39 protein-coding genes, 4 tRNA genes and 1 riboswitch (1 of these 44 running past the window's edge) are annotated in these 49,191 nt (G+C 71.0%); of the genes, 16 read left to right on the forward strand and 27 right to left on the reverse strand.

The window, feature by feature from the left end; translation table 11 throughout:
* On the reverse strand, window positions 1-2,278 hold the 5' portion of the coding sequence (gene hrpA / locus P2L57_RS30630; protein ID WP_275820021.1) for an ATP-dependent RNA helicase HrpA. 1,670 nt of this gene lie to the left of the window's left edge; 2,278 of the gene's 3,948 nt are visible here — the first part of the coding sequence; its start codon is at window positions 2,276-2,278; the stop codon falls past the left edge of the window.
* 89 nt (window positions 2,279-2,367) lie between these two features.
* Between hrpA and P2L57_RS30635 the strand changes: the two genes are divergently transcribed.
* Window positions 2,368-3,414 (forward strand): ABC transporter permease, encoded by a 1,047-nt coding sequence (locus P2L57_RS30635; protein WP_275820023.1) that lies wholly within the window; start codon window positions 2,368-2,370, stop codon window positions 3,412-3,414.
* On the opposite strand, the gene P2L57_RS30640 is transcribed toward P2L57_RS30635, so the two are convergent.
* From P2L57_RS30640 to P2L57_RS30680, 9 genes are all read right to left on the reverse strand, one after another.
* Window positions 3,411-3,704, reverse strand: coding sequence for a hypothetical protein (locus P2L57_RS30640; protein ID WP_275820025.1), 294 nt, complete (start codon window positions 3,702-3,704; stop codon window positions 3,411-3,413). The two genes, P2L57_RS30635 and P2L57_RS30640, sit on opposite strands and share 4 nt — an antisense overlap.
* A 135-nt stretch (window positions 3,705-3,839) precedes the next feature.
* A tRNA-Phe gene (locus P2L57_RS30645) sits at window positions 3,840-3,913 on the reverse strand.
* A 4-nt stretch (window positions 3,914-3,917) separates the two neighbouring features.
* Window positions 3,918-3,992, reverse strand: a tRNA-Asp gene (locus P2L57_RS30650).
* A gap of 38 nt (window positions 3,993-4,030) precedes the next feature.
* Window positions 4,031-4,103 (reverse strand) — tRNA-Glu (locus tag P2L57_RS30655).
* Window positions 4,104-4,223: 120 nt separating this feature from the next.
* Window positions 4,224-4,574 (reverse strand): metallopeptidase family protein, encoded by a 351-nt coding sequence (locus P2L57_RS30660; protein ID WP_275820027.1) that lies wholly within the window; start codon window positions 4,572-4,574, stop codon window positions 4,224-4,226.
* Complete coding sequence (locus P2L57_RS30665; RefSeq protein ID WP_275820029.1) at window positions 4,568-5,812, reverse strand: MFS transporter; 1,245 nt, start codon at window positions 5,810-5,812, stop codon at window positions 4,568-4,570. Before P2L57_RS30665 ends, P2L57_RS30660 begins: the two co-directional genes overlap by 7 nt.
* On the reverse strand, window positions 5,809-6,183 hold the full coding sequence (crcB, locus tag P2L57_RS30670) for a fluoride efflux transporter CrcB (RefSeq protein ID WP_275820031.1): 375 nt from the start codon (window positions 6,181-6,183) through the stop codon (window positions 5,809-5,811). Before crcB ends, P2L57_RS30665 begins: the two co-directional genes overlap by 4 nt.
* Window positions 6,180-6,536, reverse strand: coding sequence for a DUF190 domain-containing protein (locus tag P2L57_RS30675; RefSeq protein ID WP_275820033.1), 357 nt, complete (start codon window positions 6,534-6,536; stop codon window positions 6,180-6,182). Before P2L57_RS30675 ends, crcB begins: the two co-directional genes overlap by 4 nt.
* Window positions 6,533-7,030 carry a fluoride efflux transporter FluC gene (locus P2L57_RS30680; protein WP_372515999.1) on the reverse strand — a complete coding sequence of 166 codons (498 nt, stop codon included), beginning with the start codon at window positions 7,028-7,030 and terminating at the stop codon, window positions 6,533-6,535. Before P2L57_RS30680 ends, P2L57_RS30675 begins: the two co-directional genes overlap by 4 nt.
* Window positions 7,031-7,309: 279 nt before the next feature.
* Between P2L57_RS30680 and P2L57_RS30685 the strand changes: the two genes are divergently transcribed.
* The 4 genes from P2L57_RS30685 to P2L57_RS30700 all read left to right on the forward strand — a co-directional run bounded on the left by P2L57_RS30685 (window position 7,310) and on the right by P2L57_RS30700 (window position 12,071).
* Window positions 7,310-7,786, forward strand: coding sequence for a hypothetical protein (locus P2L57_RS30685; RefSeq protein ID WP_275820035.1), 477 nt, complete (start codon window positions 7,310-7,312; stop codon window positions 7,784-7,786).
* Window positions 7,787-7,986: 200 nt separating this feature from the next.
* Entirely contained in the window at window positions 7,987-10,179 is a 2,193-nt protein-coding gene (locus tag P2L57_RS30690) for a DEAD/DEAH box helicase (RefSeq protein ID WP_275820037.1), read from the forward strand.
* 164 nt (window positions 10,180-10,343) lie between these two features.
* Complete coding sequence (locus tag P2L57_RS30695) at window positions 10,344-11,957, forward strand: amino acid permease (protein WP_275820040.1); 1,614 nt, start codon at window positions 10,344-10,346, stop codon at window positions 11,955-11,957.
* Between the two features lie 41 nt (window positions 11,958-11,998).
* Window positions 11,999-12,071 (forward strand) — tRNA-Lys (locus P2L57_RS30700).
* A 260-nt stretch (window positions 12,072-12,331) separates the two neighbouring features.
* On the opposite strand, the gene P2L57_RS30705 is transcribed toward P2L57_RS30700, so the two are convergent.
* The 4 genes from P2L57_RS30705 to P2L57_RS30720 form a co-directional block, all read right to left on the reverse strand.
* A complete protein-coding gene (locus P2L57_RS30705) occupies window positions 12,332-12,538 on the reverse strand; it encodes a hypothetical protein (protein ID WP_275820042.1) in 207 nt (68 codons plus the stop codon).
* Window positions 12,539-12,602: 64 nt separating this feature from the next.
* Window positions 12,603-13,073, reverse strand: coding sequence for a glycine-rich domain-containing protein (locus P2L57_RS30710; protein WP_275820044.1), 471 nt, complete (start codon window positions 13,071-13,073; stop codon window positions 12,603-12,605).
* Window positions 13,074-13,171: 98 nt separating this feature from the next.
* The gene (locus P2L57_RS30715; protein WP_275820045.1) at window positions 13,172-13,573 is read right to left on the reverse strand and encodes a recombinase family protein; all 402 of its coding nucleotides are present in this window, start codon (window positions 13,571-13,573) and stop codon (window positions 13,172-13,174) included.
* Complete coding sequence (locus P2L57_RS30720; RefSeq protein ID WP_275820048.1) at window positions 13,570-13,842, reverse strand: hypothetical protein; 273 nt, start codon at window positions 13,840-13,842, stop codon at window positions 13,570-13,572. Before P2L57_RS30720 ends, P2L57_RS30715 begins: the two co-directional genes overlap by 4 nt.
* Window positions 13,843-13,940: 98 nt before the next feature.
* On the opposite strand from P2L57_RS30720, the gene P2L57_RS30725 reads away from it, so the two are divergent.
* Window positions 13,941-14,705: a GntR family transcriptional regulator gene (locus P2L57_RS30725; RefSeq protein ID WP_275820050.1), complete on the forward strand. Its 765-nt coding sequence runs from the start codon at window positions 13,941-13,943 to the stop codon at window positions 14,703-14,705.
* Between the two features lie 193 nt (window positions 14,706-14,898).
* Here the strand turns inward: P2L57_RS30725 and P2L57_RS30730 are convergent, their stop codons facing one another.
* On the reverse strand, window positions 14,899-15,666 hold the full coding sequence (locus P2L57_RS30730) for an SDR family NAD(P)-dependent oxidoreductase (RefSeq protein WP_275820052.1): 768 nt from the start codon (window positions 15,664-15,666) through the stop codon (window positions 14,899-14,901).
* 745 nt (window positions 15,667-16,411) lie between these two features.
* On the opposite strand from P2L57_RS30730, the gene P2L57_RS30735 reads away from it, so the two are divergent.
* The gene (locus P2L57_RS30735) at window positions 16,412-17,566 is read left to right on the forward strand and encodes a hypothetical protein (RefSeq protein ID WP_275820054.1); all 1,155 of its coding nucleotides are present in this window, start codon (window positions 16,412-16,414) and stop codon (window positions 17,564-17,566) included.
* 187 nt (window positions 17,567-17,753) lie between these two features.
* Here P2L57_RS30735 and P2L57_RS30740 read toward each other — a convergent pair whose 3' ends face one another.
* Both P2L57_RS30740 and P2L57_RS30745 read right to left on the reverse strand, forming a co-directional pair.
* Entirely contained in the window at window positions 17,754-18,509 is a 756-nt protein-coding gene (locus P2L57_RS30740) for a DUF4389 domain-containing protein (protein ID WP_275820056.1), read from the reverse strand.
* A 263-nt stretch (window positions 18,510-18,772) separates the two neighbouring features.
* Window positions 18,773-20,074 (reverse strand): alpha/beta hydrolase, encoded by a 1,302-nt coding sequence (locus P2L57_RS30745; protein WP_275820058.1) that lies wholly within the window; start codon window positions 20,072-20,074, stop codon window positions 18,773-18,775.
* Between the two features lie 249 nt (window positions 20,075-20,323).
* On the opposite strand from P2L57_RS30745, the gene P2L57_RS30750 reads away from it, so the two are divergent.
* Both P2L57_RS30750 and P2L57_RS30755 read left to right on the forward strand, forming a co-directional pair.
* Window positions 20,324-21,961 (forward strand): alkaline phosphatase family protein, encoded by a 1,638-nt coding sequence (locus P2L57_RS30750; RefSeq protein ID WP_275820060.1) that lies wholly within the window; start codon window positions 20,324-20,326, stop codon window positions 21,959-21,961.
* Between the two features lie 217 nt (window positions 21,962-22,178).
* Window positions 22,179-23,585: an FtsW/RodA/SpoVE family cell cycle protein gene (locus tag P2L57_RS30755; RefSeq protein WP_275820098.1), complete on the forward strand. Its 1,407-nt coding sequence runs from the start codon at window positions 22,179-22,181 to the stop codon at window positions 23,583-23,585.
* On the opposite strand, the gene P2L57_RS30760 is transcribed toward P2L57_RS30755, so the two are convergent.
* Complete coding sequence (locus P2L57_RS30760) at window positions 23,536-24,615, reverse strand: alpha/beta hydrolase (protein ID WP_275820062.1); 1,080 nt, start codon at window positions 24,613-24,615, stop codon at window positions 23,536-23,538. The genes P2L57_RS30755 and P2L57_RS30760 overlap by 50 nt on opposite strands.
* 222 nt (window positions 24,616-24,837) lie before the next feature.
* Window positions 24,838-24,981, forward strand: a riboswitch (cyclic di-AMP (ydaO/yuaA leader).
* 12 nt (window positions 24,982-24,993) lie between these two features.
* Between P2L57_RS30760 and P2L57_RS30765 the strand changes: the two genes are divergently transcribed.
* Window positions 24,994-25,938, forward strand: coding sequence for a M23 family metallopeptidase (locus P2L57_RS30765; protein ID WP_275820064.1), 945 nt, complete (start codon window positions 24,994-24,996; stop codon window positions 25,936-25,938).
* A gap of 137 nt (window positions 25,939-26,075) precedes the next feature.
* Here P2L57_RS30765 and P2L57_RS30770 read toward each other — a convergent pair whose 3' ends face one another.
* Window positions 26,076-26,378 (reverse strand): hypothetical protein, encoded by a 303-nt coding sequence (locus P2L57_RS30770; protein ID WP_275820066.1) that lies wholly within the window; start codon window positions 26,376-26,378, stop codon window positions 26,076-26,078.
* A gap of 332 nt (window positions 26,379-26,710) precedes the next feature.
* The gene (locus P2L57_RS30775; RefSeq protein WP_275820068.1) at window positions 26,711-27,079 is read right to left on the reverse strand and encodes a hypothetical protein; all 369 of its coding nucleotides are present in this window, start codon (window positions 27,077-27,079) and stop codon (window positions 26,711-26,713) included.
* A 106-nt stretch (window positions 27,080-27,185) separates the two neighbouring features.
* Between P2L57_RS30775 and P2L57_RS30780 the strand changes: the two genes are divergently transcribed.
* Window positions 27,186-27,812, forward strand: a complete 627-nt coding sequence (locus tag P2L57_RS30780) for an HAD family hydrolase (RefSeq protein WP_275820070.1) — start codon at window positions 27,186-27,188, stop codon at window positions 27,810-27,812.
* A 2-nt stretch (window positions 27,813-27,814) separates the two neighbouring features.
* On the opposite strand, the gene P2L57_RS30785 is transcribed toward P2L57_RS30780, so the two are convergent.
* The 4 genes from P2L57_RS30785 to P2L57_RS30800 form a co-directional block, all read right to left on the reverse strand.
* Window positions 27,815-29,173 carry a PrsW family intramembrane metalloprotease gene (locus P2L57_RS30785; RefSeq protein ID WP_275820100.1) on the reverse strand — a complete coding sequence of 453 codons (1,359 nt, stop codon included), beginning with the start codon at window positions 29,171-29,173 and terminating at the stop codon, window positions 27,815-27,817.
* Window positions 29,174-29,335: 162 nt separating this feature from the next.
* A complete protein-coding gene (gene trmB / locus P2L57_RS30790; RefSeq protein ID WP_372516000.1) occupies window positions 29,336-30,142 on the reverse strand; it encodes a tRNA (guanosine(46)-N7)-methyltransferase TrmB in 807 nt (268 codons plus the stop codon).
* A gap of 83 nt (window positions 30,143-30,225) precedes the next feature.
* A complete protein-coding gene (gene lhgD, locus P2L57_RS30795) occupies window positions 30,226-31,434 on the reverse strand; it encodes an L-2-hydroxyglutarate dehydrogenase (protein WP_275820072.1) in 1,209 nt (402 codons plus the stop codon).
* Between the two features lie 610 nt (window positions 31,435-32,044).
* A complete protein-coding gene (locus P2L57_RS30800; protein WP_275820074.1) occupies window positions 32,045-33,436 on the reverse strand; it encodes an NsdA family TPR-like regulatory protein in 1,392 nt (463 codons plus the stop codon).
* 1,033 nt (window positions 33,437-34,469) lie between these two features.
* Between P2L57_RS30800 and P2L57_RS30805 the strand changes: the two genes are divergently transcribed.
* Window positions 34,470-36,563, forward strand: coding sequence for an asparagine synthase-related protein (locus P2L57_RS30805; protein ID WP_275820076.1), 2,094 nt, complete (start codon window positions 34,470-34,472; stop codon window positions 36,561-36,563).
* Between the two features lie 507 nt (window positions 36,564-37,070).
* The gene (locus P2L57_RS30810) at window positions 37,071-40,355 is read left to right on the forward strand and encodes an AfsR/SARP family transcriptional regulator (RefSeq protein WP_275820078.1); all 3,285 of its coding nucleotides are present in this window, start codon (window positions 37,071-37,073) and stop codon (window positions 40,353-40,355) included.
* Here the strand turns inward: P2L57_RS30810 and P2L57_RS30815 are convergent.
* Window positions 40,342-42,345: a sigma-70 family RNA polymerase sigma factor gene (locus P2L57_RS30815; RefSeq protein WP_275820080.1), complete on the reverse strand. Its 2,004-nt coding sequence runs from the start codon at window positions 42,343-42,345 to the stop codon at window positions 40,342-40,344. The genes P2L57_RS30810 and P2L57_RS30815 overlap by 14 nt on opposite strands.
* 210 nt (window positions 42,346-42,555) lie before the next feature.
* Window positions 42,556-43,323, reverse strand: coding sequence for a TetR/AcrR family transcriptional regulator (locus P2L57_RS30820; RefSeq protein WP_372516001.1), 768 nt, complete (start codon window positions 43,321-43,323; stop codon window positions 42,556-42,558).
* A gap of 275 nt (window positions 43,324-43,598) precedes the next feature.
* Between P2L57_RS30820 and P2L57_RS30825 the strand changes: the two genes are divergently transcribed.
* The gene (locus tag P2L57_RS30825) at window positions 43,599-44,939 is read left to right on the forward strand and encodes an NAD(P)/FAD-dependent oxidoreductase (RefSeq protein ID WP_275820084.1); all 1,341 of its coding nucleotides are present in this window, start codon (window positions 43,599-43,601) and stop codon (window positions 44,937-44,939) included.
* A 192-nt stretch (window positions 44,940-45,131) separates the two neighbouring features.
* Entirely contained in the window at window positions 45,132-46,862 is a 1,731-nt protein-coding gene (locus P2L57_RS30830; RefSeq protein WP_275820086.1) for an ATP-binding SpoIIE family protein phosphatase, read from the forward strand.
* Between the two features lie 3 nt (window positions 46,863-46,865).
* Here the strand turns inward: P2L57_RS30830 and P2L57_RS30835 are convergent, their stop codons facing one another.
* Complete coding sequence (locus P2L57_RS30835) at window positions 46,866-48,158, reverse strand: MFS transporter (RefSeq protein ID WP_275820088.1); 1,293 nt, start codon at window positions 48,156-48,158, stop codon at window positions 46,866-46,868.
* 126 nt (window positions 48,159-48,284) lie between these two features.
* Between P2L57_RS30835 and P2L57_RS30840 the strand changes: the two genes are divergently transcribed.
* The gene (locus P2L57_RS30840; protein ID WP_275820090.1) at window positions 48,285-48,833 is read left to right on the forward strand and encodes a MarR family winged helix-turn-helix transcriptional regulator; all 549 of its coding nucleotides are present in this window, start codon (window positions 48,285-48,287) and stop codon (window positions 48,831-48,833) included.
* The last annotated feature ends 358 nt before the right edge of the window (window positions 48,834-49,191 follow it).

Consider the following 49,191-nt stretch of genomic DNA (forward strand, 5'->3'; position numbering starts at 1 on the left):
GCTCGCGGGAGACCTCGGGATCGATCCGGCCGTAGTTGACCTTGCGCTGGGCGACCAGCGGGACGCCGTACAGCGTGACCTTCTCGTAGGCCATCACCGCGGCCTGCTTCTGCTCCCAGTGCGGTTCGCTGTAGGCGCGCTTGACCAGGTGCTGGGCGAGCGGTTCGACCCACTCCGGTTCGATCCGGGCGTTGACCCGGGCCCACAGCCGGGAGGTCTCGACCAGCTCCGCGGACATGACCCAGCGCGGTGGCTTCTTGAACAGCGCCGAGCCGGGGAAGACCGCGAACTTGGCGCTGCGCGCGCCCAGGTACTCGTTCTTCTCGGTGTCCTTCAACCCGATGTGCGAGAGCAGACCGGCGAGCAGCGAGGTGTGGACGCGCTGCGGGTCGGCGTCCGCCTCGTTGACGTGGATGTCCATCGACTTGGCGACGGTACGCAACTGGCTGTAGATGTCCTGCCATTCGCGTATCCGCAGGTAGTTGAGGAACTCCGTACGGCACATCCGGCGGAACGCCGACGAGGACAGGGTCTTCTGCTGCTCGCGGACATACCGCCACAGATTGAGGTACGCCAGGAAGTCGCTGGTCTCCTCGGCGAACCTGCGGTGCTTCTCGTCCGCCTGCTGCTGCTTGTCGGAGGGGCGCTCACGCGGGTCCTGGATGGACAGCGCGGCGGCGATGACCATGACCTCGCGTACACAGCCGTTGCGGTCGGCCTCCAGGACCATCCGGGCCAGCCGCGGGTCGACCGGCAGCTGGGAGAGCTTGCGTCCGACCGGGGTGAGGCGCTTGCGGACGTCCTTCTGCCGCGGGTCCAGCGCCCCCAGTTCTTCGAGGAGTTGGATGCCGTCCTTGATGTGGCGGCTGTCCGGCGGGTCGATGAACGGGAACTTGGCGATGTCGCCGAGACCGGCCGCGGTCATCTGGAGAATGACGGAGGCCAGGTTGGTACGGAGGATCTCGGCGTCGGTGAACTCCGGCCGGGAGTCGAAGTCGTCCTCCGAGTACAGCCGGATGCAGACGCCGTCCGAGGTGCGGCCACAGCGGCCCTTGCGCTGGTTGGCGCTGGCCTGGCTGATCGGCTCGATCGGCAGCCGCTGCACCTTGGTGCGATGGCTGTAGCGGGAGATGCGGGCGGTGCCCGGATCGATCACGTACCGGATACCGGGGACGGTGAGCGAGGTCTCGGCCACATTGGTGGCGAGCACGATGCGGCGGACCACTCCCTGGGCGGGCCGCTGGAACACCCGGTGCTGCTCGGCGTGGGACAGCCGGGCGTACAGCGGCAGCACCTCGGTGCCCTGCCCGACAGCGCCTCCGGCGCGGGCGAGGTTCTTCTTGTTGAGCGCGTCCGCGGTGTCCCGGATCTCCCGCTCGCCGGAGAGGAAGACCAGGATGTCGCCCTGGCCCTCGCGCTGCAGCTCGTCGACGGCGTCGCAGATCGCGGTGATCTGGTCGCGGTCGCTGTCCTCCGAGCCCTCTTCCAGCAGCGGGCGGTAGCGCACCTCGACCGGGTAGGTACGGCCGGAGACCTCGACGATCGGCGCGTCGCCGAAGTGCCGGGAGAACCGTTCCGGGTCGATGGTCGCCGAGGTGATGACGACCTTGAGATCGGGGCGGCGGGGCAGCAGCTGCGCCAGATAGCCGAGGATGAAGTCGATGTTGAGGCTGCGCTCGTGCGCCTCGTCGATGATGATCGTGTCGTACTGGCGCAGCTCGCGGTCGGTCTGGATCTCGGCGAGCATGATGCCGTCGGTCATCAGCTTCACCAGGGTGGAATCGCCCACCTGGTCGGTGAAGCGGACCTTCCAGCCGACCGCCGAGCCGATCGGAGTGTTCAGTTCCTCCGCGACTCGCTCGGCCACCGTGCGCGCCGCGAGCCTTCGCGGCTGGGTGTGACCGATCAGGCCTTTGACACCACGTCCCAGCTCCAGGCAGATCTTGGGGATCTGGGTGGTCTTGCCGGAGCCCGTCTCGCCCGCGACGATCACCACCTGGTGGTCGCGGATCGCGGCCAGGATGTCGGCCTTCTTCTGGCTGACGGGCAGCTGCTCGGGGTACGTGACGGCCGGTACGGACGCTAGGCGCCGGGCGACCCGCGCCTCGGCCTCGTCGAGCTGCGCGGCGATCTCCGCGCAGACCGCCGCGCGGGCCTCGGGCTTGCGGATCTTACGGGCACCGTCGAGTCGGCGGCCGAGGCGCTGCTGATCGCGCAGCGTCAGTTCGGGCAGCCGCTCCAGGAGGGCTGTCAGGGCGGGGGCAGGCGCAGTGGACATACGGCTCCCAGGATCTCACCCGGCGCGCGCATGCCGCGAACGGGTTTCACGGGGTGCGCGATGCCCGGTTGGCAGCGAGGGTGGGCCGCATGGACGAGCAACCGGAACGGGACCGGCCGCGCCGGGTGCCGAGGCCGGTGCGCTGGGCCCGGGAAGTGTGGCGGGCGTTCCGCGTGTCGCCGTTCCTGCCCGCGACCGTGATCACGCTCATCGTGGCGGTGGGCGCGGGCCTTTTCGCGGGCTCGTACACCTACGCCATGGCCAATCCGACCCCGCGTCACATTCCGACCGCCGTCACCGGTGTCCCGGCGTCCGCCGTCAAACGCGCGCAGTTCGTCCGGGGCATGGAGAAGGCGCTGGGCGCGTCACTCGAACTGCACCCCTACCGGACCTACGCGCAGGCGCTGCAGGCCGTCAACGAGCAGAAGGTCTTCGCGATCCTGGAGGAGCGCAGGGACAGCGGCCGGCTCGACCTGTCCAGCGCGTCCGGCGCCTCGGTCGCCCAGTTGCTGGCCGAGGCGGCGCCGCGGGTCGGCAGGTCGATCGGCGTGCCGGTCGTGGTGACCGACATCAAGCCATTGCAGCGCGGTGATCCACGTGGTCTCGCCATCTTCTACATCTCGCTGGCCTCGGTGGTGGTCGGCTTCATCGGCGCGGTGCAGTTGAGCGTCCACGCGAAGGAGCTCAGGCCCGCAGAACGCATCGCGTTCACGGTCGTCTACGCACTGCTCGGCGGTTTCGCGATCTGCGCCGTCGTGGACTGGGGGCTCGGCGCGCTGCGGCTGCCGTTCATCGAGTCATGGCTGATTCTGGCGCTGACGATGTTCACCTCGGGCATGGTCTTCAGCATGTTCAACGCCCTGATCCGGCGTTGGGCGCTGTTGCCGACCTGGGGCCTGATGGTGATGCTCGGCAATCCGTCCTCGGGCGGCGCGGTCTCCTGGCCGCTGCTGCCGTCCCTGCTCGGCACGGTCGGCCGCTGGCTGCCACCGGGCGCGTCGGTGAACGCCCAGCACACGGCGGTCTACTTCCGCGGCTACCAGCACGCCTTCCCGTTCCTGGTACTCGCGGCGTGGGCGATCGGGGCCAGCACGATCTTCTGGATCTGGCGCCGCCGCCATCCGGGGGGCCGCTAGTCGGCGTTGCGGCCGACGAGATTGGTCAGCAGGTCGACCAGGGTGGCGTTGACGGAACGCTGCTCGGTGATGAAGGTGTCGAACTTGGCGTCCAACGCGTCGAACTTGGCGTCCTGCGCGTCGAAGCGTTGGCGCACATCAGTCCTGAAGTTGTGCAGCTCCGTGCGGACAGTCAGCACATCGTGCTTGAGAGACAGCACATCGTGCTTGATCGTCTCAAGATCGGTGCGCGTGTCCTCGTAACGACGGGTCAGCGCGGCGAGCTCGTTCTCCGAGATGGGGTCGGCCATGTGGGCGAGTCTATGGGCGCAGGGCCTGCCGGAGCCATGACGATCTACTCGTACTACTCATACGAGTGAACAGGAGAGCGATGCGATGCCCGAAAACGATGAAGACCCCGCCGAGGCGGGGTCTTCATCGTGCGGTGGCTGGGGCCGGGGTCGAACCGGCGACCTACCGCTTTTCAGGCGGTCGCTCGTACCAACTGAGCTACCCAGCCGCAGCGGTCCTGACGGGATTTGAACCCGCGGCCTCCACCTTGACAGGGTGGCGAGCACTCCAAACTGCTCCACAGGACCAAGCTTGTGCGAGAACCAGTCTCGCACATGGTGATGCGTGCCCCCAACGGGATTCGAACCCGTGCTACCGCCTTGAAAGGGCGGCGTCCTGGGCCACTAGACGATGAGGGCTGATGGCCCGCCTTGGCGTGTTTCTTGCCGCCGTCGGGGACGTGAGAAGCATATGGGATGCCGAGCGGTATCGCCAAAACGGTTCCGGGGCAGGGTCCGCACGCGGTGACGGGTGGGTTGTCAGCCCCAGCCCAGCTCGTGCAGCCGCTCGTCGTCGATGCCGAAGTGGTGGGCGACCTCGTGCACCACCGTGACGGCCACCTCGTGCACCACTTCCTCCGGCTCCTCGCAGCGGCGCAGGATCGGGCCCATGTAGATGGTGATCCGATCGGGGAGCACGCCCGCGTACCACTCGCCGCGCTCGGTCAGCGGCGTCCCCTCGTACAGGCCCATGAGCTCCGGGCCCGACGGGGCGGGCTCGTCGTCGACGAAGACCGCGATGTTGTCCATGGCCTGGGCCAGATCCGAGGGGATCCGGTCGAGAGCCGAACCGACCAGTTCCTCGAACTCCTCGCGCGACATCTTCAGCACGCCGCCATTCTCCCGGACCGGCGCGCCACGGCCAGCAGGACGAGCGCCGCGGCCTGTGTCGCGGCGACGGTGATGATCAGCGCCCGGATCGAGTACCCGTACAGCGCGCCGGTGAGCGCGCCGCCGACCAGCGTCGCGGCGCCGGTCACACCGGCGAAGACGCCGTACGCGGTGGCCCGGCGCGCGGCCGGGACCAGGTCGGCGACGGTGGCCAGCAGCGTGGACTCCTGGACGCCGAGCGCCGCGCCCCATGCCACGGCGCCGCCGACCGCCACCGCGACGTTGTCGGTGAACGCCAGCGCGGGCACCGCCGCGGTCAGCAACGGCAGCGTCACCAGCGCGCGCGACCCGAACCTGTCGTACGCCCAGCCGGTGGCCAACGCGCTCAGCGCGTCGGCCAGCATCACCCCCGCGTACAGCACCGGTACCGCCGCGACCGGCAGCAGAGCGTTGTGTACGAGGTGGAAGGAGAGCACCCCGAAGGTGGCCAGCCCGCAGGTGGTGACTCCGGTGAAGGCCGCGTAGAGCCAGAAGGCGCGGGGCAGCGGCACGCCGGGGGCGGTGCCGCGGGTGCGGTGTGGTCCCGCGCCGGCGGTGCCGTCGGCGGTGAGCTCGGGCTCGGGCTCAGGCCGGACCGGCTCGTACGCCGCCGGGTTCGGGACCCTGGCCCGCAGCCACAGCAGTACGGCCAGCATGGCGGCGCCCGGTGCGGCCAGGGCCAGCAGGGCAGGCGCGTAGTCGCCGCCGGTGGCCGCGAGCACCCCGGCCACCGTGAGCGGCCCGATCAGCGCCCCGGTCTGGTCCAGTGCCTGGGCCACCGCGAAGCCGCGGCCGCGTCCGGTCGCGGCGGTGGCGTGCGAGAGCAGCGTGTCCTTCGCCGGGCTGCGTACCGCCTTGCCCACTCGCTCGGCGACCACCAGGACGCAGGCCGCCCACAGCGTGCCCACCACGCCCAGCGGCGGCACGCTCACCACGGTCAGCAGATACCCGGCGATGGTGAGCGTCCAGAACCGCCGGGTACGGTCGGCCAGCGGTCCCGACACCAGCCGCAGCCCGAGCGCGGCCGCGTCCCCGGCGCCGGTCACCGCTCCGATCACGGCGGCCGAGGCGCCGAGCGAGCCCAGCAGCGGCCCGGTGACCGAGCGGGCGCCCTCGTAGACGAAGTCCGCCAGCAGGCTGACGGTGCCGAAGGCCACCACGAAGCCCCACGGGCGCAGCGGTGCCCGGGCCGCGCTCATCCCCACCGGACCTGTGCCACACCGGCGCCCGCGAAGGCCGCGCCGAGACCGGCCGCGATGCTCGCGATGACGTTCGCCGCTGCGAGCAGCCGCGCCCCCTGCTCGGCCAGCCGGAGCGTCTCGTAGCTGAACGTCGAGTACGTCGTCAGTGCCCCGCACAGCCCGGTACCGAGCAGCAGTTGCAGATGCGAGGAGGCGGCCCCGGCCGCCGCTGCCCCGGTGAGCACCCCCAGGATCAGGCAGCCGACCACGTTGACGGTGAACGTCCCCCAGGGGAAGACCGTGTCGTGCCTGGTCTGGACCGTGCGGTCGGTCAGATAGCGCAGCGGAGCGCCGACCATCGCTCCGACGACCACCAGTAGCCAGTTCACCGCCGCTCCCCGCGCCGGCCGGGCCGTCCGACGTACCGGATGACCTCGCACTCGTCGAGCATCACCAGGCCCTCCGAGACCAGTTCGTCGAGTTGCGGGAGGAAGGCCCGTACCCGCTCCTCGGTGTCGACGATCACCACGGCCACCGGCAGGTCCTCGCTGAGCGACAGCAGCCGGGAGGTGTGGATCAGCGAGGACGCGCCGAAGCCCTCAACTCCCTTGAAGACGGAGGCGCCGGCGAGTCCGGCGGCGTGTGCCCGGTGCACGATCTCGCTGTGCAGCGGCTTGTGGTGCCAGGTGTCGTTCTCCCCGATGAAGATCGTCACCCGCAGCGCGGGACCGGTCAGCCTCATCGTCCCCGCCTCCAGCTGATCACCCGGCGGGTGAGCGCCGCCGCTGCCCACACCGACACCAGGGCGGCCACCGCCGTCCCGGCCAAGTAGACCAGCGCCGTACCGATCTGACTACCCGTCAGAAGGTGCTGGGCGTCCACCGCGTAGGTGGAGAACGTGGTGAACCCGCCAAGCACACCGGTGCCGAAGAACGGCCGCACCAGGTGGTGTGCGGAGAGGCCCTCGGTGACCACGACCATGAAGACCCCGATCACCGCGCAGCCCACCGCGTTCACCAGCAGCGTGGTCCAGGGGAACGCGCCGTGCGCGGTCGGCCACAGCAGCGCCGCGCCGTAGCGGGCCGACGCGCCGAGCGCGCCGCCGGCCGAGATCACGGCGAGCGTGGGCAGCTGGCCGCGCAGCGGCGATCGGCGGACGGGCGGGCCGAGGGTGAACCCAGGACCGGCGGGTTCGTTCGCGGTCGGGATCCCTGGTCCGGTTCCGGCTCCTGCCACGGATGCCTCCACGTACGCCTCCTACTCGCGCGGCGCCCGCGGCGTGCGGGCGCGTTCCGCCGGCAAGTAGGGACCGTTGGCGGCAGGTGCCGCGGTTCGGGTACGGCGGGCCCCACCGCCGCGCGGCTGCGTCACGGTCTCGCCGGTCCCCTTCCGTCGCTCCCGGCGGAAGGCGGATCGCACCCGCTGTCACATCTCACCCCAACCGTAATGGACCGACGCCGGGCGCACGCGCCGTGCTCCCGTGTCCTCCGGCTGGGGGAATGCGTTGGGTAGGCCGTGACTCGACTCTCCGCGCGTGCCCGTAGGGCTGCCGCCGCGCTGCCGCTGGTGTTCCTGCTCGCCGGGACCGCGGGTTGTCTGCGGTTCTCCGAGCCCGGTCGTCCGCAATCGCACGGCTCGGCCGGTCCGTCGGCCGGGGCGGGCAGCGCGAGTGCGGATCCGGACGGTGATGCGGCGCGGGCCCATCGGGCGGTGCCGGGTACTCCCGAGGACGCCTCCGTCTCACCGGGGGCCGCGTCGGTGCAGGCGGCGCCGTCCGCGGGACGGTCGTCGGACCACCCCGAGTCGTCTTCGGCCGGGCGTCCGCCGTCCGCGCCGCACGGTCCGGCGCCCCGGCCGTCGTCGGTGCGGCCGAGCACGCCCGTGGTACCGCCGCCGGTGACCAGCCCCACACCGACCCCCACGCCGACGCCGCCGCCGTCCACGGGTGGGGCTTCGCCGTCGCCGGGTGCCCAGCCCAAGGCGGGGGGCTGAGGCGGCCTTCCGGGAGGGGATTTGGCGATGGGGGCGGTGTGTCGGTATGGTAGTAGATCGTTTGCCCCATTCCCCCCGGCGCCATACCGAAGCGCGCCGCGTGGCGCGTTCCTTTTCTCCCGTGGCTGACCGCATCGAGGCGGTTGTAAGCAACCTGCGGAGCTGGCGCGTGCCGAGTCTCCGAGAGGTTCAGCTTCAGCATGCCTATTGACACTGCCGACCGTTCTGCCCTGTCCGTGAACGACGAGGCGCTTCTGAACGACGAGGCGCTCCTGAACGACGAGGCCACCACGGTGGACACCGTCACCGAGGACGCCCCGACCATCACCTTCGCGGACCTCGGTCTGCCCGAGCAGATCGTCCGCAAGCTCGCGCAGAACGGCGTCACCACGCCGTTCCCGATCCAGGCCGCCACCATTCCGGACGCCCTGGCGGGCAAGGACATCCTGGGCCGCGGCCGTACCGGCTCCGGTAAGACCCTGTCGTTCGGTCTCCCGCTGCTGACCACGCTGGCGGGTGGCCACACCGACAAGAAGCGCCCGCGCGGAGTGATCCTCACCCCGACCCGCGAGCTCGCCATGCAGGTCTCCGACGCGCTCCAGCCGTACGGTGACGTGCTCGGCCTGAAGCTCAAGGTGGTCTGCGGCGGCACCTCGATGGCCAACCAGATCTACGCGCTGGAGCGCGGTGTCGACATCCTGGTCGCCACCCCCGGCCGGCTGCGCGACCTGATCGACCGCGGCGCCTGCGCCCTCGACCAGGTGCAGATCGCGGTGCTGGACGAGGCCGACCAGATGGCCGACATGGGCTTCCTGCCCGAGGTCACCGAGATCCTCGACCTGGTCCCGTCCGGCGGACAGCGGCTGCTGTTCTCCGCGACGCTGGAGAACGAGATCGACACGCTGGTCAAGCGGTACCTGGTGGACCCGGTCACGCACGAGGTGGACCCCTCGGCGGGCGCGGTGACCACCATGACCCACCACGTGCTCGTGGTGAAGCCGAAGGACAAGGCGCCGGTCACCGCCGCCATCGCCGCCCGCAAGGGCCGCACCATCATCTTCGTCCGCACCCAGATGGGCGCCGACCGGGTCGCCGAGCAGCTGCGCGACGCGGGCGTACGGGCGGACGCGCTGCACGGCGGTATGACGCAGGGCGCGCGCACCCGCACCCTGGCGGACTTCAAGGACGGCTACGTGAACGTGCTCGTGGCGACGGACGTCGCCGCGCGCGGCATTCACGTGGACGGCATCGACCTGGTGCTGAACGTCGACCCGGCCGGCGACCACAAGGACTACCTGCACCGCTCGGGCCGTACCGCCCGCGCGGGCCAGAGCGGCACCGTGGTCTCGCTCGCCCTTCCGCACCAGCGCAAGACCATCTTCCGGCTGATGGAGGACGCGGGCGTCGAGGCCTCGCGGCACATCGTCGGTGGCGGCGGCGCGTTCGACGAGGACGTGGCGCAGATCACCGGCGCCCGTTCGCTGACCGAGGTCCAGGCGGACGCGGCGTCGAACGCCGCGCAGCAGGCCGAGCGTGAGGTGACCGAGCTCACCCGCGAGTTGGAGCGCGCGCAGCGCCGTGCGACGGAACTGCGCGAAGAGGCCGACCGGTTGACCGCGCGTGCGGCGCGCGAGCGCGGCGAGCCGGTGCCGGCCGCTGCCGAGACCGAGGCGGAGCAGCCGGAAGCCGTTATTCCGGCACCGGCGCCCGCGCCGGTGGAGGAGCAGCGCGAACGCCGCGACGAGCGGGGCAACTTCGAGCGCCGCGGCAGCTACGAGCGCGCCGAGCGTCCGGCCCGGTCCTCGTATGACCGTCGTGACGAGCGCGGTGGCGACCGCCGTGACGAGCGCCGTGACGAGCGCCGTCCGTTCAACCGGGACCGCCGTGACGACCGGGGTGGCGACCGCCGTGACGACCGTCGTCCGTTCAACCGCGATGACCGCGGTGGCGAGCGCCGTCCGTTCAACCGGGACCGCCGCGACGACCGCCCGTCGTTCGGCCGTGACCGGGACCGGTCCTTCGACCGCCGTGACGAGCGCGGTGGCGACCGCCGTGACGAGCGCGGTGGCGACCGCCGCGACGAGCGCGGTGGCGACCGCCGTGACGACCGTCGTCCGTTCAACCGTGACGACCGCGGTGGCGAGCGCCGTTCGTTCGACCGCCGGGACGACCGGGGCGGCTTCAACCGCGACCACCGCGAGCGCCGTGACCACCGTGGCAGCGACCGTCCGTTCAACCGGGACCGCCGTGACGACCGCCCGTCGTTCAGCCGGGACCGCGACGCCGACCGCCGCCCGTACGGCCGCCGTGACGACCACCGCGGGGCGTCCAACACCGGCGCCCGCGGCTTCGACCGCCGTGCGGACAAGCCGCGTTGGAAGCGCAACGGCTGACGGCGGTAGCTGAACACCAGCGATCGGGCCCGGACGATGTACGCCATCGTCCGGGCCCCTTCGTTTTCCTCGCCGCTTCCCCGCCGCGGTAACGGTCTGGTTTCATACCTTTAAAATCCGGCCACAGTGCATTGGAACGACTGTCGCGGGGAATCGCAGTGGGCATGACAGATCCCAATGGTTCCACCGACGAAAGAATCGCCTCCGCCGAAGCATCCGAGTCCGCGTCCGGGTCCGGGTCCGGGTCCGGGTCCGCGTCCGCATCCGAGTCCGCGCCCGGGTCGGCGCCCGCGCTCGACTCCGACGAGGAGCGACTGCGCCAGCTCGGTTACACCCAGGTCCTGGCCCGCCGGATGTCGGCGTTCTCCAACTTCGCCGTCTCCTTCACGATCATCTCGGTCCTCTCCGGCTGTCTGACGCTCTACGGCTTCGGTATGAACACCGGCGGCCCGGCCATGCTGATCTGGGGCTGGGTCGGGGTGGGCCTGATGACACTGGTCGTCGGCATGGCGATGGCGGAGGTGTGCTCGGCCTACCCGACGTCCGCCGGGCTGTACTTCTGGGCGCACCGGCTGGCGCCGCCCCGGTCGGCGGCCGCCTGGGCGTGGTTCACCGGCTGGTTCAACGTGCTCGGCCAGATCGCGGTGACCGCGGGCGTCGACTTCGGCGCGGCGAGCTTCCTGGGCGCGTACCTGAACCTGCAGTTCGGCTTCACGGTGACGGCGCCCCGCACCATCGGGCTGTTCGCGGTCATCCTGCTGGTGCACGGCCTGCTGAACACGTTCGGCGTGCGGATCGTGGCGATCCTGGGCGACGTGAGCGTGTGGTGGCACGTCCTGGGTGTGGGGGTGATCGTCGGCGCGCTCACCTTCGCACCGGACAAGCACCAGTCCGCGTCCTTCGTCTTCACCCACTTCGTCAACAACACCGGCTGGCACAGCTCGTGGTACGTGGGGCTGCTGAGCCTGCTCGTGGCGCAGTACACCTTCACCGGCTACGACGCGTCCGCGCACATGACCGAGGAGACGCGGGACGCCTCGGTGGCTGGCCCGCGCGGCATCGTGCGGTCGATCTGGCTGTCCTGGATCGCGGGCCTGGTGCTGCTGCTCGGCTTCACCTTCGCCATCCAGTCGTACGACGGCACGTTGAACACGAAGACGGGCGTGCCGCCCGCGCAGATCCTGCTGGACGCGGTGGGCGCGACCGGCGGCAAGCTGCTGCTCCTGGTGGCGATCGGCGCGATGCTGTTCTGCGGGATGTCGTCGGTGACCGCCAACAGCCGGATGATCTATGCCTTTTCACGGGACGGCGCCCTGCCGTACTCCCGCGTCTGGCAGCGCATCAACCCGCAGACCCGCACTCCCACCAACGCGGTCTGGCTCGCCGCCCTCGGAGCGCTGGTGCTGGGCCTGCCGTATCTGATCAACTCGACCGCGTACGCCGCCGTGACGTCCATCGCCACCATCGGCCAGTACATCGCCTACGTCATCCCCATCTACCTGCGCCTGCGCCAGGGCGCCCGCTTCGACCGCGGCCCCTGGCACCTGGGCCGCTGGAGCCGCCCCCTCGGCGCGGTGTCGGTGGCCTGGGTGACGCTGATCACGGTGCTGTTCATGCTTCCGCAGTCCAGTCCGGTGACCGCCGAGACCTTCAACTACGCTGTCATCGCCGTCCTGGCGGTACTGGGCTTCGCGAGCGCCTGGTGGCTGTTCTCCGCCCGCGCATGGTTCCTCAAGCCGCCCCCGTCCCAGGACCCGCGGCCCGTCCAACCCATATGAGATCGAAGCGAGGGCCCCACCCCAGCTATGCTGCGGGGTGCGGGCCATTAGCTCAATTGGCAGAGCAGTGGACTTTTAATCCATTGGTTCAGGGTTCGAGCCCCTGATGGCCCACCGCACGAGAAGCGCCCCACCTGCGGCGGAGGCCGTGGGCGGGGCGCTTTCGTCGATCTGGAACAGCTCTGAAGATCGCTAGCTCGGCCAACGCTCGGCCGAAATGCAGACGATCATGCCTCGGCGGAGTACTGCCGGAGACCTCCGCAGCCCACCCGGAAGGGCGGCCATGTGGCGAGCATCACTCTCCAGAACGCAGAAGGCCCCGCCCTCGCGCCTCGGGGGCAGCGCACGGACGGGGCGTCTCGGTAGCGGCGGCGTCAGGTCTGCTCGGGATCCTTCCGCGGCAGGCCGTGCGGGGTGGTGAAGACGGCCCCGGTCGCCGGGTCCGTCACCATCGCGAAGCCGTCACACCACCGCTGGCGCTTCCGCCAACGGCCGAACTCGCGCGGGTATCCGTGCTCCTGCTGGGCCGCACGGTAGGCCACCAGCGTGCCCGCGTGCCTCGGATTCGTCCACTCGCTCATGCTCGCCTCCTTCGTTCTCCCAACGACGCTACGGCCATTGGAAGAACGGCCGCCGGGGAATGCGTCAGTTCGGTCCGCTGGGGGCGCAGCTCTCGGTGCAGCTGCCCTCGGGGCCGCCTGGCGAGTGCTGGCAGGACGCGGCCACCAGGATGGACGGGTCGCCGGGCGCCAGCCACAGCATCGGGTCCGGCTCGTACCCGGCCTCGGTGATGGCTTCTTGGGCGCGCTCCAGCGCACCGGGGTCGTAGCGGGACGGGGCCGGCGGCTCCGGCACGTGGTGGATGAATCCGCCGATCTTCCCGCACAGTGCGGCGTACACCTTCGTGTGCAGGATCAGGGCGTGCCATCCCTCGTCGACGATCCGGGACGGGCGCAGGCCGCGACCGGGCGACTTGGCGGCGGTGGCCACGAACTTGATGGCCTCCTCGGTGATGCGCTCGGCCACCTCGCTGGCCATGTCGGGGTTGTTGCGGGCGGCGGTGCCGACCACCCCCTCGAACTCCTCGGTGATGAGAAGATCACGGGCGTTTCCCATGGGTAGGGTCCTTCCTGATCCTTCGAGATCGATGGGCCCGTCCCGGCCGTTCGAGCTGTCCAGGTCCGGCGGCCGGGGCGGGAGTCTTAAGGGGTTACTCAGGCGGTTATTGGGCCTGACGTCAGGCGTCCCACCTGCGTGTACCGACCGTCGGGAGTGCGCTTCTCGCCCTGGCAGGTCTCCACCCATCCGCCGAGCAGCAGCACGCGCCGCGTCATCACCCCGCGGATCTCATTGCTGTGAGCGAGGCGGTTCCAGCCGTAGATGAGGCACACGCGCGGCCGGTCGCATTCCGCCTCCCGCACGGCGGTGAGGAGGCGATCGAATTCTGGCCGATGGTCCGTCAGGGCGTGCTCGCCTTCGTCCACCCACCATCCCCCGAAGCCCCAGCCTTGCGCGCTGATGTACCTGGCGCAGGCCCGCAGGCGCGCTTCGAGGAGTTCTCTCTGCGACATCGCGCGGCGGTCGTAGACGAACGCGACGGGTTGAGTGGCGGTCATGAGGGCTTCCTCAGGTCCAGCTCCATCCACGCAATTGCGCCCTCGTCGGTGCGGATGTGTCCGTACCGGTCGGCTAGCACGAGGGCGGCGAGAATGCCGTCACGCGCGGATGCGGTGAGCTCAGTGGGCAGGTCCACTTCGAGGCGGATCAATTCCGAGGTCTCGTCAGTGCGCGGATCGCAGCCGGTTGCCGCGGCGAGTCGCCCGGCGAGCGCGGTAGCGCGTGATTCCTGGGAGCGCACAAGTATCCCCTGTGAGTGCTTGATCACGTATCGTAGTGCTACTTAAGTAGGTTGGACCTGATGCAGTAGCTTGTCAATGTCGACGAACGCACTGCCCGCCCCTTGCGGGGCACCACGGAGAGTCCATGGCACGAGAGGCGCCCTACCTCGCAGTCGCCGACGCCCTACGCGCCCGAATCAAGGCGGGAGAATGGGCCGTTGGTGAAAAGCTGCCGTCGCGAGCCCAGTTGGCCGAGGAATACGGCGTCGGGCGGAACGTCACTCAACGAGCAATGGACCGACTCATCGTCGAGGGCATCCTCGAAGGCCGAGCCGGATCCGGCACATACGTCCGTCGACCTCGTGAACGCATGCGTATGGTCCGATCCCGTCACCGCGAACGGCGCGGCGGCTCACCGTTCCGTGCGGACATGAAGGAGCACGGGCGCCGCGGTACGTGGGAATCCCGCAGTGATGCCCGAACCCCGGCGCCGGAGCACATCGCCGAACGCCTGGCCATCGCGCCCGGTGATCTGTGCGTGGTCACCCGATACGAGTTCCTCGCCGACGGGCAGCCGGTACAACTCTCCGAGTCGTGGGAGCCGATGGCCATCACCGGCGACACCCCGATCGTGCTGCCAGAGCTCGGGCCGCTCGCCGGGGCCGGGGTCGTCGAGCGTATGCGGTCCATCGGCATCGTTATCGACGCCGCCGTCGAAGTGCCGCGCCCGGCCCGTGCTACGCAGGAGCAGGCCAACTTGTTGGGCATCGCGCTCGGTGACCTTGTCATGGAGATCGAGCGCACCTACTACGACACCGACGGCCGCCCGGTCGAGACCGCGAACATCACTGTGCCGGATGTGCGGTGGGAAGTCGCCTACGAGATCGGGATACAGCGCCCCGAGGACTGAGTTGAGCCTAGGCACGACAAAGACGCCCCGCCCGGGCCCGAAGGCCAAGGCGGGGCGTCCGTGTCAGGAACGGCGTCGGTCGGACAGGATCGCGTCGTGGATCCGGGGAGACCGCCACACCTGCTCCCAGAAGGTGTGAACCGCGTCGGTGCCCGGAGCGCTTCGCGGTGATCGCTCCTCGGTTGTGGCTGGTTCACGAGCCCGGGAACAGGGGTCCGCCCGCCATGAGGCCGCCGTCGACCGTGAGGACATGGCCGGTGACATAGCTTGCCTTGTCCGAGCCCAGGTACTGGACGGCCTCGGCGATCTCCTCGGGGGTGCCCGCCCGGTGCAGGGGCAGTACCGAGTCGACCGTGTCCCGCGCGGTGTCGTCGCCGGTGAACCGCTCGTACATCGCGGTCCGGGTGTAGCCGGGGGCGACGGCGTTGACCCGGATACCGTGAGCGGCGCCTTCGAGTGCCGCCGCCTTCGTGATGCCGGTGACCGCGTGCTTGCTGCCGACGTACAAGGTCGCCCCGGGGTAGCCCATCAGGCCGAAGGTGGAGCTGACGTTGACGATGCTGCCACCGCCCTGCTCCCTCATGACCCGGAACTCGTGCTTCAGGCACAGCAGCGTGCCCTTGACGTTCGTATCGAAGACGGCCTGGTAGCTCTGTTCGGTCACCTCGGTGACCGGGCCGGGCGTTCCTTCGGTGCCGGCGTTGTTGAGGGCGACATCGAGTCGCCCGAACCGCTCGACCGCACGGTCGACGAGGTTCTCCACATCGGCGTCGAAGCGGACGTCGGCACGCATGAACTCGGCTTGGGCGCCGAGGTCGCCGAGTTCCCCGGCGAGTTGCTCGCCGACGTCCTGGTGGCGGCCGCAGACGACGAGGTTCGCGCCCTGACGGGCATAGGCCAGCGCGGTGGCGCGGCCGATACCGGTGAGCGCGCCCGTGATGAGGACGACGGGAGCAGGCACGTTCGAAGGTCCTTCCTGCGAGCAGACAAGTGAACGGCAGGCAAGCGGCCAGCAGCCCGCACGGCACCGGGGCTCTCTTCCGGCCAGGGTGTACCCCTGTGAGGAAGCTGTCCCGGCCGGACGGCAGTCATAGAGGAGGCGGCCACGGCATCCCTCGAACGGCCGCGCTTGATGCCCCGTATGCCCTATGGGGAGACGCTTCGTTCACCGCGCAACCAACGCACCAGCTCATACCCCGCGACGGATCAACTGAAGGTCAGCCGCACTCTTCGAAAGCCGTCTTCTGGCTCGGCCGCTGACTCTGCGCCGGTCACAACCGAACTGCGGAAGCTACTGTGGCTCGGCATCGCGGCTCGCACCACATTCGCCGAGATCTTCCACCGCCGGACTCGCCGGACCCGCAGGGGCCGCGAAGCCGCTGCCGCCTGATCCGATCCTCCCTTCCCGCGCAATGCCAGCGGGTGGTGTTGTCGACCTTGCGTCGGTGACGTCTACCCGGCGACCACCGGCACAGGCGGCGGCGCCGACGGGTTGCGCTTGCCCGACGGCCGCTGGCGAGCACTGTTCCGACTCGATGCGGTGGGCGATCGCACCGCGTGACGCAAGACCGAACCCGTCCAGACTTCTAGGCGAACAGTTCCTCGAAAAGGGATCCGGCACTTGCCCGTCCGTGCGGTGTCGTTCAGGGTGACGGGGCCCGCGCAAGCTGCGGGCCCTCCCCTATTTCTTTTCGCTGGAGCGACCCATGTCCATGCGCAAGACCGCTCGCGCTGCCCTCGGGGTCCTGTCCGCCGTCGCCGCGCTCTCCGCCGCGGCCGTTCCGGCCGCCATGGCCGACCAGGCCGTGCCCGCGGCCAAGCCCCACGCCTCCGCGGGCACCCACCTCAAGCTCTTCGCCGCCGCCCCGGCCGGCTATACGCACCCCGACGACCTGACCCGCCTGGGCGACGTGCTCTACACCGCCTACCAGAACAACGCTGCTGCCGACGGCACCCCCGCCGGCAGCAAGAGCGACATCGTCGGCTTCGACATCAAGACCGGCAAGGTGCTGCGCCACTGGGTGCTGCCCGGCCGCGTCGACGGCCTCACCGCCGACCCGCACCACCACCGCCTGCTGGCCACCGTGAACGAGGACCTCAACTCCAGCCTCTACACGATCACCCCGACCCGCACCTCCGGGGTCGTCCGGCACTACAACTACAGCCCCAGCCCGGCCGAGACCGGTAGCGACGGCACCAACGGCGGCACCGACGCCCTCTCCGTGGCCGCCAACGGCACCGTCTACGTCGCGCACTCCAACCCCGACACCTCCCTGCCGGGTGCGAACAACACCGCCGCGACCTACACCCTGAAGCTGTCCGGCAGCGCCGCGAAGCTGACCCGCGTCTACGGCGTCAACGACACGGCCACGGTGATCAACCCCGCCAAGGGCGCCCCGGCCAAGGCCGAGCTCGGCCTGACCGACCCGGACTCCAACCGCTGGATCCCCGGCCGCGACGGCGGCACGCTGATCCAGGACGCGCAGGCCGACAGCAAGCTGGTCTACGTCTCCGACCTGGACGCCAAGCACCCGACGGTCCGCCAGCTGAACCTGGTCAACGCCAAGACCCCGAGCAAGGGCGCGGCCACCCCGCAGCTGGACGACATCGAGCGGGTAACCGGCGACGGCACCCTGTTCGTCGTCGACTCGGCCGCCGGCAAGATCTACAAGGCCAACACCGAGGGCGTCCGTCCGGGCACCCTGTTCGCCTCCCAGCCCGCGCCCAAGGCCGGCGACCAGCCCAACGACCCGGCCCTGGCCGTCGTGGACCAGCGCACCGGCGTGGTGACCCACCTCAACGTCAACGTCACTCTGCAGAGCCCCAAGGGCCTGCTCTTCGTCCCCGGCGACAACCGCTGACCGCTGACATGTGACGAATGACCAGTTGTGGCCCCGACCCCGGCCTCGCCGGGACCGGGGCCACAACGCTGCCGAGCGAACAGTCGACCGGAGCCCCGCGCTTCGCCGCCGGACTGCGCGCGGCGACAGAACGCGCCCCGGCAGCTTTCCCCGGCCGGGGCGTTTCCGCTTGGTCGGCCCGACCGGCTCACCGTGCGCCGCGCAGCGGGGCGATGCCGCCGCGGCGAGGCCTGCGGACGGCGAAGCGGCGTCGGGCAGCGGGCTTTCCGGAAGCACCCGTTTCGATGCCGCCCTTGTCCATCCGGAACGGCGGGTATGCGGTCGTCATCAAGAACGCATAGGCGAAGACCGTCAGCATCCAGCGGTCGAATGCGATGATCCAGGCGAACTGCCGCTGGGGGTAGCGACCGGTGAACAGCAGGATCCCGCCGGGGCCGGTGAACACCAGAACCACCAGGGCGACCTCCGCCAGGAGTGCCGTGAGCCCGCCGATCCACCAGCAGATCCGGAAGCTGAGGAGACAGAGCGCGACCAGGGCGTATTGCGGGGTCGCGCGCAGCCACCAGATCACCAGCCGCAGGCCCCGTGGCAGTAGGCGCGGATAGGCGATGTCCACCCGGGTCGGGTAGCCGGGTGCGACACCGAGGCTGAAGGGCGGATAGCGGTCCGTGGCGAGTGCCGCGTACGAGTAGTAGGCCACCCGCCATGTCCAACGCGCCACGCCGGTGGTGAAGTTGAACAGCGCTCGCGGGTAGCGGCCGGTGAACAGGGTCACGAAGAACGCGATCACGCTCACCACGAGGAAGGCGGCCCACAGGCACAGCAGCGCGACGTGGTGTGGGAAGAGCAGGAGCCATTTCACCAGCCACAGCCAGCGGGACAGCGGTTCGTCGAGCTCCGCCTCAAGGCGGACCGGCTGGTCCACCGCCGCGATCGTCGCCATGCAGGGTCAGCTCCTTCCCGGCAGGCCGACCGAAGCCGGCGCTCGAAGACCGGGCCCCATGCATCACAAGCTACGCCCTGCTCACGGCAGCGGCTGCCCGGTGGGCGGCGCAGCGGCCGGGCCGGCATGACCAGCGGGGGATCGCTGCCCGCCGGGCCCGCGGCCTCGGGGAGCGCCGGGCCCCGGGGAGCGCCGGCCCCGGGCGTCAGATGCTTGTGGGCCCACTGCGCGAAGCCCGGCGCTTCGCGTGCCGGTGCCGTTGACTAGGGCCGGGCCGCCACCGGGAGCTTCGGGGTGTGCGTCGTGGCGCCCGGCTTGGCGCCGGGGGTGCCGAGTTGCTGGGCGAGCCAGGGGAGCGCCTGGGCGAAGGCCGTGGAGCCGAACTGCCAGTCGTGCTTGCCGGGTGCCACCGTGACCGTGCTGTTGATCCCGTCCCGGTGAGCCGCCGCGCGCAGCTGCTTGGCCTGCATGATGTGCCGGCTCTCCTGGTCGCCGCTCTCGAACCAGCCGGTGACGTGCTGGTACTTGCCGTGGTGGGCCAGCACGGTCAGCGGGTCGTGGGCGTCCCAGGCCGCCGCGTTGCCGCCGTACAGCTTGTTGATGGTCTGCTGCTTGTTGCCGGTGTTGGGGCCGATGTCCCCGGAGATGTCCTCGAAGTGCGTGAAGACGTCGGGGTGTTCGACGGTGAGGCCGACCGCGCAGGTGCCGCCCATCGACCAGCCGACCACGCCCCACTTGCGGGGACTGGTGCTGGTGCCGAAGGTCTTCTCGATGTACGGGGGGATGTCCTTGACCAGGTGGTCCTCGGACATGCCGTGCGGGCCGTCGACGCACTCGGTGTCCACCTTGAAGCCGCCCGCCGCGTCGGTGAAGACCAGCACCGGCGAGAAGCCGTGGTGCTTCTGGGCGTACGCGTCGGAGGCCGCCACGGCGTTTCCGGCCCGCACCCAGTTGTCGGGTTCGGAGAACTCGCCGCCGATCATCTCCAGTACCGGCAGCTTGGGGCGGGACTTGCTGCGGAACCAGGCGGGCGGCAGGTAGACCAGTTCCTGGCGGGGCTGGAAGCCGCTGGTCGGGGGTATGTTCACCGACACGATGCGGCCGGTCTTGGTCTTTCCGGTCACCGTGCCCAGCTGGTCGAGGGTGATCTGCTGCGGCAGCGGGCTGTCCGTCAGCTCGCCGATCGCGTCGTCCACCGTCGGGTAGTAGCCGGTCGAGAGGTTCAGCGCGTTGGCCCCGGCGAGCAGGGCCAGCAGTGCGGCGAACGGTGCGAGCAACCGGTGCCACCACCGGGCACCGCGCCAGCCGGCCACCAGGACGACCAGCGCGGTGATCGCCACGCCTGCCCAGATCCAGAGCGCGAACGGCAGCGGGTCGGTGATCCCGGCCGTTCTGACCACGATCACTGCCAGGGCGGCGGTGGCCACGGCGGAGATGACGATGACCAGCGGTGCCCGGCGCAGCCGCCAGGTCCGGTCGCGCCAGCCGATGGCGGCCAGGCAGACCATCGCGGCTGCGGCTTGGACGGCCCAGGGAAACCAGCCGTCGAGCAGGGAGACGTTCATGGCGGGGAAGCGTAACCAGGCTTATCCCCTGGTCGGCTCATTTTCGTACTCGTGAGCGACCTTGGGGCAGGGCTGCGACAAAAGAAACACAGCCGTGTCGGCGGAGGGAACGGCACGGCGCCCGCGATCCGGGCTCGCGGGCGCCGCTTCGTGTGGCGTTCATACGCGCGATGTCGACGGTACACGTGCCGCCGCTACGCATGACGGCGACCACCGGCCGTATCCAGCACGCGTACCCGGGAGACATCTGTGACTCGCCGTTCCATACGACTGGCCGCCGCCCTCGGAGTTGTCGGGACCCTTGCCGGGGCCACCGTCGCACAGGCCTCCGGGCCTGCCGGGCCCGCCGCCAAGCACGTGCTCCTGATCTCCGTGGACGGGCTGCACCAGTCGGACCTGACCTGGTACATCCAGCGGCACCCGCAGTCGGCGCTGGCCCGGCTGGTGGGCGGCGGTGTGCAGTACGCGCATGCCCGGACCACCACGCCGTCGGACTCCTTCCCCGGTATGACCGCCCAGCTCACCGGTGGTGGGCCGGGCACCACCGGGGTCTACTACGACGACACGTACAACCACGCGCTGCTGCCTGCCGGCACCACCGACTGCAAGGGCGCCAAGCCCGGTGCCGAGGTGGACCTCACCGAGGACCTGGACAGGAACAAGGCCTCCATCGACGCCGGCCAGGGGCTCACCGGCCTGCCGGGCAGCATCCTGCGGATGACGGAACAGCCGCAGAACCTGCTCGACCCCGGCAAGCTGCCGGTCGACCCCAAGACCTGCAAGCCGGTCGCCCCGCACTCGTACCTGCAGGTGAACACGGTCTTCGAGGTGGCCCGCAAGGCGGGACTGCGCACCGCCTGGTCGGACAAGCACGCCGCGTACGACATCCTCAGCGGACCGTCGGGCACCGGCATCCAGGACCTGTTCGCCCCGGAGATCAACAGCAACGCGCCGGGATATCCGGCCGGCGGTGACTGGACCACCGACAACAAGGCCACCGAGCAGTACGACCACTACAAGACGCAGGCCGTACTCAACGAGATCGACGGCTACGACCACAGCCGTGCCCACAAGGTCGGCACCCCGGCGGTCTTCGGCCTGAACTTCCAGTCGGTCTCCACCGCCCAGAAGCTCCCCACCTCCGAGGGCCTCAAGGGCGGCTACCAGTCCAGGGGCGTCCCCGGGCCGCTGCTGCGCAAGAACCTGGACTTCGTCAACGGAGAGGTCGGCGCGCTGGTCCAGGAGATCCAGGCCAAGCACCTGGGCTCCAGCACCACCGTCATCCTGTCCGCCAAGCACGGCCAGTCGCCGACCGACCCGGCCGCGCTGAACCGGGTGGACGACGGCCCGCTGCTCGACGGGCTCAACGCCGCCTGGAAGAAGCTGCACCCGAAGGCGGGCGACCTGGTCGCGCACTCGGTGGACGACGACGGCATGCTGCTGTGGCTGAACGACCGCTCCCAGGCGGCCACCGACTTCGCCAAGAAGTACCTGCTGGCGCAGAGCGGCAAGGGAACCGACATCAACGGCAAGCCCAAGGCCTTCAGCCGCGGCGGCCTCAGCACGGTGTACGCCGGAGCGGACGCGGCCCGCTACTTCGGGGTCAAGGCCGGTGACGCCCGGGTGCCGGATCTGTTCGGCATCGCCCGGTACGGTGTGGTCTACACCGGTGGCACCAAGAAGATCGCCGAGCACGGCGGCGCCCACGCCGACGACCTCGACGTCCCGCTGGTGATCTCCGGCGCCCGCACCCCGTCCGGTGTGCGCAAGGCGCAGCCCGTCAGGACCGCGCAGATCGCGCCGACCATCCTGGCCCTGCTCGGCCTGGACCCGAACGCCCTGCAGGCCGTCCAGCGCGAGCACACCGAGGCACTGCCGGTGCGGTGAACCGGTGCCCCTCGCGGCACGTACCGTGATGTGACGCACGACGCGCCGTAGCTTCCCGTACCCCGGGGTACGGGAAGCTGGGGAACGGCCGCTCGGCCCCCGGTCCGGGTGAGCGGACCGGACCTTTGCGTAACCGTGCAACAATGCGGCTGGCCCACCACGGAATCGCTGGGCTGCGGGACCGCGGACTAAGGGAGGGCGCGTGGGGTCTTCACCCATGGTGAAGCGGCGCAGGAACACCGAACTGGTACTGATACTCGGTGCCATAGCGCTCGGCATCTTCGGCTACGCCAGCGCGGCACTCGCACTGAACGACTCGGTACCCAGCGGGCTCTACCTCGTCGCCGTCGTTCTCACGGCACTGGCCCTCGGAGCGCACTTCGCGGTACGCCGCTTCGCTCCGTACGCGGATCCGCTGATCCTGCCGGTCGCGGTGATGCTCTCCTCGATCGGTCTGATGCTGATCGGCCGCCTGGACATCAGCTACAAGGTCGAGTACCCGAAGTCCTTCGCCCCGAAGACATCCGGCCAGCTCATGTGGCTGGTGATCTCCATGGCGATGTTCATCGGGATCATCATCTTCCTCAAGCACCACCGCGTGCTGCAGCGCTATGCGTATGTGCTGATGACGGTCGCCCTGGTGCTGCTGATCGCGCCGGTGTTCTCGCACGCTGACACCTACGGCGCCAAGCGCTGGATCCAGCTGCCGGGGGCGACCCTGGAGCCGGACGAGTTCGTCAAGGTCGCCATCGCCGTCTTCTTCGCCGCGTATCTGACCGTCAACCGTGATGCGCTCGCACTGGTCGGACGCAAGGTGTGGGGCATCAGCCTGCCGCGCGGCCGCAACCTCGGGCCGGTCATCGCGGTGTGGGCGATCAGCCTGCTGGTGCTGGTCTTCGAGAACGACCTGGGCACCTCGCTGATCTTCTTCGGCGTGTTCGTGATCATGCTCTATGTCGCCACCGAGCGCACCGGATGGGTGGTCGTCGGCCTGCTCATGGCGGTGGCGGGAGCCGGAATCGTCGGCTCCACCTCATCCCACGTCGTCGGCCGTGTGGTGGCCTGGCTGCACCCGATGGACATCTTCCTGCCGGCCAACCAGCGCCCGGCCGGTCTGGTCTCCGATCAGGCGGCGCAGGCGCTGTTCAGCTTCGGCAGCGGCGGCATCCTGGGCACCGGTCTCGGCCAGGGCCACCCGTGGCTGATCGGCTTCGCGGGGCAGAGCGACTTCATCCTCACCTCGGTCGGCGAGGAGCTGGGCCTGGTGGGCGTCACCGCCGTCCTGCTGCTGTACGTGCTGCTCGTCGAACGCGGACTGCGCACCGCGATCGTGCTCACCGACCCGTTCGGCAAGCTGCTGTCCGGCGGACTCTCGGCGGCCGTCGCCCTCCAGGTGTTCGTGGTCGCGGGCGGTGTCAGCGGTCTGATCCCGCTGACCGGTAAGGCGCTGCCGTTCCTCGCCTACGGTGGTTCGTCCGCCCTCGCCAACTGGCTGCTGATCGCCCTGCTGATCAAGCTGAGCGATGCGGCGGGCCGGGTCACCGAGGAGCAGAACAGTCCGGTCCCGTCGCTGGCTACCTCTTCTGAGGCGCTGACTGCTGTGGTGCCGAGAGCTGCTGGCTGAGCCAGCTGAACGCGGCCGGGAACTCGCTGGTCCACGTGCCGTAGTTGTGCCCGCCGGAGGCGAGGATCTCGGTCTTGACCCGCACCTTGCTGCCCTGTGCCGCGCGGGCGAACTGCTCGATGTAGAACGGCTGGCTGAACCGGTCCTGCTTGGACGTGGCGAGGAAGATCCCCACGTCGGCCTGGGAGTGCCTGACCATCTCGGTCGGGCTGTTGATGCGGCGCGTGTCGGCGTTGGACAGTACCGACGGATCGCCGGACAGCCGGTCGGGGTCGAGCGCGGCGCCCGCGCCGAACACCTTCGGGTATTCCAGCGGCAGTTGGGCGGCGCAGTAGCCGCCGGTGGAGAAGCCCATGACGCCCCACGCCTGCGGGCCGGGGAGGGTGCGGAACTTGTCCCTGATCAGGCTCGGCACATCGGCTGACAGCCAGGTGGCGACCTTGCGGCCCGAGATGTCCGCGCAGTCGGTGTCGACGCTGCCCGGGTTGATCACCGGCATGGCCAGGATGAACGGATGCGCCTTGTTCTGGTCCACCAGGCGCTGGAAGGCGCCGGGCATCCCGCCGTGCTCCAGCCATGACTGCGGTGAGCCGGGCACTCCGTGCAGCAGCATCAACACCGGGAATTTCACGTTCCGGTTCTTGGGGTCGTCGTACTCCGGCGGTGTCCACACGATGACCTGGCCGGAGAGCTTGGAGTGCGCCCCGTGGAAGTACGTGTCCAGGATCCCGGTTCCGCTGCGGCTGAACTTCGCCTGGGAGGCGGGCGGTCCTGGCATGGCAGCGGCGTTGGCGTTGTTGTTCGTGCCCAACAGATCCGCCCAGGAGGCGTAGAGCCCGTAGCTGGTGTTGATCCACACGGCGACCACGGAGATCGCGGTCAGCTGGCAGAGGAGGATCATGACCAGCCGGGCCAGCCAGCGGAGCGGCTGCGGTCCGGGGATCCGGGACCACAGTACGAGGGTGGCGAGGACCATCAGTACTGTCGTGGCGATCAGGACGACGAAGAACAACGTGCCGGTGAGACTCACGACGTAGTAGACGGGTGGGAATCGGTTGACGTTCCGCCGGATTCCGGCGTTTCACGTGGTTGACGCACTGTTCACTGCCCGCTCGGCCACTCGTTACCGCATGCACCGCATGGGCATCCGGTCGGCGTCCGCCCGCACCCGGCGCGACGGCGTCAACAGAGGTGCGAGGGCACGGCTTTCCCCGAACGGGTTGGAAACAAGCCGGTGGGTCTATTAACGTTCGATAACGCAACGCCGAATCCCGCGCCGGCGCGTGGGAACCGGGGACCCATCCTCTGGGGTGAATCGAGCCTGCACCAGGGCCCGTAGGAGACCTTCCTGCTCCGAACCCGTCAGCTAACCCGGTAGGCGTGAAGGAAGGAAAGGAGTGCGCCAGCAGTGGCGTTCCAGCAGCCCGGCCCCGCGGAGTCCGACCCCGAAGAACCGCTCTTCGTCGTCTCGGCCGATCCGGCCGCGACTGACCCAGGTCGGCACCGGTTCCCCAAGCAGCGTTCCGTTTCGCGCGGTTCCACGGTCCTCGGCGTTGCCGCGATAGCCGCCGTCGGCGCGGGCGGAGTGGCCACCGCGCAGAGCAAGTCGCCGGTTTCGATTCCGGTCTCGGTCCCCGATGCGCCGCCGGAGATGGTGCACGCCGTCACCGGTCCGGCCGCCTCGACACCTCCGGCCGCCACCCGGACGGCATCGCTGGACGCGGGCGAGTCGCTGCGTACCCGGATCCTGGCCCAGGCGCAGTCGCAGCGGGCCGCCGCCGACGCCGCCGTACTGGACACGCAGCGCAGGGCCGCCGAGGAGAAGGCCGCCAAGGAAGCCGCCGCGCAGAAGGTGCGCGATGACGCGGCGAAGAAGAAGGCCGAGGAGGAGGCCCGTCGGCAGGCCGCCGCGGACGCCGCCGTCAAGGCCGACGCGGAGCGGGCCGCCCAACTCGCCACCGGCTACGGCAAACCCGTCACGTCCTACACGCCGACCGCCGGTTTCGGTGCGGCGAGTTCGCTGTGGGCCTCCGCCCACACCGGTCAGGACTTCGCCGCCCCGACCGGCACCCCCGTGATGGCCATCCACAGCGGGACGATCACCTCCGCCGGGTGGGCGGGCTCGTACGGCTACCGCATCGTGCTGACCCTCGATGACGGCACCGAGCTGTGGTACTGCCATCTGTCCTCGATGGTGAAGACGGGCGGCCAGGTCAGCACCGGTGAGGTCATCGGCCGGGTGGGCGCGACCGGCAATGTCACCGGCCCCCATCTGCACCTGGAGGTCCGTCCGGGTGGCGGTTGGCCGGTCGACCCGCTGCCCTGGCTGTGGGACCACGGCGTTTCGGTATAACATTCAACAAGAACACGTACTAAGCGCCCGCTAAGCGATGCGTGCGAGTGCGTGTCCATGAACTGCCGACGGCCCCGGTGCCATCCCCCGACACCAGGGCCGTCGGCGCACCACCTTCCCAGTGGCGCCGGTCGGCCTCAGTGGTGCCGGTCGGCGGCTATCCAAGAGGCGGCGGCGACCGCGCCCGCCGCAGTGAAGACCGCGGGCCAGGCGCCGACCTTCTTCGCCAGCGGGTGCGAACCCGCGGCGGCGGCCGCGTACAGCCCGGTCAGCGTGACGGCCGTCTTGAGCCCGGCCTTGCCGTTCCAGTCACGCGCGGCGAAGGCACCCGCCACCGCCAGCGCCGCGCCGCCCAGCGGACGCTTCTTGGTCCACCGCGCCACGCCGTACCCGCCGATGAGTCCGGTCGCCGCCACTACGGAACCTGGAATCCTGGCCATCCGTTCACTACCTCCCGTTTAAGGAACACCTGTGTAGTTCCCCTGTGTATGTAGTTCCTGAGACTAGCCCTGCCCGAAATGTCGGCGAGGGGGTGGTCAGAGGCGCTGATCATGCCGTCCGGCGATGCGGTCGCCGCGGTGGCGGCAGCCGCCACCGCGGCTGCCGTACGTGTGCTCATGGGACCCCCGTGCGAAGGTGCGCGTTCGCAAGCCAGGCCGGTGAACTGGTCTACGCAGACCACCAGTTCGGCTTCGACTCCAGTGAGGGGGTCTGACGGTGCCGGCGGGGGAGCGGTGACCGGGACCGGCCTGCACACCGCGCCGTACCCGCCCTACTCCAGATCGACGATGTCCTCGGCGTAGACCGTGGCGAGCGGCTGCGGCCCGACATACTGCTGGCAGTTGCACGGCCTCGGCTCGTAGTCGACCGGCTTCTTGTCCGCGTCCCAAGCCGTCGGCGCCTCGACGATCTCGTGGCACTTGCCCTGCTTGTCATGCTTGGCGAGGTGGTGCGTACATCCGCAGACCGGCTCCGGCGGCTTGCTCGCCGCACTCAACGCCTGCTGCTTGCGCTCCTCGGCCGCCAGCCGCTCCAACTTCCGCTTGTGCCGAGTCCGCAGAGCCCGCCGCGCATTCTCACTGGCCCAGCCGCCCCCGATGACGACCGCCCAGCCAACAACCCACCACGGAATTCCGGACATCGCTCCCCCTGTGTCGAATCCGGTGGGCATTATCCCGGCCTTCGCGCCCCCCACACCAAGCCGGCGCCGCGAACAGCGACTTAGGCTGCTGCCCATGATTCGCGCGGTGGTGTTTGACGTGGGCGAGACGCTGGTGGACGAGACGGCGGTCTTCGCGGGGTGGGCGGACTGGCTGGGCGTGCCGCGGCACACCTTCTCGGCGGTGTTGGGGGCCGCGATGGCGCGTGGGGAGTCGCAGCTTTCGGCGTTTCGGGTGTTTCGGGCGGACTTTGATCTGCGGGTTGAGGACCGGAAACGGGAGGCCGCGGGGGAGAGTTCCGGGTTCGGGGCCGATGATCTGTACTCCGATGTGCGGCCGTGCCTGGCCGAGTTGAAGCGGGCCGGGATCTGGGTGGGGATCGCGGGGAACCAGCCGGTGCGGGCCCATCAGGATCTGGTGGGGTGCGGGCTGCCGGCGGATTTGATCGCCACGAGCGACGGTTGGGGAGTGAGCAAGCCCGATCCGGCGTTCTACCGGCGGGTGGTGGCCGAGGCGCCGTGTGCGGCGCACGAGATCCTCTACGTGGGGGATCGGGTCGACAACGACGTCGTGGCGGCCAAGCGTGAAGGGCTCAGGGCCGGACTGCTGCGGCGCGGGCCGCACGGGTTCATAGAGCGGGGTCCCGACGGCGGCGCCGATGTGCGACTGGACGGCCTGGCGGAGTTGCCCGCCTGGGTCGCCGCGCAGGGCTGAGGTCAGCGGCCGTACGGGCCGTAGGGACCGGGGCCGTAGTACGGGGGCGGGACCTGCGGGCCGGGCCACTGGGGTGGCACCGGGGGGTGGATGGCGTACGCCGCCTGGGCCAGGAGGGGTTGGGCCAGCGCCTTGCGCTGCCACATGTGGTGCAGCAACTCCTGCTCGCGGGTGGTGAAGTCGGGGTCGGCGTCTCCCCTCTCGGCCCGGGCGCGGAGGAAGGCGAGCGAGGTCGCGAACGACTGGTACTCCCGGACGGCGCGGGCGTCGGCCGGACCGCGGGCGCGCCGGGCCAGGTCGCGGGCGAGCTTGCGGGCCTTCATCGAGGAGAGGGCGAGCGGTTCGAGCGGGGAGAGCCAGCCCGCCATCGCGTAGACCGGCAGCTGCGCGCGGATCGTACGCAGTTCGTTGCCCCGCGACCAGACCGCGAGCCAGGCGAGCAGGGTGAAGACGGGGACCATGAAGGCCGCGTAGATCAGCAGGAAGCCGAACCGGCCGAGCGACGACGAACCGTTCCATATGCCGTGCAGCAGCATGGCTATCGCCCAGCCGCCGAGCGGGGCCAGCCAGCGGCGTGCCTGGCCGCGGCGGCTCATCGCGGCGATGCCGAAGCCGACGCCCGTCATGCTGGTGAACAACGGATGCGCGAACGGGGACATGATCACGCGGATGAAGAACGTGGCAATGGTGGTGGATCCCAGGCCGGTTGAGCCGAGCACCTGGTCCTCACCGAAGGCGTTGCCGATGTAGAGGATGTTCTCGGTGAACGCGAAGCCGGTCGCCGTGATCCCCGCGACGACCACTCCGTCGACGATGCCCTGGATATCGCGGCGGCGAAAGAGGAAGAGCAGCAGGACGGCCGTGCCCTTGCAGGTCTCCTCGACCAGCGGGGCGACGAACGTACCGCCCCAGGTGTCGCTCTCGCTGGGGTTCGAGGTGAACGTCGTGGTCAGCAGATGTGTCGCGAAGCTGTTGGCGAGGAGCGCGACGAGAGTGGCGGCGCAGGCACCCCAAGCGAAACAGAAGACCAGGTTCCGCCAGGGCTGCGGTTCCACACGGTCGACCCACAGAAACGTTCCGACCAGGAGCGGAACCGGCAGGATGGCGAGCGCGACGCCGACCAGGAAGCCTTCGGTGCCGGTCTGTTGGCGGACTATCGCCAAGATGACCAGACCGCACAGGGCGAGCAGCGCGATCAACGCCCCGGCACGCAGCGCCTTGCTCTCCCCGAACGCGCGGCGCGGCTTGTAACGCCAGCGCTTGGGCAGCGCGAACTGCGGTTGCTGCTCGTAGTAGGGGACCGGGTACGTGCCCTGGCCGTGCTGGGCGGGGGCGGCGTTCGCCGGGCTCGTTCCCGGCACCGTGTAGGCCGGGCCGGTGGGCCCGTACCCGTTCGGCCCGGTGTGCTGGGATCCGGAAGGACCGGGCGAATGCGGGTGCGAGTACACCCGTCGAGACTAAGGCCGAACGGCGGGTACGCGCGACGTCGCCCCGGGACTGGGAAGCGAGTGGCCTCAGCGGCCTCAGCGGCGCGTGAAGATCAGGTCATGGACGACATGGCCCTTGTCCAGACCCTGTCGCTCGAACTTCGTCATCGGCCGGAAGTCGGGGCGGGGCGCGTAGCCGTCGTACGCGTTGCGCAGTTCCGGCTCGGCGCTGAGCACCTCCAGCATCTGCTCCGCGTACGGCTCCCAGTCGGTGGCGCAGTGGAAGGTGGCACCGGGGGCGAGACGGGAGACCGCCAGCGAGACGAACTCGGGCTGGATCATCCGGCGTTTGTGATGGCGGGCCTTCGGCCACGGGTCGGGGAAGAAGACGCGCAGGCCCGCGAGCGAGCCGGACGGCAGCATGTCGCGGAGCAGGATGATCGCGTCGCCGTTGGCCACCCGGATGTTGGACAGGCCGTTCTGTTCCGCGAGGCAGAGCAGATGGCCCTGGCCAGGTGTGTGGACGTCCACCGCGAGGATTCCGGCGGCCGGGTCGGCGGCGGCCATGTCCGCGGTCGCGTCGCCCATGCCGAAGCCGATCTCCACCACGACGGGGATGTCGGCGGGGGCCACGGGGGTGCCGAAGAGTGCCGCCAGGTCGAGTGGGCTGCCGTCGATGTCCAGGCCCCACTGCGGCCACAACCGGTTGATCGCGTCGCCCTGCGCCGCGGTCACTCGGCCGCGGCGCGGATGGAACGTACGGATCCGCTGCTCGCGGTGAGCGTCCGGATGCGGATGCGCCGCCGGGCCGTTCGGGAACATCGGCTCGCGCGGCTTGCCCTCGCGGGCTGCGCGGCCGTTCTCGGCGTCGACGGTGGATGTGGGGGTGCGGGACTCAGACACAGTGCACCCAATTCTACGGGGACGCCGGAAGGAAACCCGGGGCGGTGAGGGGCGGGGCCGTGCCACCCCCGCGGGCAGCGTCTCTAGACCGTGCGCAGCGCCTCCATGGCTCGCCGTGCCACCTCCCGGCCGATCGGGAGGGACGCCGTGGCCGCCGGAGACGGTGCGTTCAGTACGTGCACGTACGGGCCGGAACCGGCGATGAGGAAGTCGTCGGCGAGCGTGCCGTCGCGCAGTACCGCCTGGGCGCGGACGCCCGAGGCGGCCGGTATCAGATCTTCCGGGCGCACATCGGGCAGCAGCCGCTGCACCGCCCTTGTGAACGCTCGCTTGGACAGCGAGCGGTGGATCTCCTCGATCTCGTACCGCCAGTGGCGGCGGGCGATCCGCCAGGTGCCGGGGAAGGCGGCGGTCTGCGCCAGGTCGCGCGGGTTGATCGTCCGCCAGCGGTAGCCCTCGCGAGCGAGGGCGGGCACCGCGTTGGGGCCGATGTGGACGCCGCCGTCCACGCCGCGGGTCAGGTGCACGCCCAGGAAGGGGAAGGCCGGGTCCGGCACCGGGTAGACCAGGCCGCGGACCAGATCCGCCGCGAACGGTGCCAGCTCGTAGAACTCGCCGCGGAACGGCACGATGCGCATGGCCGGGCGGAGACCCGCCAGCCGCGCGACGCGGTCGCAGTACAGGCCCGCGCAGTTCACCAGCACCTTGGCCCGGAACTGGGTGTCCGCCGCCGAGACGATCACCTCACCACCGCGCCGGGTGATCGCCCGCACCTGGTGGCCGTAGCGCAGGTCCGCGCCGGCGTCCTGGGCCAGGCGGGCCAGCGTCCGGGTCACCGCGCCGAAGTCGCAGATGCCCGTGGTGCCGACGTGGATGGCCGCGATGCCCCGCACATGCGGCTCGTATTCCACTATCTGGGACGGCCCCAGTTCCCGCACCGGAATGCCGTTCTCCCTGCCGCGCTGCACCAGGCTGTGCAGACGCGGCAGTTCGGCGCGCTCGGTGGCGACGATCAGCTTTCCGGTCACCTCATGCGGAATGTCGTACTCGGTGCAGAACTTGACCATCTCGGCCGCGCCCTGCACGGCGTACCGCGCCTTGAGCGATCCAGGTCGGTAGTAGATCCCGCTGTGGATCACCCCGCTGTTGCGGCCGGTCTGGTGCTGGGCCGGGGCGGGCTCCTTCTCCAGCACCGTGACGCGCGTGCCGGGGGCGCTACGCGTGATCGCGTACGCCGTGGACAGGCCGATGATCCCTCCGCCGATCACCAGCACGTCGCATGCGTTCGCCATCGCGTCACCTTCTCGGCTTGCGCCGTTTCCCGGCTTGCGCCGTTGCCGACTGGACATCCCCATCATGGACTGGCCCACTGACAGGCCACACAAACCGTCTTCCCACCCACCCGCCCTTTTCCACGGGCCCCGGCACCTTGTTCCGGGAGTTGCGTCCCCGGGGCTTGGACGGGGGCGCCCCTGAGCCCCGGGCGGGGCTTGGACGGGGGCGTCCCGGGGCCCCGGGGCGGCGCTTCGCCCCTGCACCCCGGTGGGGGCGTGCTTGTGCGTTGGCGGGGGTGCGCCGCGACGCCCCGGTGGGGTGAGCCTGTGCACCCGGGCGGGGCTGTGCCCCTGCACCCCGCTGGGGCTGCCGTGCCCGGACGAGGCTGGGCCTCGGTGCTCAGCCGGCTGTCCCCAGGGCGCGGTCGCGGGGCTGCGTCCTGCGTTGTTACGGGGGGCGTCCCGTGTCCCAGCCGTACCCGTTTCACGGGGGCGCCGCCGCGCCCGTGGCGTCGTGTCCCGGAGCGCCGGGGCGGGACTGCTGCCCTTACCCCCGGCGTCGCAGTCGGGCTCGGCGCCGCGCAGCGGCGAGTGCTCCCGTGGCGCGGATCGGTTCCGGCGGAAGCCCCTAGGCGGGGGCCGCCAGGAGGGGGCGGGCTCGTTCTCTCAGTTCGGCTACGCGTGGTTCGTCGCCGTACGGCTCAAGGCGGTGCAGTAGGTCGCGGACGTACTCGGTGGTGCGGGCGGAGGAGATGCGACCGGCGACCTCCACCGCTCGTACGCCTGCCGCGCAGGCCGCGTCCAGGTTTCCGGACTCCAGTTCAGCGACGGCGGAGACGACCAGGCGCAGACCGTGGGAGCGGACGAAGTCCTCGGTCGGGCGGGACAGCGCGGTCTCGGTGAAGCGCCGGACCTGCCTGGGCACGCCCAGATCGCTGTAACACTCGGCGGCGTCGGCGGCCAGCCGGTCGTACGAGTAGAAGCCGAGCCACGCCGGGTCCGGGTCGCCGTCCCGCGCCCGCTCCAGCCAGCCCTCGGCGGCCGACAGCGCCGCCCCGCACGCCTGCGGGTCGCCCGCCTTCGCGTGGGCGCGGGCCTCGACCAGGTGGAAGAAGCTCATCGTGCGGGCCGTCGCCAGGCCCCTGTTGCGCTCCAGCGCGGCCTGTGCCAGGTCCACGCCCTCGTCGGCGAAGCCGCGGTAGATCGCCTGCAGGCTCATGGACGCCAACACATAGCCGCCGAGCGGCACATCAGCCGCCGCGCGGGCGAGCCGCAGCGCCTGGATGTAGTAGCGCTGCGCGGCCTCCTGCTGGCCGGTGTCGAACGCCATCCACCCGGCCAGGCGGGTCAGTTCGGCGGTCGCGCCGAACAGCGAGCGCCCCACGTCGTCGCTGTACGAACCGAGCAGCAGCGGTGCCGCCTCCACCCGCAGGCACTCCGGCACCATGCCGGAACGCCAGTCTCCGCCCCCGTACTTGGAGTCCCAGCGGCGGGCGTCGTCGGCGGCCTCGCGGAGCTTGCCCACATCCGCGTGGCCGACCTTCGCCGCGCCGGAGTCCGTCAACTCCCGTGCCACAGAACCATCCGCGGGGGTGATCAGCCAACGGGAGGCCGGGGTGGCGTACGCGGTCACCGCGAAGGAGCCGGTCAGGAAGTCGCGGCGGCCGGCGAGGTCGAGGCGCCACAGGTCGGTCGCCGACTTCACCGCCTCGCTCACATCGCGCGGGAAGGCGAGCCCCACCTCGGGCGCCGGATCCGCGTCCGCGAGGCCGATCTCATGCAGCGGCACCGGGCGGCCGAGCTTGCTGCCGATCGCCGCGGCGATCAGATGCGGCGCGGCCCCCTGCGGCACCATCCCCTTGGCGACCCAGCGGGCCACCGATGTCTTGTCGTAGCGAAGCGTCAACCCCCGTTGCGCTCCGAGGTCGTTGACCCTGCGCGCGAGCCCCGCGTTACTGATCCCGGCCAGGGCGAGCATGGTGCCGAGTTTCTCGTTCGGCCCGCGGTGTTCCCTCGTCATGCGCACTCCTCGTCCCGCTCGCCGCCCCCTGCAACGCGGGCCGCGGACCGCGTTACCCCCTGGCCGCCGGGGTCCTGCGACCGCCGGCGCCCGTCGCAGGGCATGGGCCGAGCCCCGAGCTGCCGGGACGCCCGCTCCTCGGGTACACCCAGCGTAGTTCGCCGGATCCCGACCGTTAAGAGGAGTTGTCCCGGATGGCGAGATTCCTGCGCCGCACTGGTGTACGTGCTCCCGGAGTGTGTGGCTGTGCGCCTGTCTGTGCGCTCTGTGCGGATCGAGGTGATCGCGCTTGCATGGGGCCGTGGGTCGGCCTGCCGTCGAGACTGCGGCTTCGGTTTTGTCGGTGGTGGGCCAGGGGACACCGCTGCCTCATTCCCCGCGGGTGGCGGAATCGGTCCGGGAGGCGTGCCGACGCCTCCCGGACTGAGCGTTGGGCCCGGGCGCGGTGCGAGGAATGGCCGCGCGATTGTGGCGCGAAATCGCCGGTTTGGGGATTGCGGGTGCGGGGCACTGAGACGGGCTGCCCGTTCCGGACCACGGAGGGGGAGGCCCGGGGCGGGCAGCCTCTACCCGGCGTCGCACCGCACCGCGGCACTTGACGGCCTGGCCGGGGCGTCCACCCTGGGCGCCCAGTGGTCCTCCGGCACCCCGCCGTATGCCCCGGGCGCGGCCACGCCGTGCGGCAGGCGGCCTGCGCGGCAGGGGCGGGGGCTGTGCGGTACGGCCGACGCGGTACGGGACACGGCTGGCGGCGAGCGGAACGCGGCCCGCGCCATGCGGCACGTGGCCTGCGGCATACGCCGACTGGCATACGACAGACAGAACATAACGCCCATATCGCCATATGGCCCGCATCGGCGGCGCGGGACGGCGCTTCGCCATGCTCCCGTACGCCCCCTGACGCTCCACTCCGTGGCAGCATGTTCCCAGAGCAGAGCCCTGACGTTCCCCGAACGGAGATCGGGCGGGGCTGTGATGGAGCGGCAGTTCGCCGTGGTGCGAGGCCAGTTGTCCACAGCCGGTGGAGGCTGCGATGCGGTGGTTGGTGGGTTGGAGCAGCGCCGTAGCGCGATCATCCGTCGTCGCGGGCCGGACCCTGCTGCCGGTCGGCGGGCAACTCCTGTGGGGCGACCCGGATCCTCTGTGGGCGGTCGGCGACTGGCGCCCCGACGAGATCCGCGTCATCACGGCCGACCCGACACGCCCGGGCGGCAACGGCGCCTACGGCGCTTACGGTTTCAACTCCGTGCAGCGCAACGGCGGCCCGGTATCAGCGCGCCTCGCCGTACTCGGCCGGTGTGTCGCGAGCGACGACGAACTGCGCATAGGGCTCTACGCGGCGCGCGGCGGCGCACTGCGCCATCTCACCATGTGGGCGGGCAGCTACACCGCCGTGCTCCAGATCGGCCGCCGGACCACGGTCGTCGCCGACCTCGCCGGTGTCCGCCCGGTCTTCCACACCCCGTGGGCGGGCGGCACCGCCTACGCCACGGCCGCGCTGCCGCTGGCCGACCTCGTCGAGGCGGGCCTCGACGTCACCCAACTCGCCGCCCAACTCGCCTGCCCCGACTCGCCGGAGGCGCTCGGCAACGGCACGCCGTACCAGAACGTGCGCCGGTTGCCGCCCGGTCACGCGCTCATCCTGCGTGAGGGCGTTCCGGAGGTCACCGGGTACGAGCCGCATGCCTCCCTCGCCGTCGGCGCGTCCCGCTCCGTCACGGACGCCGAGCAGGCGGTCGCCGGAGTGCGTGACGCGCTGGTCGAGGCGGTACGGGCCCGGCTGGCCCAGCCGCGCTTCGTACCTGAACCCGGTGACGCGCCCGCGCCCGGGATCGGCGCCGACCTGTCGGGCGGCAGCGCGTCGGCGACCCTGGCGCTGCTCGCCGCGGGTCTGCCCGGTATGCCGGGGATGCCGATCGGGCTGGGCGCGCAGGCCGGGCAGCGGCTGCTGGCCGTCACGTTCAACGACCTGGCCACCGGCGGGGAGCAGGGGCGCGACGCGGAGCTGGAACGGGCCCGCAGAATGGCGGCCGACCCCCGACTGCACCATGTCGTGGTGCCCGGCGGTGCGGAGTCCCTTCCCTTCGCCGACCTGCTGGACAGCGGTCCGCTGACCGACGAACCGGGGCCCGCGCTGATCACCGCGGAACGGCACCGGCGGCGCCTCGCGGCGGGCGGCGCCGACCACTTCATCGGCCAGGGGGCGCGCCATGTCCTGGACGCGCATCCCGCGCGCCTCGCCGACCTGCTGCTGGACCGGCACCGGCGCCATCTGCTCCGCCCCGCCGCCGCGTTGGCGAGGGCGGAGGGGGCTTCGGCGCGGTCCGCGTTCGTACCGCTGACGTTGTACCGGGCGGCCCGGCGGCTGGCCCGCACTCCTTATCAACAGGGTGTGGAAGACGCGGCGGGCCGACTGCTGGAGCGGCGCTTCGACGATGTCGGCGCGGGCGGCCTCACGGCGTCGCTCGCGGCGCTGACCTGGTGCCGCCCTGGTCCCGCCGCGCGCTGGCTCACCGGAGAGGCACTGGCCGAAGTATCGATTCGCTTGTCCGACGCGGCGGCCCGGCCCGGTTCTGTCGGCCGTCCCGGTGAGCGGCGGGCCCGCGCCGCGCTCACTCGCGCCGCGGCTGACCTGAGGGTTTTCGAGCAGGCCGTCGAGGTGCGCAGTCAACGGCTGCACGCGCCGTACCTCGACAACCAGGTGGTACGCGCGGCCCAGGCACTGCCCGAGTCGATGCGGGTGCGGCCCGGTGCGCGGGCCGCCGTGCTGCGGGCGGTCCTGGCCGGAGCGGGGGTTCGCGACCTGCCGCCGGGGTGGGGCGCGACGACGAACGCCTCCGGCGCGGTACGGGTCGGGTTGCGCGCCGCCGTGGACGACCTGATGGACCTCTTCAGCGCGCCGCTGCTGGCCGACGCGGGGCTGGTCGACGCGCGGGTGGTACGGGGTGCGCTGCGCGCGGCGGCCGACGGGGAGCCGTTGCCGTTGGACGGCCTGGGGGAGTTGGTCTGCACGGAGGTCTGGCTACGGCGGCTGCTGGCGCGGCGCGGATCGTGCTGGACGGGCCCCGACGCGCCGGGGGCACTCGCGTTGGCGTTCAGGGCGATTTCGTTGCCGCCGCCTCTTTAGGCGGCCGCTCGCGCTGGGCGGTGGTCGGGGGTTTGTCCCGCCCGCCCACTGCGGTCGGCCTGCGGGCATCGTTGCGCGCGGCTGGCTGCGGGTACGGGTGTGCTCTTGCGCTGCGGACGGGTGGGGAATTCCCGCCCGCCCACCCGTTGCCGTTGGTCCTTGGTCGCCGTTGCGCGAGATTGCGTGTCGGTGGGTGCGTGTTCCTGCGCTGCGGTTTTGTGGGTGGGAGTCTCCGTTGCCGTCTGCTGTGGTCGACGATGCGCGCGGCTGGCTGTGGGTACCGGGGTGTGCCGGGGTGTCTTCGCACTCCGGGTTTCGCTTCGCGGTTGCGGTGCGTCGCGGGGGCGCTGCGGGGACCCCGGCACACCTCCTCGTATGGGCTGCAGCGCTGCGAGTGAGTGGGAAACCAGCCGCGGCCGAAGCGGATCCGCAGACCGAAACGTGCAATCGGGCTGGGTCGGAGGAAAATCCAAACGTCCGCGCGAGCGAACCAGTGGAGAATGAACCGTGCGGTATCTCATCCTCGGTACGACGGAAGTCGCCGGAACACCCCTGGCGGGCGCCCGGCTGCGCGCCATCCTCACCGCCCTCGCGCTGCGCGCGGGGCGGCCCGTCGCGGCGTCCGTGCTCATCGGTGAGGTGTGGGGCGGCGACGAGCCCGAGGACGCCCATGGCGCGCTGCAAGCGCTGGTGTCCCGGCTGCGCCGGGCGCTCGGCCGGGACGAGGTCGCCTCCGGTCCGGCCGGCTACGTGCTGCGTGCCAAGCCCGAGGACGTCGACCTGTTCGTGTTCGAGCGCCTGACGAAGGACGGCGGTGCCGCGCTCGACGCGGGCAATGCGGCGGCCGCCGCGACCGCGCTGGACGAGGCCCTGGCGCTCTGGCGCGGCCCGGCGCTCGCCGACCTTCCGGACCGTACCGCCGCTGCCCGGCCGGAGGCCCTCCGGCTCACCGCCCTGCAGCGGCGCGCCGAGGCGTATCTGGCGCTCGGGCGCGCCGCGGACGTCCTGCCGCAGGCGCAGGAACTGGTGGCCGAGCACCCGTTGAACGAGCCGTTCCATGCGCAGTACATCCGCGCGCTGCGCGCGGTGGGCCGTACCGCCGACGCCCTCGCGGCGTACGAGCAGGCCCGCCACGTCCTCGCCGACAGCCTGGGCGCCGACCCCGGCGCCGAACTACGCGCACTGCACGCCGAGTTGCTGAATCCCCCGCCACTCGCTCCGGCGAGTCCTCCCGCCGCCGCTCCGCCGCCGGCCGCGTCCCGGCCCGCACCGGAGCGGTCGCAGGAGCCGCCCGCGGGCGCGCCGCCGTCCGCCGAGTCGCTGCCTGAGGCGCCCGCGCAGAGCCGCCTACCGCACGGCAACCTCCGTACCCGGCTCACCAGCTTCGTCGGGCGCGAGGACGACCTGCGGTCGATCCGTGCGGACATGACCCGGCACCGGCTGGTGACCCTGGTCGGTGCGGGCGGTTCCGGAAAGACGCGGCTGGCGGAGCAGGCCGGAACCGAGCTCGCGACCGCGTACCCGGACGGGGTGTGGGTCGCCGAACTCGCGCCCGTCGCGAGCCCGGGCGGGGTCGCCCGCGCCGTACTCAACTCCGTCGGCCGCAGCGACACCACCGTGCTGACCGCGGCGGTGCCCGTCGCCGAGCCGACCGAGCGGCTGCTCGAACACTGCGCGCAACGCCGCATGCTCTTGGTACTCGACAACTGCGAGCATGTCATCGGCGCCGCCGCCCGCACCGCGGAGGCGCTGCTCGCCCACTGTCCGGGCGTGACCGTGCTGGCGACCAGCCGTGAGCCGTTGGGCGTGCCGGGCGAGGCGGTACGTCCGGTGGAGCCGCTGCCGCCGCCGCCCGCGCACCGGCTGTTCGCCGAGCGCGCCGCCGCCGTCCGCCCGGGGTTCGCCGTGGACGCGGACCTTCCGGCGGTCGCGGAGATCTGCCGCCGACTCGACGGGCTGCCGTTGGCCATCGAACTCGCTGCCGCCCGGCTGCGGATGCTCACCCCACGCCAGATCGCCGACCGGCTCGACGACCGCTTCCGCCTGCTGACCACTGGCAGCCGCACCGTACTGCCGCGCCAGCAGACACTGCGGGCGGTGGTCGACTGGTCCTGGGAACTGCTCGACGACCGTGAACGGACCGTGCTGCGCCGCGTCTGCGTCTTCTCCGGCGGCTGCACCCTCGCCGCCGCCGAGGCGGTGTGCACCGATGGTACGGAGATCCGCGACACGGACGTCCTCCACCTGATCGGGTCGCTGGTCGACAAGTCACTGCTGGTCGCCGATGAGTCGGCCGACGGGGTGCGGTACCGGTTGCTGGAAACCATTCAGGAGTACGCGCGGGCGCGCGCCGCGGAGCATCCTGAGGAGTCGGCCGCCACCGCGCGCCGCCACGCCGCGTACTTCCACGACTTCGCACAGACCGCCGCTCCCCTACTGCACACCCGGGACCAACTGCCCTGGCTGGACCGGCTGGAGACGGAGCTGGACAATGTGCGTGGCGCGCTGGAGCGTGTGATCGCCGAGGGGGATGAGGAGACGGCGCTGGCGATGGCGGCCGCGCTCGGCTGGTTCTGGTGGCTGCGCAACTACCGGGATGAGAGCATCGTGTGGCTCCGGCGGATAGCCGCGCTGGGCGAACCGCCCGAGGACCCCGCCGACCCGCTGGGCTGGTCGCGGATGGACCTGCGGCTGATGCTGTTCTTCATCAGCGCCGACCAGCCGTCGGGGATGAGCGCCGACGAGCTCAATGCGACGGCCAGGCGGATCAGCGAGCTCTATGCCAAACCGGGACCGCACGGCGCGCGTTTTCCCGGGCTGTTGTGGCCGTTCGCTGGATTTCACCTGGGCAGGCAGAAGGACATGCGGGCGCTGACCGACGCGATGGTCGCGACGTGCCGCAAATATGGCGGGGATTGGGAGATCGCATGCGGGCTGATGTTTCGCATGCACGTGATCATCGATCTGCCCGGCGGACTGAACATCGCCGATGGCGACTGGGCGGAGCTGACGGAGCGCACCGAACGGGTAGGGGACCGGTGGCTGCTCGCCCAGGCACACGGCGCGAGCGCCGAACTGGCCACCGCGCGCGGCCAGTACGCCACCGCGCGTGCTGACTACGAGGCGTCCATGCGGCTGTGTGAGGAACTCGGGGCGCGCGCCGAGATCCCCTTCCTGGTCGCCAGGCTGGCGGAGCTCGCCACCCGCGAGGGCGATGACGAGTTGGCCGTGAAGCTGCTGGAACGGGCGGAGCGGGAGGCCGATCACTACGGCATCTGGGATGGCCGTACCTATATCCGGTGTGTGCAAAGCAGTATTGCGATACGGGCGGGCGAGCTGGCCAGGGCCCGTGAGCTGTGCGGTCTCGCCCGCACTGAAGCGGAACGGGGCACGCCGCCGCCGATGTTCAACGTCTTCCTCACCGGCCTGGACGGCGATGTGCTGGCCGCCGAAGGCAGGCCGCGAGAGGCGCTGGACGCGCTGCGGAGTGCTCTGCGCGAGGGCCTCGCGACGCACTGTCCCGAACCGCTGCTCGCCTCCATCGCGGAACGCTCCGCTGCCGTCCTGCTGGAGCTGGGCCAACCCGCCGATGCGGTACGGGTGATGGGCGCGGCCGCCGCGGCGCGTGGATCGCTGTCCCGCTCGGTGCCGGAGGAAGCCTTGGCGGCCCGGGCCAGCGGCGAAGCCCGCGCCGCGCTGGACGACCGGGCGTACCAGGCCGCCTACGCGGACGGCCTGCGCCGCACCCTGGCCGAGGCCGCCGACCTGCTGGACGGCGTCACCGGCAACTGATCCTCGACCGCGCCCAGTCCGCGAGATCCAGGAACGGCCCGCTGCCCGCGTCCTGTACGACCAGCCGTAGCGTCTTGTACCCGGTCACGTCGGCGTGTACCGGCACCGGACCGCTGTCCGGGGTGACCACGCCCGAGGCGTACAGCTGGGTGCCGTCGCCGTAGACCGAGAAGCGGACGGCGCCGGTTCCGGCAGAGAGGTCGTCCAGCCCGGCCAGCGCGTCGTACGAGGTGCAGGCGCGGTTGAGATCGATCACGACGGACGAGGGGGCGTGCACGCTCACACCGTCCGGGTAGCTGGTGCCGTCCATCCTCAGGTCGTGTCGCCGCCAGAGCCAGTTGAACGCGTCGGGGCGGACCGTCGGCTCCGTGCCGTCCCCGAAGACGCTCAGTGGCAGCCGGTTGAGCTGGTAGACCGCCGGGGCAGCGGGCGGGGGCGGCGTGGGCTTCGGGGTGGACTTGCGGGTGGGCTTGGGCGGTGGCGTCGGCCGGGTCGCCGGTGGGGTGGGCGTCGGGGTCGGCTTGGGCGGTTGCGTCGGCCGGGGCGAGGGTTTCGGCGGCGCCGCGGGGGCCGGGGCGGGCGGCGGCGTACTGGGCCTGGGGGTCGGGGCGGGGGCCGCGAACGGCGGAGGGGACGGCTTAGGTCGCGGTACGACGGGCGCGGCCGACACCGGCAGCTTGGCCTCCGGCTTCGGTGTGTGCTGGTCGTTTCCGAGCAGGACGGCGGCGAGCGCCACCCCGCCCGCCGCGACCACCACGCCCGCGGCGATCCCGATCTTCGCGGGCATCCCCACGCCCTCCGCCGCGGCACCGCCCGCCGCACCACCGGAGCCCGAAGCCCCGCCCGCGCCCGCCGCCGCGCCCGCACCGGCGGCGGCGCCCGCACCGGCCGCGGCGATACCGGCCGCCTTGGCGATGTAGGCCGTGGCGAACCACCCGATCGTGGCAACCGGCAGAAGGCCCTTCAGACACGCGTTGACATCGGCGAGGTCCGCCGCCGCGGCACGGCACTTCCCGCACGCTTCGAGGTGCTTGCGCAACTCCCGGTCCGCACGCAGCCGCAGGCCGCCGCGAGCGTGCGCACCGAGCCGGTCCGCGTGCCGGGCGCACTCGCCCTCGGTGGTCAGCGCGGCACTCACATGTGCCTGCAGATACGCCTGGCGCAGCCCCTCACGGGCCCGGTGCGCCAGCACCGCCGTGGCGTTGGCGGTCAGCCCCAGCAGCGGGGCGATCTGGCTGGGCGACTCCTGCTCCACCGCCGTGTGCCACAGCACCGCCTGCCAGCGCTCGGGCAAGGTCTTGAAGGCCTTGACGGCGAGTGTCTGTTCAGCCTCGTGCATGGCCCGCACATCGGCGCCGAGGTCCGTTCCGGCGCCGAACGCACCGCTCTCGCCGCTGGCGGACGCACCCGCGGTACTGATCGCGAACACCGCGAAGTCCTCGACCAGTTGCTCCCGTTTCGCGGAGCTTGTCCAGGACGCCGCCACCCGCCGCACCGTCGTCAGCAGATACGCCCGCACCGCCGCGTCCGGCCCGGCCCCACCCCGCACGGCTTGCAGGGTGCGGGCGAACACCTCGCCGGTGAGGTCCTCCGCGGTGTAGGCGTCCCGGCAGCAGCCACGGGCGTAACGGCGCACCGCATCGGCGTGCCGCCGGTACAACTCCTCGTACGCGCTGTCGTCGCCGTCCCGCACCTGGGCGATCAACTCGGCGTCGGACGGCGGCAGATGCTCGCCGCCCGGTTGCTCGCGCTGCTGCGGTACGAACTCGTCGGCCGCGTCCTGCCCGCTCCCGGCCCACTCGGTGGCATCCGCCGCGCCCGTGGCGCCCGCTCCCGCGGGCGCCTGGCCGGGAACGCGCCGGTGCAGCCCGCGGCCAGGTCTGGCGGACTCGCCAGACCCACCGGCGGCACCTGAGCCACCACTCGCGTCGGGTCTGCCGGACTCCGCGCCGTCAGCGCCTCGTGAGTCGTCCCGTCCGTCAACGCCCATCGCGCAAGCTCCAGAACACGCCGATGCATCAAGCCACGGCCAAGGGTCGCACACCGAGGTGACGCACGCCCCCTGACTGGTACCGGAACCACCCGTCCGGGCAGACTTCCCGGTTCAGGCCCGAACGTTCACTCGTACCGGAACCGTGAGCGTCGGGCCTGGACCAGGCCGCCCACCCGAGCTGGCGCGACGGGCTGGGCCAACGGCGGACTACGCCGTACGTATCTGTGAACGCGACCGCAGCCCCTCCAACAGGATCTCCAGCAGCCGGGCCGAGGCGGCGGCCTGCTGCGCCGCGTCCGGTAGCGATGGCGCCGCGGTGGCGATCACCAGCAGCACATCGGCGACCGCCACATCGGGCCGCAACTCGCCCGCCGCACGGGCCCGCTCCACCAGCTGACCGACCACCGCGAGCAGCGCGGAGATGCCGTCGTCACCGTGCTCGCCGCCCGCCGACCGCTGCTCGACCCGCGACTCGACCGGTCCCGACTCGCGCTGCTGCGGGACCCTCGGCTCCGCGATCTCCGGCACGCCGGCCTCCACCCGCAGCACCTGAGGTGGCAGCAGCCGCCCGGCCCCGGAGGCGACCGACGTGCGAAGGAACCGCGACAGCGCGGCCCATGGATCGTCCTCCTGACCGAGCGCGGCACGCGCCTGCTCGGTCAGCCGGGCGGTCTCCTCCTGAGCGATCCGGCGTACCAGCACGTCCTTGCTGGGGAAACGCCGGTAGACCGTGCCGACGCCCACTCGGGCGCGGCGCGCCACATCCTCCATCGGCGCGCCGTAACCCAGCTCGCCGAAGACCTCGCGCGCCGCCCGCAGCACATGCTCCAGATTGCGCTGGGCGTCCACCCGCAGCGGCGCGCCCCTACCCCCCGTACCCCCCGTCGTCAGGCCGTGCGCACGTCCATGGGCACGGCCGTGTCCGTCACCGTCAGTGCTGATGGTCATCGCCCACTGCGGATCCTGAATATGCATATGTATCCCCCGGTTGTGACGTCTCCCCCCGGAGACTCCCCCAATGCGCCGCCGGAGCAGGGCTGTTGAGCGCCCCGACGACGTACCGCTGTACGAACATAGTTGAGCCCAAGTCAAGAATGAAGGGGGTAGTTCCGCCCGGACCGCCCCGATCAGGTACTTCCTCGGACTGCTTCCAGCATCGTACGAGCCTGTGCACCACCCATGGTCTCCCTGTGGACAACGCACTACCGGCCCTGTGGACAAAACACCGCTTGTCGGTGCGTCATGGGAGGGTGACAGAGCCAGCACGGATCCTGGTGGTCGGCGGCGGATACGTCGGCATGTACACCGCCCTGCGCCTGCAGCGGAAGCTCAGGCGCGGCGAGGCCGAGGTAGTCGTCATCTCACCCGACCCCTACATGACGTACCAGCCGTTCCTCCCCGAGGCGGCGGCCGGGTCCATCGCGCCCGCGCATGTCATCGTGCCGCTCCGTCGCGTCCTGCCCAGATGCCAGGTCGTGGTCGGCGAGGTACTCCGCATCGACCATGCGAAGCGGACCGCGTACGTCTGCACCCCCGCCACCCGGACCGAGGGCGGCGGCGACACCGAGCTGCGGTACGACGAGCTGGTACTCGCCCCGGGATCGGTCTCCCGCACCCTTCCGATCCCGGGTCTGGCCGAGTCCGGCATCGGGTTCAAGACCGTCGAGGAGGCCGTGGGCCTACGCAACCACGTGCTCGAACAGCTCGACATCGCCTCCTCCACCCGCGATGTCGAGGTCCGTGACGCGGCGCTGACCTTCGTCTTCGTCGGCGGTGGGTTCGCGGGCGTGGAAGCGCTCGGCGAGTTGGAGGACATAGCCCGCTATGCCACCCGCCACTACCACAACGTCGACGCCGACGACATGCGCTGGGTGCTGGTGGAGGCCGCCGACCGGATCCTGCCGGAAGTCGGCGAGGAGCTGGGCCGGTACGCGGTACGCGAGCTGCGCGGCCGCAATGTCGACGTCCGGCTGGAGACCCGGCTGACCAGCTGCGAGAAGCGGGTCGCCGTGCTCAGCGACGGCGCGCGCTTCCCCACCCGCACCGTGGTGTGGACCGCCGGGGTCAAGCCGCATCCGCTCATCGCCGCCACCGGCCTGCCGAGCGATCCGCACGGCAGACTGCGGGTCACCGCGGCCCTCCAGCTCGACGGCGCCGAGCACGCCTGGGCGGCCGGTGACGCCGCGGCCGTACCCGACCTCACGGCCGAGCAACCCGGCGCACAATGCGCCCCGAACGCCCAACACGCCGTCCGCCAGGGCAAAGTCCTCGCCGACAACATCATCGCCACCCTCCGCGGTAGCCGGCCCGAGGAGTACCAGCACGTCTCGGTCGGCTCGGTGGCCTCACTCGGCCTGCACAAAGGCGTCGCCCATCTGTACGGGCGCAAGGTCAAGGGCTACCCTGCGTGGCTCATGCACCGCGTCTACCACCTCAGCCGCCTTCCCACGGCGAACCGCAAGGCCAGAGTCCTCGCCGACTGGACTCTCGCCGCGTTGTTCAAGCGGGAGATCGCGGCACTCGGCTCCTTGGAGAACCCCCGTGCGGAGTTCGAGTTCGCCGCCGGAACCGGCAGACAGCCGGACGCGTAGCTCCGGCTGGGCGCACGCCCCCGTCGCCAACTACGCTCCACCACTGCGACGGTGACGGCGTGTACGTCCACACCTGCGAAGAGTGACAGGTGCGCCTGACGCGGGCAGAGTGTGACACAGAAGAGAAACTGGGCGTTTACCCCAAGGCCGCCCGGCAGAGCCATCCGGTACGACAGCACGAGGCATCAATCTGTGAATCTGACGCGCTGGAGCGCCCGGCTCCCCGGAACACAGCGACGCGCAGCGGCGGCCGCCGCCTCAGCGGACCCCACCGGATCCAAGGGCGCCACCGGCGCCGGTGGTACCGCGGGTTCCGTTCCCGCCGCCCGCGGCGCACAGCACCCGGGGCCGGCCGCCGCCGACCAACTCTCCGTCCATGACGTCCTGGGCCAGGTCCCGGCGCTGATCGCCATCACCTACGGGCCCGAGCACCGCACCGGCTACGTCAACGACGCGTACACGGAGGTGTTCGGCTCCCGCAAACCAGGCGAACCGGCCCGAGAGTCGCTTCCCGAGCTCGCCGAACTCGGCCTGCTGCCGCTGATGGACCAGGTCCTGCGCAGCGGCCGGCCCCGTACCGTCAAGGCCCGCAAGGTGACCTGGGCCCGCCCGACCGGGGCGACGGCGGACGGGAGCGACGAGCCGCGGCACGGCTACTTCACCTTCACCTGCACCCCGCTGGCCAACACGGCCCTGGAGAAGGCGGCGACCGAGGACGCCACCGAGGGCGGTGTACTCGTCTTCGCCGCGGACGTCACCGACCAGGTACGTTCCGCCGAGCGGCTGCGGGCCAGCGAGCGCCTGCAGCGCGAGGCCGCCGTCACCCTGCAACGCAGTCTGCTGCCACAGGAGTTGGAGCAGCCCGACGACCTGCGGGTGGCCGCCACGTACCAGCCCGGCGGCACCGAGGCCGCAGTCGGCGGCGACTGGTACGACGTGATCACCCTCGGCGCGGGGCGCACCGCCCTGGTGATCGGCGACGTGATGGGCCGCGGAGTGCGCGCCGCCGCCGTGATGGGCCAGCTGCGCACCGCGGTACGGGCCTACGCCAGGCTGGACCTGCCGCCGCACGAGGTGATCCAACTGCTGGACGGGCTGGCGGCCGAGATCGACGCCAGCCAGATCGCCACCTGCGTCTACGCCGTCCACGACCCCAGCGAGGCCCGCCTCACCTACGCATCCGCCGGGCATCTGCCGATCGTCGTACGCGGGGTGAACGGGACCGTCCACCGCGCCGAGGGGCCGACCGGCCCGCCGCTGGGCACCGGCGGCTGGCTGCACGCCTCGGGTTCGGTCCCACTGGAGCCCGGCGCCACCGCCGTTCTCTACACCGACGGCCTGGTGGAGCGCCGCGACGAGGACATCGACGAGGGCGTCGCCGCACTGGAACGGGCACTGGCCGGTGCCAGCGGCACCCCGCAGGTCATCTGCGACCGCCTGCTGCGCACGCTGGGCGTCAGCTCGGACCACGATGACGACGTGGCGGTGCTTGTGCTGCAGCACCCCCGGCACACCGGCGCGGAAGCGGAACTGTTCCGCAACGCCTCGCTCGACCTGCTCGGTGGTGTGGAAGCGGCGCCGCGGGCCCGGGCCTTCGCGACCGGGGTGCTGGCGTCATGGCGGTTCCCGGTGGAGTTGCGGGACCTGGGCGTACTGGCGACGAGTGAACTGGTGGCCAACTCGCTGCAGCACGGCACCCCGCCCATGCGGCTGCGGCTGCGCCGCACCGACCGGCGCCTGATCATCGAGGTCACGGACGGCGACGACCATCTGCCACGACGGCGGCGCGCGGAACCGGCGGACGAAGCGGGTCGCGGGATCGCGATCGTCGCGACGATCGCCTCGTCCTGGGGTTCCCGACGGACACCTGGCGGCGGGAAGACGGTCTGGTGCGAGTTCGCCCTGCCGGGCGGGGGCGGCTGACCGTCAGGCCGCCGCCACCACCCGGTCGACCTCCGCGGACGGCGTGGTCGCCACCGCCGCCCGCAGGGGCGAGTCCTGGGCCGGAGTGAGCCGTCGGCCCAACCGCAGCGCGAGGACGGTGATAGCGAACGAGCAACCGACCAGCATCACGATGTACGCCGCGTACAGCCCCGCGCCCGCCAGCAGACCGCCGACCGCCGGTCCGACAGCCAGCGCGAGCTGCTTGACCAGCGCGAACGCCGAGTTGTACTGCCCGACCATGCGCGCTGGCGCCAGGTCCGCCACCAGCGGAGCCACCGTCGGCGACAGCATCGCCTCACCCAGCCCGAACAGGGCGTAGGTGGAGATGATCGCCCCGGTCGCCCACATCTGGTGCCCGTGGATCAGGCCGGAAGCACCCGCCGCGAGCCAGGCGACCGTCCAGATCAGCCCGACCGCCGCGATGACGCGACTGCGCCGACGCCGCTCGACCGGCTTGAGCACGAGGAACTGCGCGATCACGATGACCGCCGTGTTGGCGGCCAGCGCCACCCCCAGCGTCGACGGCTGGACACGGGTGACCGCGGTGGCGAACGCCGCCAGCCCGGACTCGAACTGCCCGTAGCAGGCGAAGAACATCACCGCGCCGAGCACACACAACTGCACCATCGACCGGTCGGCGAGCAGCGCCCGCCAACCGCCGAGCTGCTTGTCCTCCGGGGCGTCGTCGATGTCCTCGATCGTGGGGGTGTGCGGCAGCCGTACGGTCGCCACGATCGCGGCCAGCACCAGGAACATCGCCGCCTCGATGGCGAACAGACGGGTGAACGAGCCGGGGTGCGCGGTGTCCACCAGCAGTCCGCCGAACAGACCACCGATGCCAAGACCCAGGTTGTTGAGGAAGAACTGCGTCGCGAAGGCGCGCGAGCGCGTCGTGGTGCTGGAGCACCAGACGATCAGCGTGGCCAGCGCGGGCTGGATCACCGCGATGCCCGCGCCCAGCACGGCGGACGAGATCACCGCCATCGGTGCCGTCGTCGACAGCCCGAACCCCAGCGATCCGAACGCCGAGACCACGGAACCGACGAGCACTACGGGCAGCGGACCCCGCCGGTCGATGGTTCGACCGGTGAGCGGCAGCACGAACAGCGCGGCGGCGGCGAAAGCCGACAGCACCACGCCCGCGGTACCGGCACCAAGATCCCGCACCTGCGCCACATAGACGAACAGGAACGGGACCGTGAAGCCGTTGCCGAACGCGCTCAGCGCGTTGCCCAACTGGATCCGGCGCAGCGCTGCGCCCATTGCCGTGGTCACACTCACCTACCTCTGATGCGCGAGCCCCTGATGTACGGGCTCGAAGACTTCGAACCTAAACTTCGAAGGTAAAATATACACGTCCGAAGACTTAAGCGCGAACGACTACCGTGCGATACTCGGCATATGACCGCAGCCGACGAGCCGGCCCATGAGCCGACGGAGCTCGACCTCGACGAGCAGATCGCCATCTACCAGCGCGAGTTCCCCGAGGTGGACCCACAGATCGAGAAGGTCGTCTCGGCCCTCCAGCGACTGAACCGCCGGATGAACGTCGCGTACGGCCGCCAGGTCGCCGACCTCGGCATAAGCAACGCCGAGTGGGAGGTCCTCAAGGCCCTTGTCCTGGTCGGCAAGCCCTACCGCCTGGGCCCCGGCGATCTCGCCAAGCGCCTCGGCCTGACGCCCGCCGCCATGACGCACCGCATCGACCGCATGGTCGCCGAGGGCCTGGTGACCCGGGAGCGTGATGAGTCCAATCGGGTACGGGTGATCGTCGAGCTGACCGACGAGGGGCGCGGCAAGTGGCTGGAGGCGATGCGGATGGCCGCAGGCTTCGAGGCCCAACTGCTGCAGGACCTGTCCTCCGAGGAACTGTCCACTCTTGGCGGGATGCTGACGAGGGTTCTGCACCGGGTGGATCCGGACGCGACGGATGTGGCGGACGCGGGTTGACACGGACCCGGCCCATCCGTAGTGTTCTCCGAGTTGCCCGGCGTGAGCGCCGACTACGGTCGGTCCGCGGGTAGCCATTCCGCAAATGCAACCGACTAGCCGTCGCGGCTTTGTCGTGCGCGTTTTCGAAATGAGGAGCCGGAATTCGCTCGATTAGACCGAGCGGCCAAGGATCCGCTAAAGTCTCACTCGTCGGAACGGCCGCGAGGCCGGAAAGACAAACCAAGCAGGAATCCCGCCAGCGGGAATCGGGTCGGAAAAGATCTGATAAGCTGGAGAAACCGAAGGGAAAGCCCGGAGGGGCCGGTGAAACGGTCTCGAAGGAAGCTTCCGTTCCTTGAGAACTCAACAGCGTGCC

Origin of the sequence: Streptantibioticus ferralitis (genome assembly GCF_029223525.1) — a bacterium.
Classification (GTDB): domain Bacteria; phylum Actinomycetota; class Actinomycetes; order Streptomycetales; family Streptomycetaceae; genus Streptantibioticus_A; species Streptantibioticus_A ferralitis.

Excerpts from the sequence above, each read along its gene's own strand:
- P2L57_RS30770 (WP_275820066.1), bottom strand. The coding sequence starts at position 26,378 with ATGGCCAGGATTCCAGGTTCCGTAGTGGCGGCGACCGGACTCATCGGC.
- P2L57_RS30695 (WP_275820040.1), top strand. The coding sequence starts at position 10,344 with ATGACAGATCCCAATGGTTCCACCGACGAAAGAATCGCCTCCGCCGAA.
- P2L57_RS30755 (WP_275820098.1), top strand. The coding sequence starts at position 22,179 with ATGGTGAAGCGGCGCAGGAACACCGAACTGGTACTGATACTCGGTGCC.
- P2L57_RS30800 (WP_275820074.1), bottom strand. The coding sequence starts at position 33,436 with ATGACGAGGGAACACCGCGGGCCGAACGAGAAACTCGGCACCATGCTC.
- P2L57_RS30635 (WP_275820023.1), top strand. The coding sequence starts at position 2,368 with ATGGACGAGCAACCGGAACGGGACCGGCCGCGCCGGGTGCCGAGGCCG.
- P2L57_RS30805 (WP_275820076.1), top strand. The coding sequence starts at position 34,470 with ATGCGGTGGTTGGTGGGTTGGAGCAGCGCCGTAGCGCGATCATCCGTC.
- P2L57_RS30815 (WP_275820080.1), bottom strand. The coding sequence starts at position 42,345 with ATGGGCGTTGACGGACGGGACGACTCACGAGGCGCTGACGGCGCGGAG.
- P2L57_RS30665 (WP_275820029.1), bottom strand. The coding sequence starts at position 5,812 with ATGAGCGCGGCCCGGGCACCGCTGCGCCCGTGGGGCTTCGTGGTGGCC.
- lhgD (WP_275820072.1), bottom strand. The coding sequence starts at position 31,434 with ATGGCGAACGCATGCGACGTGCTGGTGATCGGCGGAGGGATCATCGGC.
- P2L57_RS30690 (WP_275820037.1), top strand. The coding sequence starts at position 7,987 with ATGCCTATTGACACTGCCGACCGTTCTGCCCTGTCCGTGAACGACGAG.
- P2L57_RS30840 (WP_275820090.1), top strand. The coding sequence starts at position 48,285 with ATGACCGCAGCCGACGAGCCGGCCCATGAGCCGACGGAGCTCGACCTC.
- P2L57_RS30735 (WP_275820054.1), top strand. The coding sequence starts at position 16,412 with ATGTCCATGCGCAAGACCGCTCGCGCTGCCCTCGGGGTCCTGTCCGCC.
- P2L57_RS30705 (WP_275820042.1), bottom strand. The coding sequence starts at position 12,538 with ATGAGCGAGTGGACGAATCCGAGGCACGCGGGCACGCTGGTGGCCTAC.
- P2L57_RS30820 (WP_372516001.1), bottom strand. The coding sequence starts at position 43,323 with ATGCATATTCAGGATCCGCAGTGGGCGATGACCATCAGCACTGACGGT.
- P2L57_RS30725 (WP_275820050.1), top strand. The coding sequence starts at position 13,941 with ATGGCACGAGAGGCGCCCTACCTCGCAGTCGCCGACGCCCTACGCGCC.
- P2L57_RS30640 (WP_275820025.1), bottom strand. The coding sequence starts at position 3,704 with ATGGCCGACCCCATCTCGGAGAACGAGCTCGCCGCGCTGACCCGTCGT.
- P2L57_RS30710 (WP_275820044.1), bottom strand. The coding sequence starts at position 13,073 with ATGGGAAACGCCCGTGATCTTCTCATCACCGAGGAGTTCGAGGGGGTG.
- P2L57_RS30675 (WP_275820033.1), bottom strand. The coding sequence starts at position 6,536 with ATGAGGCTGACCGGTCCCGCGCTGCGGGTGACGATCTTCATCGGGGAG.
- P2L57_RS30775 (WP_275820068.1), bottom strand. The coding sequence starts at position 27,079 with ATGTCCGGAATTCCGTGGTGGGTTGTTGGCTGGGCGGTCGTCATCGGG.
- P2L57_RS30740 (WP_275820056.1), bottom strand. The coding sequence starts at position 18,509 with ATGGCGACGATCGCGGCGGTGGACCAGCCGGTCCGCCTTGAGGCGGAG.
- P2L57_RS30715 (WP_275820045.1), bottom strand. The coding sequence starts at position 13,573 with ATGACCGCCACTCAACCCGTCGCGTTCGTCTACGACCGCCGCGCGATG.
- P2L57_RS30745 (WP_275820058.1), bottom strand. The coding sequence starts at position 20,074 with ATGAACGTCTCCCTGCTCGACGGCTGGTTTCCCTGGGCCGTCCAAGCC.